Raw genomic sequence first — 57,671 nt, 5'->3', positions numbered from 1 at the left:
CCTGGGCCAACCATGTGCCGACGCTTCAGGCCGCGGGCCTCAGCCACAAGGTTTATGACTATTATGACCGCGAAAACAGCACGGTCGATGTCGATGCCATGCTGGCCTCGCTCGAAGGCGCCAAGGCCGGTGACCTCGTCCTCCTGCACGCCTGCTGCCACAACCCGACTGGCGCTGATCTGCCGGCCGATGCCTGGGGCAGCATCATCGAACTGATGACCAAGAAGGGCCTCGTGCCGTTCCTTGATATGGCCTATCAGGGCTTCGCCGCAGGGCTCTCGGAAGATGCCGCTGGTGTCCGTCAGGTGTTCGAAGCCATGCCGGAAGCCGTGCTGTCCTACAGCTGCTCCAAAAACTTCGGCCTGTACCGTGAGCGTACCGGTTGCCTGATGGTCAAGGGCAGCCAGAAGGACGCGACGGCGGCGCTGACCACCAACCTCGCCAAGATCGCGCGCACCAACTATTCCATGCCGCCGGCACACGGTGCCGCACTGGTGACCACCATCATGCAGAATGAAGCGCTGAAGCAGGACTGGATGGATGAGCTGGCCGCCATGCGCAAGCGCATCAACAGCCTGCGCGCCTCGTTCGTGAACGCGCTCAGCCCGTATGGTCTCGACAACCGCTTCGGTGCGGTCGCGGGCCAGACCGGCATGTTCTCGCTCCTCAATCTGACGCCGGAGCAGGTGCAGCAGCTGCGGGCCGAGCGCTCGATCTATTTCCCGGACAATGGCCGCATCAACGTCGCGGGCATGACCGAAGCGAACATTCCGTACCTGGCGGAATCGCTCTCGAGCCTGTTCTAAGGCCTTCACAAAACTGCCTGGCCGGGTTGTAAGCCCGGCCAGGTATGCCCACATAGGGCGGACTCTAAGCTGTTGCCGCCTGCGCGTCCTGCAGGCAGGATGACGGCAGCCAACATATCCGAAGCGAGCCCGCCTTATGACCGATACCGCCCCGGCGCCCAAAGCCGCCGAAAATCCCCCGTCCGAAAATCCCAAGGCCGAGAATCATTGGCAGACCGTCAAACGCCTGCTGCCTTACCTGTGGGTGAAGGGCCGGGGTGATCTCAAGGTGCGGGTGGTCGCAGCACTCGCCTTCCTCGCGCTCGCCAAACTGATTGGCGTTTATGTGCCGTTCCTTTTTAAGGACGCGGTCGATGCGCTGACGCCGCACGCCAAGCCGGACGCGGCCACGGTCGCGCTCGTACTTCCGCTCGGGCTCATCCTCGGCTACGGCACTGCACGCGTGCTCGGGCAGCTGTTTGGCGAACTCCGTGACGCCGTGTTCGTGCGGGTGGGCCAGCACGCGCTTAGGCGGATTGCGCTCAACACCTTCCGGCACCTGCATGCGCTGTCGCTCAAGTTCCATCTGGAACGCCGCACTGGGGGCCTGAGCCGGGTGATCGAGCGCGGTACGCGCGGGATCGACTTTCTCCTGCGCTTCATGCTGTTCAATATCCTGCCGACGCTTTTGGAGATCGTGCTGATCTCCAGCATCTTCTGGACCAAGTTCGGCGTCATGTATGCGCTTATCACCTTCGTCTGCCTTATCAGCTATATCTTCTTCACCATCATGGTGACCGACTGGCGGCTGAAGTTCCGGCGTGAGATGAACGAGCAGGACACGAAGGCCAACACCAAGGCGATCGACAGCCTCCTCAACTTCGAGACGGTGAAATATTTCACCAATGAGGAGCACGAAGCCCGGCGCTATGACAGCGCGCTCGCGGGTTTTGAAAGCGCGTCTGTGCGCAGCCAGCTGTCGCTGACGCTCCTCAACGTCGGGCAGGGCTTCATCATCACGCTCGGGCTGGTGGCCGTTCTGTGGATGGCGGGGCAGGGCGTGGTCGATGGCCGCTTCACCATTGGTGATTTCGTGCTGGTGAACTCGCTGCTCATTCAGATTTACATGCCGCTCAATTTCCTTGGGTTTGTGTACCGGGAGATCAAGCAGTCGCTGGTCGACATGGAAAAAATGTTCGGCATCATCGGCACCCATTCCGAAGTGACGGACAAGGCGGATGCGAAAGCGCTTGATGTGAGGGGCGGCCATGTGCGTTTCGAGGGCGTGACCTTCCACTATAATGAGGCGCGACCGATCCTGAAGGGCATCGACTTCGAGGTGCCCGCAGGCACGACCACCGCCATCGTCGGCGCGTCGGGTGCGGGCAAATCCACCATCTCGCGTATCCTGTTCCGCTTCTATGACGTCACGGGCGGGCATGTGTTGATCGACGGGCAGGATATCGCCTCGGTCACGCAGAAAAGCCTGCGCGAGAAGATCGGCGTAGTGCCGCAGGACACGGTGCTGTTCAACGACACCATCCGCTACAATATCCGCTACGGCCGCCCGGACGCGACCGATGCCGAAGTGGATGAAGCCGCCCGGCTCGCACATATCCATGATTTCATTACCGGTCTGCCGGAAGGCTATGACACCGAGGTCGGCGAACGCGGGCTCAAGCTTTCAGGCGGCGAGAAGCAGCGGGTGGCGATTGCGCGCACCATCCTCAAGAACCCGCCGATCCTGCTTCTGGATGAAGCCACCTCCGCGCTCGACAGCCATACCGAGCGGGACATCCAGGCCTCGCTCGATCAGATCGCCGAGGGCCGCACCACCATCGTGATCGCGCACCGGCTGTCGACCGTGGTGAACGCCGAGCAGATCCTGGTGCTGGATGCCGGGGAGATTGTCGAGCGCGGCACGCATGACGCGCTCATCGCCAAAGATGGTCTTTATGCCCGCATGTGGCAGAAGCAGCAGGAAGCCTCGAAGGCCCAGGAAAAGCTCGCGGTTCTCGCCGAGGCTTAAGCCCGCAAAATACAAAAGGGGAACCCTGGGGTTCCCCTTTGCGCACGTCAGCTTTTCCCAAGAGACTTAGAAAACAATGTCCATCGAGGAAAGGTCGCTGGTTGTGATACCGACGAGGAAGATGCTGTCGCCGCCACCGGTATCGATCATCAGGCCGGCCTCACCGTTGACGGTTGTCTCGGTCGCCGCGGCGGTCAGGTCCGTCACGCTGGTGAAGTCGGTTGTGGTGTTGTGGATGAAGAGCGTGTCGTCGGTGGTGCTGAAATCCTCCACCACATCATCCCCGTGGCCTGCGGCGAAATAGAAGGTGTCGTTGCCGGCACCGCCATAAAGCGTGTCATTGCCAGCCCCGCCGAAGATGTCGTCGTTGCCGTCCCCGCCTGAGAGCGTATCGTCACCCGACCCGCCATAGAGAGAGTCGTCGCCGTTGCCGCCGGTGACATCGTCATTGCCGGCCGAGGAATAGATGCGGTCGTTGCCGTCCCCGCCGTCAATGGAATCGTCGCCGGCGTCGCCGCCTGCGTAAATACGGTCGTCGCCGCCTTCGCCATAGAGCGTATCGCTGCCGGTACCGCCGCCGATGACATCGTCGCCGTTGGCGCCGTAAACGGTGTCATCGCCGTCGCCGCCCCACAGGCTGTTGTGGGCGATGCCGCGGTTGATTTCCTCGCCGTCATCGAAATGGCCGTTGCCGTTGCTGTCATGCCAGCCGCCGCCCACCAGGACGTCGTTGCCGGTACCGCCATAGAGGCTGTCGCTGCCGTCATTGTAGCCGTTTTGGGAGGCTGCACCGCCAATGAGCGTGTCGTTGCCGGCACCGCCGCCAACAGCATCGTTCCCAGCGCCGCCGATGCACTCATCGTTGCCGTTGTCGCCGTTCCCCGCGTAGATACGGTCATTGCCGTCGCCGCCATCGATCGTGTCGTTGCCGGGGCCGCCGGTCATATAGTCGTTACCGTTATGGCCATGCAGGTCGTCGTTGCCGTCACCGCCATGGTTTTCTTCCCCTTGCGGCGTGTCAATATAGTCACCGGTCATGTAGGCGGGATCCGCGGGGGTGCCGCCCCAAATGTTATCCTGGCTCATTGTGCTGCTCCTGATACGTGGCGGGACGCTGTCCTATGCAACCAATCCCCGCATTTTCCTTCCGCCTCTTTGGAAGATGCCGCTTCGCTGTTTCTTCCTTCGGCCGTTATGTGGAGATTTTTATAGGAAGAGCTGCGGGCTGCCCTTGAGTTATGTCAAATGTGCGATTTTATTGATCCAGGAGGGCTGGCAGGACCATCTTGAGAATAAGCCTGAAGCCTAAGTGCTTGCCTTTAAATGCAAAAGGGGAACCCGCAGGTTCCCCTTGACTGCACTGCAGTCTCTCTCGGGAGGCTTAGAAAACTATGTCCATCGAGGAAAGATCGCTGGTTGTGATGCCGGCGAGGAAGATGCTGTCGCCGCCACCGGTATCGATCATCAGGCCGGCTTCGCCATTCAGGGTGGTCTCGGTCGACGCGGCGGTCAGGTCCGATACGCTGGTGAAGTCGGTCGTGGTGTTGTGGATATAGAGGGTGTCTTCGGCTTTGCTGAAGTCCTCAACCACATCGTCACCATGGCCTGCGGCGAAATAGAAGGTGTCATGGCCCGCGCCGCCGTAAAGCGTGTCATTGCCGGACCCGCCATAGATCTTGTCGGTGCCGTCCCCACCCGAGAGCGTATCGGCCCCGGAGCCGCCATAGAGCGTGTCGTCGCCGTTGCCGCCGAGAACATCATCATTGCCGGCTGAGGAATAGATGCGGTCGTTGCCGTCACCGCCATCGAGGGAGTCGTCGCCCGCGTCACGGCCAGCGTAGATATCGTCGTTGCCGGCTTCGCCATAGAGCGTATCGCTGCCATTGCCGCCGCCGAGGACATCGTCGCCGTTGGCGCCATAGACGCTGTCGTCGCCATCACCGGCCCACAGGCTGTTGTGGGCGATACCGTGGGTGGTTTCTTCACCGTCATCGAAGTGGCCGTTGCCGTTGCTGTCGTTCCAGCCGCCGCCCACCAGGACGTCGTTGCCGGTGCCGCCATAAAGGCTGTCGCTGCCGTCGCTGGAACCATTCGCTGCATCGTCGCCGATCAGCGTGTCGTTGCCTGCGCCACCACCCATCTGGTCGTCGCCCTGGCCGCCGACAAATTCGTCGTCGCCATTGTCGCCTGCGCCGGCCCAGATATGGTCGTTACCGTCGCCGCCTTCGATGGTGTCGTTGCCTGCGCCGCCGCTCATGGAGTCGTCACCCGAACCGCCCTGATGGCTGTCGTCGCCCGAACCACCATGGAACTCGTCGTTACCATGGCTGTCGCCATTGCTGGTGTCGGTGCCAGTGCTGGTGTCGTCGTTGCCATCACCCTCGGTGTCTCCCGCTTGCGGGACGGTGTTGATCTGCATATCGGCGGGAATGTTGTCCCAAGTTTCGATCTGGCTCATTTCAGTGCTCCTAGATGTCTTGCGGGGCGTCCCCTCCAAAGTTCAGCCCCAGAATAATCTTCCTTCTGCAGGTAAGACGCCGCTCAGCGAACATCACCCCCACACGCGCGCAGAAAAATATGCGCGTGAGGGCAGGTACGGTCCTTGAATGTGGTCAAAAGCGCGGAAAAGCTGGACTTCAGTAGGTCCAGCTGAGGCGAAGCCCGAAGGTGCGCGGGCGCACGGGGGTCACCTGATCAACGGAGGCCAGGCTGAAGGGATTGCCGAAGGAAAAGGCATTGGCGCTGGAGTTGAGAAGATTGTCGACAAAGAGCGTGGCGTCCCACGCGCCTTTCGTGACCTCGAAGCGCACATCGGCGCGGTGGTAGGCGTCCGAGCGCCGGGGGGCTGTGGAATTGAACAAAAGGTCCGCCCCGCCGACGTGGCTATAGTCCACATCGATGGCGCCTTTGAAGCCGTGCCCAAGCGGGAAGCTTTTACGCGCGGCGACATTGAAGCTGAAGGCAGGCGCGCCGGGGAGCGGCTCACCCTGGGTGGCGCCCACAGTCGTGCCGAAGGGTGAGGACACATGGGTGAGGTCGGCATCGTGCCAGGCGATGCCGCCGGAGATTTCGAAGCCTTTGACCGGGCGGTAGTCGAACTCCAGCTCGGCGCCGAAGACGCGGCCATTGCCGACATTGCCGATGGTCGGCAGGCCTTGAGTATTATACTGGTCGGACTGGATATCGTTCCAGCGCGTATAGAAAACCGCGGCATTAAGCGCGAGCTGGTCATCAAGCAGATGTTGCTTGAGCCCGGCCTCGATATTGAGCGTGCGGTCCGGCTTGAAGGTGGTCAGCGCCGTCAGCGTGGTGTCGCCATCGCCTTCATCCTCATCCGCCGTCACGACCGTCGGGCCTTTGAGGTTGATGCCGCCAAGCCGGTAACCTTCGGACAGTTGAAGGTAATAAAGCCGGTGCTCGCTTTCCTGGAAACTGAAGATCAGCTTGGGCACGAAGCCGGTGCGCCGCTGGCGGCCGGAAGCTTCGCTCAGCCCGCCGATCCCGACATCATCGATAACCGATTCCGCGCGGTTCAGATAATAGAACCAGCGCAGGCCCCCAGTGATGCTGACGCGTTCGGTGAGGAAATAGGTGATCTCGCCAAACAGCGCGGCTTCATGCAGGTGGTCTGTCAGGTTTTCCGAATAGAGCGTGTCCGTGGGGCCATAGCCGGGGATGCTGGCGGAACCGGGTGTATCCAGCGTTGCGGCGATCTGTTCATCCCGGTGCGCGAGGTAAAAACCCGCCATCCATTCCAGCCGTCCGCTTGAGGTGGAGGTCAGGTGGGTTTCGTTGCTCAGCGTCTTGATATGCCGGTCGTCCTCATAGGTGCTGGGCGTGACCGGCAGGGTCGACAGGGCGGGGATGGCGAGCGAGGCGTCATAATAATTGTCCATGTCGCGGTCGAGCCAGCTGGTGTTGGAGACCAGGTCAAACCAGGGCAGGTGCGCCTCCACCGTCAGGTACGGGTTCATCAGCAGGTCGGTGCGCGGCTCCTGGACATAATTGTTCCGGTTATATTGGCCGAGCGCGCGGTTATAATAGCTGGTGTCCTCGGCGCTATGGTGCTGGATGTTGAAGCCTGCGGTGATCAGCCAGTCCTGGCCGACCTGCAGCCCCGCGGCGATGCGCCCGCCGGACAGTTCGGCATGGTTGACGTTCTTGAGGCCAAGGCGGATATCGTCGATATAGCCGCCGTTTTCGTCATTATAGGCCACCGCGCGCACTGCCAGCTTGTCCGAGATCACAGGCAGGTTGACCATGGCGGTGACGTCATTGGACGGCGTGCCGCCCTTGGTCAGCGAATAAGCCGCGGAGGCGGCGCTTTCGATCTTGGTGGAATTGGGTTTGTTGGTGACAAGCCGGTAAAGTCCACCCAGCGCGCCTGAGCCATAAAGCGTGCCCTGGGGTCCACGCAGGACCTCCACGGTGGCGAGGTCGACCAGCTTGAAGCTGGGCTCCGGCGCATTGTAGGTCATGCGCGAATAATCGAGATAGGTGGACACCAGCGATTGGGTGCGGCCGCTGAAGGCGCCGTCCGACAGCCCGCGGATGATCAGCTTGCTGCGGCTTTCGCCCTGGTCGGTGGCGGCGAGGCCGACGATATGGAGCGCTGCGGCCCCGGTGCCCGCGCCCGTCAGCCGGTTCAGCGTGGTGCGGGACGTGACCGAGATGGCATAGGGCAGGCGGTCGGCATAGTCGTTGCGCCGGGTCGTGGAAACCACGATTTCCTCAAGGTGCGGGCGTTCGGGCCGGACGGCCATGGCCTTGGCCGGTGCAGGCGCGTGCTTCGGCATATCCTTTGGCTTGCGGACGATCTTGACCGCATCATGGGCCAGAATTTCGAAACTATAGTTGCTGCCCTTCAGAAGCAGGGTCAGGCCGTCTTTCAGGCTGTAGCAGCCGGAAAGCGGCGTGCTATCGCCATCGCCATAATGGAGCGGCGGGCGCACCATGGAAATATCGGCCTGTTCGGCGAATTCGATCAGCGCGCGGGCGAGGGACATTTTGCCGATCTTGAAGCAGCCGGCCTCCCGCGCAACGGCGGGCGGTGTGACCAGCATCAGCGTCACCAGGGACACGGCAAGCCGCCGGGGCTTGGGGTGAAACCTTACAGGCAAGAGGCTGGGTCCTTAATCGGCTGGGCTGAGCACAATTTCCTTGTCGGTGCGCTCGATCTTGAGGTCAAGGCCACCAGCGAGTACTGCCAGTGCCGATTCCTGATCAGTCGTTTTAAGAACGCCGGAGAACCGTTCATCGCGAGCCTTGCCCACCACCCTGATCGGGGTCGTGTAATAGCGGTTTAAATCATCCACGACATCTATAAGCCGGGCGGCGTCATAATCCAAGAGGCCATGCTCCCACGACGTGACCGTGTTGGGGTCCACTTTGCTGACGGCGCCAGCCGTATGGCCTTCGTCGCGGCGGAACTGCAGGCCCGGCAACAGCCGTACCGGCGGGGCAATCTTCTTTGCGCTCGGCTCAGCCTTCGTGGGCGAGACCTCAACGATGCCGCGGGCGACCGTGACCTTCACGGCATCCGTCTGCCTTAGGATGTTGAAGACCGTGCCGACCACGCGGACGCTGTCGGAGCCGATATTGACATAGAAGGGACGCGTCTTGTTATGGGCGACGTTGAACAGCGCTTCGCCATACGCCAGCTCGGTCCGGCGGGCTTTTTCGCCAAAGCGCACGGTAAGCTTGGAATTGGTGTTGAGATGCACGGTGGTGCCGTCCGCCAGTTTGACCAGCCGCTGTTCGCCGCGGTTGGTGATGTAGGTCTGGACGGTTTCATCCGGTCCGCGGAAATTGCCAACCCCGAAGACGGCCAGGAAAAGCGCTGCGACCGCAGTGAGGGCCGTGATCATCATCTTACGGCGGCCGAAGCGGGCGCTGGCGTCGATAACCGTGGCCCCCTTGGGTGCGGCGTCGTCATTGGCAGGCTGGGCCGGGGCTTTGGCAGCCGGGGTTGCTGTGGCAGGCGCTTCAGCGATCGTGACCTCTGGCATAGCCGCCATGTCCATCATCATGTCTTCGATATGGTCATAGGCGAGGCGGTTTGCGTCATCCGCCTCCAGCCAGGCGGTAAAGTCCAGCCAATCAGCCTCGGTCGCCGTCTCATTGCTGAGACGGGCGTGCCACTGAGCTGCTTGCTCCAGGATCTTATCGCTTCGTTCCATGGCCATTCGGCGCTTTACCTTGGTTGCTTTCCGGCGCTGCTTTCCGGCAGCTAGTTAGAGTGTTCCACTTACATAGACGCCAAGCTGGATGTGTCACCCCCTCTCAGCGGATAAAAATTATCCGGCCGTCATCCACCGTCCTCCCGGTACACCTGCACAAGGTGCTTGAGCGCCTTGCTGACATGCTTCTCGATGGTGCCGGTGGAAACGCCGAAATGGGTGGCCGCGTCCTTGTAGGTCATGCCTTTGAGCTTGCAGGCCTTGAAGACTTCCTTGCACTGGGGCGGCAGGTCTTCGACCGCGGTCATGACCTTTTCCAGCGTGCGGCGGGCGTCCAGGCTTTCCTCGGCGTCGGGGACATCATGGACAGCTTCGATACCGGCCATGGTCACTGTACCCTCGGACCAGGCTTCATCCCGCAGCTTGCGGCGGACGTTTGCCTTGCGGTGATCGAAGGCCAAATTGTTGGCGGTGCGGTAGAGGAAGGCGCTCATGTTCTCGACCGGCGCGGAGATTTCGGCGCGTTCGAGCTTCAGATACATATCCTGGAGGATGTCCTCGGCGGTGCTTTCGCTCCTGAGGCGGGCCGTCAGGAAGCGTTTGAGCGCATCGCGCTGAGCGAGATACGCGTCAATCAGGCTGGATTTCACAGACCCATCCAAACCGCTATGGCTCCTGTTCCGGTCCCTAGGGACATCCACCCCTGATTGGTACACGCTTTTTGATTTATTTATCAATATCCCTGATCAAATTTTTGCAATTTTCTTCGGGGGTTAGTGGAGTGAAATGCTCTTCATTCCAAACATTTCTTGACGGCTCACGGTGCCTCAGGGATGATATAGCCCATGAGAAAAGAGGGATTTCTCATGCTTGGCGATGGTCTCGCCAGGGGCAGCTTAAGATGGTGCTACCCCTTTTTTCGAGGCCGCTGCTGGGAATTGGCCCACACCATTATTGGATGGGTGGGCATGGGGAAGTAGGGAAGAGCCTAGTATTTTTGTTGCTAGTCGATGCACCTGGATGGTCGGTCCGGGGGCTGCTGTGTCCCGAGTTTAAAATTGTCGGTTTTGAGTGCCTCGTACGTAAGGCTCCGCCCTCCTTTGTAGGAAATCTGTAACGCCAGAGATTTCGGGGAGGAAACCATGAACCATCACTATTCGCGCCTGACCAATGTTCGCGCGGGTTGGCACTTGTCAACCGTATCAGCGCTGACGCTTTTAGCTGCATTACCTGCTTTCGCGGCAGACGACGCCGAGCAAACAACGGCCAAAAAATCCGATAAAGACCAGGTCTATCTGGAAGAAATTCTGGTGACGTCCCAGCGGAAGTCGGAAAGCCTGCAGGATGTGCCTGTGGCCGTAACCGCGCTTGACGGTGCCGCGCTTGAAAAACACCAGATTGAGACAGCGTCTGACCTTCAGTTCCAGACGCCGAACGTGACATTTTCAAAATCGAACTTTACCGATTCCAACTTCCAGATCCGCGGCATCGGCAACGCGCTTGTGGCCGCATCGTCGGACTCAGGTGTCGGTATTCATATCAACGACGTGCCGGTCAACGCACCGCGCCTGTTTGAAGCCGAATATTTCGATATCGAACGGATCGAAATCCTGCGCGGTCCGCAGGGCACGCTGTTTGGCCGGAACTCGACGGGCGGCACGGTGAACGTTATCACCAAAAAGCCGACCGACGAGCTGGAAGGCTCGGGCGAGTTCGAGTATGGCAACTTCAACAGCGTCAAGGCCAAGGGGATGATCAACGTGCCCTTCGGCGGTGAAAAGGGTGCCTTCCGCCTGGCTGGCGTCTATGTCAACCGCGACGGCTATACCGAGAACCTGGCGGCAACCAGCAGCAACGGCCTGAGCAGCCGTATCGATGGCCGCAACCTTTATTCGGTGCGCGGGTCCATCCGGCTGGAGCCCAGTGACAATACGTCGGTCAACCTGATGGCTTCCTACTTCAAGGAGGATGACAACCGGGCAAGAAGCCAGAAGCAGCTTTGCCACCGTGATCCGACCGGTGTGCTGGGCTGTTTGCCGGACTCTCTCGGTTATGACACGGCGAATGCTAACTCGACCCTTGTCGGCGTGCTGACATCGTCCGAATTCCTCAATGCTATCGGCTTCGGCATTCCGGTGGCACCGGGTGTCACGCTCGGCGACCTGCTGGCCGCGGGCAGTGTGGCCGGGCCGGACGCCAATGCCAGCAACATCAACCCGAAAAATATGCGGCAGGTCTATACGGATTTCGAGCCGGTCTACAAGACCGACGAAACCATGGCGACCCTGCATATCGAGCATGAGTTCGACAAGGGCTCCCTGTCGCTGATTGGCGGGTATCAGAAAACCAACCTGATCTCGCAGGAAGACTATAATATGAACACCAACCCGGCGCAGGCGGTGCCGATCGGGCTGGCGTATCTGAACCCGACGGCCTACGCCCAGTTCTATTCGGGCGGGACCTGGCCGATTTCCTCCGTGGCGCCTGGCCATGTGGGTGTGATCGGCGGCAATATCTTCGCCAATGTCAACTCGCCGGCCTTCAGCTATGACCAATCCAGCATGAATGCGGAACAGTGGTCGGCCGAAGCGCATTACACCTCGCATCTGGACGGCAAGTTCAACTTCCTCCTCGGCGCCACCTACCTCGATTACTCCTCGACGGTGGATTATTATGTGATTGCCGCTGGGCTTGATTATGTCTCCTTCATCCTGCCGGGGACTGACGGTGCGGCCATGGCGACGCCTTATTACCAGAGCGAGACCAACTATTACGGCCTCAAGAGCTGGGCGCTGTTTGGCGAGGTCTATTATGACGTCACCGACAACTTCAAGCTGACGGGTGGCCTCCGGTACACCAATGACGAAAAGTCCCTCAAGGACCGTCAGCCGCTCTATACCGCGCCGGTGGCGATCGGGACGAGCGATGCCTCCTCGTCGCTTCCGGCCTTCCGGGACGACAAGATCACCTTCAAGGAGTTCACGGGCCGCTTGGTTGCCGAGTGGCGTCCTCAGGATGGGCGCATGTTCTACGCGTCCTATTCGCGCGGCTACAAGGGCGGTGGTTTCAACCCGCCGAGCTTCAGCGGCGCCTTCGCCCCCACGTTCGAACCTGAATTCATCAACGCCTTCGAAGTCGGCACCAAGAACACCTTCATGGATGGCCGCCTGACCGCCAACCTTGCCGGTTTCTACTATGACTACAAAGGCTTGCAGGTATCGAAGATCGTGGACCGGACGTCGGTCAACGAGAATATCGATGCCAAGATCTGGGGTCTCGAGAGCGAGTTTGTCGCAGCGCTGTCCAGTGAGTTCGTCACCAACCTCAGTGTCTCGTATCTGCATACCAAGATTGGCGATACCTCGTCAGCCGACCCGCGGGACCCGTCGGGCGGTGTGGCGGATTCGATCATCGTCAAGGACCTGTCGAACGGCTCCAACTGCGTGGTGCTCCTCAATGGCGCCCCGGCACCGATCAGCACGGTCGATATCCCGAATGTGGCGGCTGCGGGGGCTTTCAGCTTCTGTGACGCGCTCGCGGCTTCCCTGCCGGCACCCTATGAGGTGAAGGCAGGAGGTGTGGATGTCAGCCTCAAGGGCAATGAGCTGAGGCAGGCCCCGAAATGGCAGATCAACCTGGGTGGTCAATATACCCATGACTTCAACAACGGGATGACCTTCATGGCCCGGGCCGACTATTACTGGCAGAGCAGCATGTGGGGCCGCATCTTCAACACACCGGCGGACAAAATCTCGTCCTTCGATGTGCTGAACCTTCAGGCCAAGCTTTCTGGTAATGACGACCGCTGGTACGTGAAGGCCTTCGTCCGGAACCTGCTCAACAGCGACAATGTGACAGGCATGTATCTGACCGACCCGTCGTCGGGCCTTTACACCAACCTGTTCACGCTGGAGCCGCGCCGCTTCGGTGTGGCTGTCGGGTTCAAGTTCTAAAGTACCCGCGTCACGACAGACAGAACAGCCACCCTGCGGGGTGGCTGTTTTCATGTGGGGGGCCTTGTGTGACGGCGGCTGCATTCCTATCTCCTAGGAAACAGCCAAACAGTGATGAGGCCCCGTGATGAGTACGATGATCGTTGCCTGCCCCAATTGCAGCGCCAAGAACCGGATGCCGGTTTCGCGCCTCGATGAAGGGGGAAAATGCGGCAAGTGCGGCAGCCCGATGTTTAAGGGCAAGCCGGTGGCGCTGACCGCCAGCAATTTTGACGCCCACGCCAGCGCGGACCTGCCGCTTGTCGTGGATTTCTGGGCCGCCTGGTGTGGCCCGTGCCGTTCCATGGCGCCGGTGTTCGAAGCCGCCGCCCAGGCGTTCGAACCCCATGCCCGTTTCGCCAAGGTGGACAGCGATGCCGAACCGCATCTGTCAGCCCGCTACAATATCCGCTCGCTGCCGACGCTGGCGATCTTCCACAAGGGGCGTGAAATTGCCCGCCAGGCCGGTGCGATGCCGCCCGCCATGCTGAAACAGTGGCTGGAAGCCAACCTGCCGCAGGTGCCCGCAGCCTAACGCTGGTATGGCAGGCGTGTCTACCCCGCGCCTGCCGGTTCTTAGCGGTGCCAGACCTGCCAATAGCGGAAATCAAGCACCAGCTCCTGGCGCGTCAGCACATCGGCGCCGAGCATGAGGAGGTTGGCGTTCATATAGCCGGTCACCTCCTTGACGGGGAGCTTGGTAATGCCGACAGCAATGTCCCCAACGTGCCAATTACCGATCTGCACATCATGCAGGATTTTTGCCTGCACACTCCGCACCTCGTTGATCAGCCCCTCGGACACCGAAATCTTATGGGTGGGGGGATGCTTATAGAGGCCAGGAAAAAGTGCCTCGGCGGCGTGCCAGCCCATTAGGCTGTGGTTGATCCCCGAAGCGATGACAACATCGAAGGGGACACCTTGGATCTTCGTTTCCAGCACGATGGCGCCGTATTTGTTGGCATGGCCCGTCACCAGCTTCCAGCCGTTTTGGGAAAACTTGCCGTCATTGGGATAGAAGCCCAGAGTTTTTCGCTTCGGGTCGAGATGGATAAGACGGTTGGCATAGGCCCGGTAACCGATGGCGCCTATGGGGCCGGTCGTGTTCGGGAAAATAGCCACCCACTGGTTTTCAAGCGGTAGCGTGCCAAGCTTCATGGAGTGAACGATGGTGGCAGGCAATTTCAATTGGCTTGAAGTCGCAAAGGCCCGGATAGCGGTCTTGTTGACGACGGAGAGGCCAAGCCGTGCGACTTCACTGTTGGTCATGCCAACGAAGTGAGTTGCCGTATCCAGGAGGTAATAGACCGTTTTTTCGTTCGGGAGAAGGACCGGCAGCATGATGCGGTGTTCAGCATCATAGCGGTAAGGAACCACGATCCCCTGGGACGCGGCCTGCGCGGGCAGGCCTGGGCTTGCCAGCAAGGCGGACAGGCCTGCCAGGCAGCCATAAAGCCACTGTTTATACCCCATATCTCCCCCCATTATTCTGCCCGTTCAACCCTAAGGTATCATTTGATCAACTGATATGTCGAGCGTGGTTTGATGGGATGTATCTGTATAACAGCTTGAAAAACTGGGCATTAACGGCATGATTTGGAGATGCGAGTAGCATCTGTGAGGTATGGGGGCGCGTGTGGCGGTTGAAAGTGGTCAAATCGAAAACCTGGTGTTCGAAGGCGGTGGCGTCCGCGGCATTGCGTATGCGGGCGCGGTCACGGCGCTGGAGGCCCATGGGCTGCTTTCAGGGGTGAAACGGGTCGCTGGCACCTCCGCTGGCGCCTTTATGGCCCTGTTGCTCAGCCTCGGCTATACGCCGGAGGAAGCGCGGGTGGCGCTCAGGTCCCTGCATTTCGAAACGCTTGAGGACAAGCCGAACCCGGTCCGGATCGCTACCCATTATGGGCTTTATAAGGGCGAGGTCCTGTATGACTGGATTGCGCAGCAGTTGACGCGGAAGGGCTTACCCGCCGATCTGACGTTTGAAGCGCTCGCCCACCATGGCGGGCGCGACCTGCGGGTGTTCGCGACCGACCTCAATATCTGCAATACGCGGGAATTCTCCGCGGAGAAGACGCCCGGGGCCCCGGTGGTCGGGGCGGTACGGGCTTCCATGTCGATCCCGCTTATGTATGCCGCCTGGCAGTTCCCGAACGGTATCCCGGACGATCATATCTATGTGGATGGCGGCACGGTCTATAACTATCCCATCAATGCTTTTGACGGTGATGATGGGGTAAACGACAGGACGCTGGGGTTCAGCTTCATCAGCCATGAAGGTGCGCGCGCGCCGAGCAACCTGGGTACCGGCGAGCTGTTCGACTTTAGCCGCAGCCTGTTTGCCGCGATCATGCGGGCACAGGTGATCGATTTCGATCTGAACCCGGCGGTGATCCGGCGGACCGTGCGGATTGATGACCTCGGCTATAAAGCCACCGACCTCAGCCTGTCGCCCGAAGGCTTCAATCAGCTCTTCAGTTCCGGCCATGAGGCGACCCTCCGTTACCTTGGAAACGGGCAGGGAGCCGCCTGAGCTTCTTTAAAAGTTCAAACATGAAGTCTGGACAAGTGCAACTATGGTTGGATAACCTCTCTTTCAGATAGCAACCCATACCGACGTTGTGGGACGGGGTATTGACCGGTGTTGCGCACATATGAGGGGGACACGCATGACGTCATCTGCGGGTAAGGGTAGTTCGTCTGGTTTCAAATATACGCGGCCAGGTCCTGTTGCTCAGTTTTTCATTTCTTTAGTCGTTCAGCGGGTCATCCCGACAGTTTTTGGGCTTCTTCGGCGTTTCGCGCCGGTCTTCCGCTTTCCCTTCACCAACACGGTTCTTGTCACCAGCTTCGACTATGTCCAGGAAGTCTGTGCGCGCCATAACGACTTCACGGTGCCGTATCAGCGCCAGGTCGATCATCTGGACTGGGTGCCGACCTTCCTGCTCGCCATGAAGGATACCCCGGCCTACTGGGAGACCATGAAGCAGGTTAAGGCGCTGTGGCGTACCGAAGACCTGGCCTTCGTGCGGGAGATCGCCAAGGACGTGAGCGAGAACGCGCTCGACAAGGCCGGGGACCGCATCGATGCGATCCAGGAACTGATGGTGCCGGTGACTGAGGCTGTGATCGGCCGCTATTATGGCGTGTCGATCCCCGCAGACATCCGGCAAGACTTTTTCGACGGCGCCATGTATCTCGCGGGCTTCCTGTTCGGGTCACAGAATATGACACCGGCAAGCATCGCCAAGGCGCAAAGTGCCGTCGCGGTCGTCTGGGAAGTGATCGATGCGTCCATTGCGGCCGCGCACAAGACCCCGCTGCCGGACAATACCATCATCGGCCGCTGCATCGCGGACAAGGTCACGGATGACAAGCATCTGCGCTCCTACCTCATGGGCATGATCCTCGGCTACCTGCCGACCAACACCATCGCCAACGGTCATGCGCTCGGCGTCATCATGAACAATGCCGACGGCTACAAATACGGTGTCGCTGCCGCCGAGAAGGGCGACTATGACATGGTCCTGAAGGTGGTGCATGAATCGCTCAGGATCAGCTATATCCTGCCGGGCCTGTGGCGCACCACGTCGGAAGACCAGGAACTCGGTCTCGGCACCGGCAAGAGCCACAAGATCGCCAAGGGACGGATGATCTATTTCTCGTTGATGTCGGCGATGATGGATAGCCGCCGGATTCCGGATCCGAACCGCTTCGACCCGAACCGGCCGCGCGACGTCTACATGATCTACGGCTACCAGTTCCACTATTGTGTGGGCGCGGCCATTGCCGATGTCATGATGGAGGAAATCTTCATGGCGCTTCTGCGCCGCGCGCCGAAACAGGCGGGCAAGGTGCAGTATAACGGCAACTTCATTTGGAACATGCCGCTTAGCTACAAAAACTGACGGAGGCTCTATGCCGCTGGTACCGATACGTTTCGCCGGGAAAGCCATCCCGATGACCGTGATCACGCCGGTCAGGCGCTGGATGCGCCTGCCCACGCGTGTGATCCTCTTCATTTTCCAGCATCTGCCGCTTGGGGTCGTCCAGCAGTTGGCCTTCATCCATTTCGCCCGCTGGATCCTGATCCGCGGGGATAGGCTGCCTCGGCTTGACCCGGACCAGCCGCAGGAAGACTGGCCCTATGACATCTATGCCTTCACCACCAACTTCAACGGGCCGTGGGACCAGTATATCGATGCCTTCGGGCGCATTAAGGCGGTCAGCAAGGGCCTGAATATGCTGTGGTACACCAGCGCCGGGTTCCCGGGGCCGTGGCCGATGCGGCTGTTCAAGCGCTATATCCATTATTTCGAGGTGCCGGTGGACCTTTACTATAACGCCTATCCGGGGGCGACGGTGCGGGACATTGACGGCGCCCTCAAGCTTCAGGCGCCGCTTCAGGATTTCCTCACCCAAACCGAAGATGAAATGGACGACGCCGAGTTTGCCGCCCACTTCAAGGCATTCGCTGACAAAGCCGCGCCCATGCTTGGCAAAACCGGGTCTGAGCCGGAACGGTCCAGCCTGAAGCACCGTGCCCGCCCGCGGGAGTTCAGCCAATGACCGCGCATAGCTTCCTCACGGCGCTGTCGCCGATTGAATATCGCCATGATGACCCGGATGGCCGCCTGGCCGACATTCGGGAGGTGATCCTCCGGCATGAACAGGACGACAGCCCGTTCCAGAATTGCCCGATGGCGCACATGGTGCGGCTGCAACTGATCGACCAGCTGACCCCGCCGATGGGCGATGTCTCCGGCAAGCAGCTCAAGACAAAGTATCTGTTCTTCGTGGCGGACATCGATGGCCGCGTCGACGATTTCCTCGATTGCCTTTACCGCACCGACGCGGACTTCGTGCAGGCCGTGTGGGGCCGCTGTCTCGGCTACCCGGCCTATAAGGGGGCGGTCTTCTTCCGGCGCTATATCAGCCGCTGCATGTTCACGGACCCACTCGGGTATGCCGGGTTCCCGGCCTCGGTCGGCGAAATGCTCAAGGCCCTTGCCAACAAGCAGGCGCTGGCGGACTGGATCGGCCAGCATCAGGGGCTGAGCGACGCCGAACTCCAGAAGGCCTGGCGGCGTGACCGCGACCGCTTCATCCATCCCGATGTCCCCGCACCTGGAAACTTCTGATGACCAATCATTCCATTATCGACACCAAAGACGTTCAGGCGCTTTTCCGGGGCATTGGCCTGCATTGGCCCAAGGGGCGCTTTTTCTTCTGCCGGTATGAGGACGACGCGGCCGGTCGCAAGCTGCTGAAGCGCCTGGGGCCGTTGACCTCGTTCCACGCGCTCAAGCAAAAACCCAATGTGGTTGTGAACGCGGCCTTTAACCACGCCGGGCTTGATATGCTCAAGCTCGACAATGACATCCTCAACAGCCTGCCGGACGATTTCACCGACGGGATGCGCCGCCGGGCGGACATCAATGGCGACACGGGCGAAAGCGACCCGGCACTGTGGGATGACATCTGGAAAGAAGACATCGTCCACCTTTGGGTGGGGGTCTATGCCACCGATGAGATTCATCTGAATGCCTGGTGCGATGATTTCACCAGCTGGGTTGAAGCAGCGGATGGCGCCAGCATTGTCGGCCAGCAGGATGTCAGCCGTATCGTGTCCGACAAGGATGTGCCGGTCTATATCGACGACCCTGGAAGCCAGCCTCAACACCCCGTGCTCCTCGAACATTTCGGCTTCCGGGACGGCATGGGAAATCCGGCGATCAAGGGGCTTATCGAGAAACATCTGGACGGTGCAGGCGCGCTTGACCCTGAAGGCAACTGGAGCGCGTTGGCCACGGGCGAATTCCTGCTGGGCCATGTCGATGGGCATGGGGAGATGCCGGTGGCGCCACTTCCGGAAGCATTCGCCTACAATGGCTCCTTCCTTGTCCTCAGAAAGCTCGCGCAGGATGTGGACCTGTTCCGCGGCTATCTGACCGAACAGGCGGGCAAGCTCGGTGACAATGCCGATGATATCGCCGCGCGCATGGTCGGCCGCCGCCGGGATGGCACGCCGCTCATCAAGGGCAAGAACGACTATGACTTCACCTATGCCGGGGACCCGGAAGGCCGCGTATGCCCGATGGGCGCGCATCTGCGCCGGGCCAACCCGCGGGATTCGTTCGGCGCCCAGTTCGGCTCGGCGCTGGTGGACCGTCACCGTATCCTTAGGCGCGCCATTACCTACGGTGAGCTTGTGCCCCATGGGAAAACCCAGGAGGAGGTCAACGGCAAAGCCGGGCAGGGGCTGATCTTCCTGGTGCTCAATGCCAGCATCAGCCGCCAGTTCGAGTTCGTCCAGCAGCAGTGGATCAACTACGGCAACGATTTTGACCAGGGCAATGACAGCGACCCGATCACGGGTTTGCAAAATGGCGATGGCCAGATGGTGATCCCTGGCGACGGTGACCGGCAGACGATGATCTGTGATGAGCTGAAGCAGTTTGTCAGTTGCCGGGGCGGGGATTATTTCTTCCTGCCCGGCATCAATGCCTTCAAGGCGCTGGCAAGCGAATCCAAAGGCTGGCGGCGGTAAGCTCTTCGCCTTATTTGGGGCTCACATTAAACACCTTCGGGCGGATCATCTGCTCGGGGGTGTTTTCTTTCGTGTGTCGTTCTCTGATGTCACGGACATTATGGGGGCGGGGACATACAGGAAGCGGAGCGGTGTTATGGCCGGGGCGCCTGAGTAACGATCTCTCAGGGGGGGCGCCCCGGCAGTAACGGTATTTTGGGCGGACAGGCGGCACACCGCCGGTCTCTTCATCTACCTGGGGGAATGAACGATCAGTCGTTCATCTTCGCCTGTTCGATGGTCATTTGCCCCGGCATCATGTTGACGTTGGCATTGTGCATGACCCAAAGCGAGCCAGCCACCACGATCGAGATGATGAAACCGGTCAGCAGCAAGATAACCGTGTTCCGGCGCTGCCCCGGCTTGGCGCCGATGTTCAGGAAGCACATGACCTGCACGATCAGCTGGATTTCAGCGGAAACCGAGATCACGGTGAGGATATCGTCCTTCGGGACGTAGCCACCCATGACAGCGGCGAAGGAGATCGCGGTCAGGATAAGCGACAGAACAAAGCCGACGATAAGCGGCTTCATCGAGCCGTGGCCGTCATCGGCCATATGGGTATGAGCTTCAGCAGACATCAGAGCACCCCGCGCAGATAAACAAAGGTGAAGACACAGACCCAGACGAGGTCCAGGAAGTGCCAGAACATGCTGAGGCAGGTCAGCCGGCGGCGGACGGTGCCGTCGAGGCCGAAGTGCCACGTCTGGTGCATCATCACAGCCAGCCACAAGAGGCCCGCGCTCACGTGGAGGCCGTGGGTGCCGACGAGCGTGAAGTAGGACGACAGGAAGGCACTGCGGTCCGGTCCCGTGCCGTCAGCGATCAGGTGGGCGAATTCGCGCACTTCCATGCCGACAAAGCCGAGGCCGAGGACGAAGGTCACAGCCAGCCAGCCCAGCACCATATTCTTGCGGTTATGGTGCATCCCGTAAGCGGCGACACCGAAGGTGAAGCTGCTGACTAGGAGGAGCAGGGTTTCAACCGCCACATACGGCAGGTCGAAGATTTCGCGGCCCGTCGGACCCCCGGCATAGTTATGCTCCAGCACGCCGAACGTGGCGAACAGTGATGCGAAGATGAGGCAATCGCTCATTAGGTAGAGCCAGAAACCCAGGGTCGTGGTCGAGCCGTCGTCATGGGAATCGTGTTCGAGATCTATCTCTTCGACAGGCTCGAAGGCTGAGGGGTAAAGAGGTGCGTTCATGCGTTGCTCACCTTCAGTTGCAGAGCAGCCAGGTGCTCTTTCTCGATGCGTTCGACCTCAGCCGCGGGCACGTAATAGTCAACGTCGCGGTTATAGGTCCGGGCGATAAAGGTTCCGATGATCCCAACGAGGCCGATCAGAGCGACAGCCCACATGTGCCAGACAAGCGCGAAGGACAGGATGAAACCGAAGGCCGACATGATCACGCCAACCGAGGTGTTCTTCGGCATGTGAATGTCCGTGTAGGGTTCGGTTACCTGGCCAACGCGGCCGTTTTCCTTGTCATCCCAATGCTGTTCCAGCGAGGTGATGTTCGGGATATGGGCGAAGTTGTAGAAAGGCGCCGGCGAAGAGGTACCCCATTCGAGGCTGCGGGCGTTCCACGGGTCGCCGGTGACATCGCGGTTTTTCTCGCGGTCACGGACGCTGATCGCCAGCTGGATGATGTTGGTGAAGATACCCATGCCGATGATGGCCGCACCGATAAGTGCAACGATCAGGTAGGGGTGCCACGCGGCGACATCATAGTGGTTCATGCGGCGGGTCATGCCCATCAGGCCGAGGATATAGAGCGGCGTGAAGGCGAGCCAGTAACCGACGAACCAGCACCAGAAGGAAATCTTGCCCCAGAACTCATTCAGCTTGAAGCCGAAGACTTTCGGGAACCAGAAGTTCATACCGGCAAGGCAGCCGAAGACAACGCCGCCGATGATGACGTTGTGGAAGTGCGCCACCAGGAACAGGCTGTTGTGGAGGACGAAGTCAGCCCCCGGAACAGCCAGCAGAACGCCGGACATGCCGCCAACCGCGAAGGTCACCATGAAACCAATGGTCCACAGCGTCGGGGTATGGTAGCGGACGCGGCCGCGATACATGGTGAACAACCAGTTGAACAGCTTCACGCCGGTCGGGATCGAGATGATCGAGGTCATGATACCGAAGAAGGCGTTGACGTTCGCGCCGGAGCCCATGGTGAAGAAGTGGTGCAGCCACACGAGGAAGGCCATCAGGCCGATCGCGCAGGTGGCGTAAACCATCGACTTGTAGCCGAACAGCGGCTTGCCGGAGAAGGTCGCAATGACTTCCGAGAAGACACCGAAGCAAGGCAGGATCAGGACGTACACTTCAGGGTGACCCCATACCCAGATGAGGTTGATGTACATCATCGCATTGCCACCAAGCTCGTTGGTGAAGAAATGCATCCCGAGGTAACGGTCAGCGGCCAGCATGGCCAGGGTCGCGGTCAGGATCGGGAAGATGGCGACGATCAGGATGTTGGTCACGAGCGCGGTCCAGGTGAAGACCGGCATGTCCATCAGCTTCATGCTGGGGGCACGCATCTTCATGATGGTGGCCACGAAGTTAACCCCGGCGAGTGTCGTTCCTAGCCCTGAAATCTGAAGCGCCCAGATATAATAATCCATGCCCACTGTTGGACTGTAGCCAAGCTCCGTCAGCGGCGGATAGCCCACCCAACCGGCCGCGGCGAAGTCACCGATCCACATGGAACACATGATCAGGATACCGCCTGCGACCGAAAGCCAGAACCCGAGCGAGTTCAGGAACGGGAAGGCCACGTCGCGGGCGCCGATCTGAAGCGGGACAACGGCGTTCATCAGGCCGAGGATGAAAGGCATCGCCACGAAGAAGATCATGATCACGCCGTGGGCGGTGAAGATCTGGTCATAGTGGTGCGGCGGCAGGAAGCCCGCGTGCCCGTTGGCGGCGATCGCCTGCTGGGTCCGCATCATGATGGCGTCGGCAAAGCCACGGAGCAGCATGACGAAGCCGAAGGCGAAATACATCACGCCGATTTTCTTGTGGTCTACACTGGTGAACCACTCGGACCACAGGTAGCCCCATTTTTTGAAATAGGTGATGAGGCTGAGGACGAGGATGCCGCCCAGGACTACAACGACGCCAGTTCCCATGATGATGGGTTCATGCCAGGGAACGGCGTCCAGGGTGAGTTTACCAAACATCAGCGGTTGTCTCCGACGTTTTGCGCCGAGGCCACATGGGTGTCCTCAGCGTGGTTGAGAGCGGTCGACGGCTTCTTGGGGGCCATGGGAGCCATGAAGGTGTCGACGATGTTTTTAAACAGGTGCGGTGTGACATTTCCGTAGATGGTCACAGGGTCCTTCCGGCTCGGCTTCGTAAGCGCCGCATAGGTCTGCGGGTCGAGCGACACAGTCGACTGGTGCGCTTTGGCAATCCATTGCTTGAATGCCTGCCCATCCATGGCGAGCGTGTTGAAGTGCATGTCAGCAAAGCCAGGGCCGCTGAAGGAAGCGGACATGCCGCGGTAGGTGCCCGGTTCGTCGGCGATCAGGTGCAGTTTCGTCTGCATCCCGGCCATCGTGTAAACCTGGGTGCCAAGCCGCGGGATGAAGAAGGAGTTCATGATCGATTCCGACGTGAGGCGGAAATTGATCGGCGTCCCGGTCGGGATGGCGAGCTGGTTGACCGACGCCACACCATAGTCAGGGTAGATGAACAGCCACTTCCAGTTCAGGGACACGACATCGACCCGGACCGGCTTAACCTGGGAGTCCAGCGGGCGGTATGGGTCCAGCGTGTGGGAGGTGCGCCAGATCAGAACACCGAGGATCCCGACAATAATGCAGGGAATGATCCAGACGATGGCTTCGATCTTTGTGGAATGGGCCCACTTGGGCGCGTAGGTCGCATTGGTGTTGCTTGCCCGGTAGCGCCACGCAAACCACAAGGTCAGGAGGATCACCGGAATGACCACCAACAACATATAACCTAGGGACTGAAGGATCAGGCCCTTTTCTTCAACCCCGATCGGTCCTTTCGGATCGAGAAGGTCGTACTGCTGACAACCGGCGAGCGGCAGCAGCAGGAGTGCGAAAGCCGCCCGACTGAGCGAACTAGATACTTTAGCGAACATGACATGGTTCCTACATGTTATGTATGAACCCCCGCCCCCATATAGCGATATCCATGATTCGACGGCCGTTTACCTGCATTTTGTATGCATGTAAAGACCATACATTAAATTAACATGCAAATCGGCGTGGCTTGGGCGGTTGCAAGCAGGCGAAGTAGCACGTCAAATATCGCATATATGGTTAATAAACCATGGTAATATCATGATCGCGTGACGAGTCACAGCCTTGAGAAGGGTCTCAAAACCTGCGTCATTGCGAGTAGGGAAGAGCTTTCAAAAAGCGCGATACAAGTGAAATTTTAGAAGAAAACACCATACAAACACGCAATAATGTATGCGTATTAACATACGAAAATGGCTTAAATGTATGGGTTCCCGGCTGTGGGAGGTCTCCGTCTGTCTTGTGGGTAGCCTAAGGGGATAGATGGGGGGATGGGGATGATAACGGTTTTGAGTTCAGGGTTTGATGATATGACAACGCTGTCAATTCATCTGTCAAAGTGCTTATCTTCCAACATGCGGCCTGTGTCCAGCCTATTTTTTCTTTTTTTATGAAAGCTAGGACATTTTGTCGCGACCAGGCGCCGGGTTTGATCGCCGTATCTCTTCGACTTCATCGCGAATGGGGCGCCTGGAAGTGTATGAGTCGGTCATGGCTTCCCAGTCATGCTGCGTCCATGCTAAGGAATGAAAAATTATAATTATAGTATCCGGGGGGATGAGGGCGAAATGTGGAAACCGAGGTTAGCCAATAGTGCTCGCATAAAATATCTGGGCATTGTCGATGCGCTACAGGAAGACATTCAGTCCGGTAGGGTTGTCGGGGGAGACAGGCTGCCGCCGCAACGAACGATTGCGGAGGCACTTGATGTCGACCTGACCACGGTTACCCGGGCTTTCAATGAAGCAAGGCGGCGGGGCCTCATCGACGCGCAAGCCGGTCGCGGCACCTTCGTGAGCCCGGCCATGGAGGGGGACGAAGCGGATGTGCTTGGGGACATTTCGTATGACCTCAGCATGAATATGCCGCCGCAGCCCGCCGAGGCGAACCTCAGTCAGGCGATAACCTCGGCTATCACAAGCATTCTCCGGTCCCCGCGCGGCGCCGCGTCAATGCATTACCGGGAAAGCATCGGCACTGAAAAGGACCGTCAGGCAGGTACAATCTGGCTTGCCAAGCGCATTGAGGGTATTGGCAGCAACCGGGTTCTGGTATCGGCCGGCGCGCAGAGTGCGCTTTTTGCCATTTGCGAGCTCAACCTTCGTCGTGGCCAGGTGATTGCCGCAGGGTCGATGACCTATCCGGGTCTTAAGGCGGTTGCCTCCCAGAAGGGGTTAATCGTTGAAGCGCTGACCATGGACGAGCATGGCATCATGCCGGATGCCTTTGAGCAGGTCTGTCGCGAACGCTCACCCAAAGCCCTTTATGTGATCCCGACGATCGATAATCCGACCACGGTGACCATGCCGGAAGAACGCCGCCGGACCATCGCTGCGCTCGCACGGCGGTATAATGTCGCGATCATCGAGGACGATCCTTACGCGCCGCTCCGGCCGGAACGGCTGACGACCTTTACCGAAATGGCGGCGGACATCACGTGGCACATCGCCACGCTCTCGAAATGCGTGACGCCCGCCTTGCGGGTCGCGTATGTGGTTGCACCGACGGGCGCGGACGCGCTTCGCCTTGCCACGGCCATGCGCGCAACGACCTTGATGGCGCCGCCCCTGATGTCATCGGTTGCGACCCGGTGGGTGCTGGATGGGTCGCTCGATAGAATCACGGGCGCCATTCGCGCCGAGAATATGAAACGGCAATTGATCGCCAAGTCGGTCTTGGGGAATGTTTCCATGGCGGCCGATCCTTGCGGGCATCATATCTGGTTACAGTTGCCAGGCCATTGGCGGGCGTCTGATTTCTCGCAGTATGCTGACCGGGCCGGTATTTTGATTGTCCCATCGGCGACATTCGCCACCGGGGACGATCAAGAGGAAGCTGTCCGGATTTCGTTGGGCGTGGCGCCTGACCGGGAAACGGTGAAGGATGGGCTGTCCCAGCTTGCCAGCCTCATGTCCCAACCGTCGCATGTCGCCCGCACCATCGTCTGATGTTCTGCGTCCTTCATTTTGTAGGCCTGAATCACGAGATGGCGCGCCTGCAGCAAGAGCCCCGGCTGGTTTGATCAAAAAGCTGTTGGCACGGAATCAAGGAACGGGCCCGGCGGCTTCATGGTTGAATGCTGGTTGCGTGGCGCGCTACGCCGGTCCTGTTTCATGTGTTTTCCGCAGAAATATCGCGCAAGAGTCGAAAACGGCTATCAAAATGATCTGTATTGGTGTATATACTCGACCCTACAGAGAGCCAATCTGTTTCGGAGTTCGGGACCATTAAGAGTTTCGGCCGACCGACAAGGGGGCAGGGGGTCTAAGCCAATAGTACTCTCCGCTGTTATTATCTGAGCACCATCCACAGATTGTTTGTTTTGGTGCTCATCGAATTACCGGTCCCATCGTTTGTAGTGTTTTACCGTTTGTGACGGTCGCATCGTTACGGCTGCCGTCGCATCCGTAGGCTGGCGTGCGCGCATTTCCGGCTCGCGCCGCGCTTATCCCGTAACCATTCCGACAGAGGAGTGCGACGACAATGTACCAACACCCAGGCGTTTATATCGAACATGTACCGTCCAACAGGCTTTCGATCGAAGCTGCGTCGACGTCGGTGACGGCCTTCATAGGCCACCTCACACGCGGCAAACCTCTGCAGGATGGGGGCGCGCCAGAGCAGATCAGCCTGGGGTCGCAATATGCCCAGAAATACGGCCCGATTTCGGGTGGTTCCGGCGGCATTCGCGACCTCGGCGACAAGGCAGACACATTCGGCTACGCCGTCACCACCTTCCTGGCCAACGGCGGCAGCAAGGCCTTCATTGTTCCAGTCTGCGATAAGGCCAACAAGGGCAAGGCCTCGAAGGCGTCCATTACCATCAAGGACGGCGCCAAGAAATACAAACTGGATTTCACCGCGACCTCGACCGGCAAATGGGCCGATGCTCTGCTTATCAACCTCAAGCAGGAAGACACGGGCGACTTCACCTTGAAGATCGGCACCCAGACCACGGCATCGCTCAGCGAAGCCGACGTCACCAAGAAGGAATTCGATACTATCCTCGAAACCTTCTCCGGCCTGAGTGTCGTGCCGACCGATGGCCGTGCGATCAAGGGCCAGGTCAACGACCGGTCGGCGCTTGTGACGGTCGAAAGCGACGCAGGCTCCGCCTCTGGCGCGGGCGACAAGAGCGATGTCAATGCCGTGACCACTGGCGGCGAGGATTCGAAGGCGCCGAAGAAGGCCGACTTCGAGGCAGCATTCGAGACGCTCAAGGACTATCGTTCGGTCTCGATCATGGTGCTGCCGGGCCTCAACTGGAAGGACAATAAGGAAATCTACCAGTCGGCAATTACCCACGCCGAATTCATGCAGAACCGCATGGTCCTTGTCGATCCGGTCAATCCGGATACCACGTCCAACCAATTGGTCACGGCCAAGAATGTCAAGGACGCGGGCTTCCCGACCTCGCCTTATTCGGCGCTCTATTATCCGTATCTCACGGTTTCGAACCCCTTCTATGACGCGGAAACCGCGGCCAATAAACCGGCTACGTTCGATATTGGCCCGTCGGCAATGGCGGCCGGGCTGTGGGGGCGGATCGATGCTGCCCGCGGTGTCTGGAAAGCACCGGCCGGGCTTGAGGCCACGGTTCGCGGCTCGCTGGGGCCGAACGTGATGATCGGCAACGCGATCCAGGACAATCTGAACGAATGGGGCGTCAATTGCCTGCGCGCGATCATCGGCCCCACAGTGGTTTGGGGCGGCCGGACATTGGCGACCAAAACCAAACCGCAGTATCGCTACATTCCGGTACGCCGGACCCAGAGCATGATCGGCGAAAGTCTCTACAACGCCCTGCAGGCGGTGGTGTTCGAGCCGAACGACCACAAGCTGTGGGCATCCTTGCGCGCCAGTATCGGCAATTTCATGGACGGGCTGCACCGGTCAGGTGCCTTCCAGGGCGAAAAGGCCTCGGACGCCTATTTCGTCAATTGCGGCCTGGGGTCCACCATGACGCAGGGCGATATTGACGCCGGTATCGTGCGGGTCGTTGTCGGCTTCGCACCGCTCAAGCCAGCCGAATTCGTCGTAGTCCAAATACAGCAGATTGTTGGTCAGGCCGCGTAAAGCACGCGGCCTGATTCCCGTCCTCTCATATTGAACAAAGGATCTGTCCCATGGCTGCTCCCATGTTTTCCGTCAATGCACATCGCTATGACCCCTACCGCACGTTCAAATTCCAGGTCGTGATCGGTGGGCAAACCGTTGCCGGGCTCTCCAAGATGGGCGCCCTGAAGAAAACCACCGAGGTGGTCAACTGGCGCGCGGCGGGTGACCCGTCGATGCAAAGGGCTATCCCCGGCGGCAGCAAGGTCGAAAATGTCACACTGGAAATGGGCCTGTCCCATGACCCGGTCTTCGAGAATTGGGCCAATGCGGTCAACAATGTCTCGGAAGGCGATGCGGGCATGAGCCTGGTCAATTTCCGCCGCGACGTGGTGATCAATGTCATGAACCTCCAAGGCACACCGGCGATGTCCTATCACCTGCGCCGGGCCTGGGTGACCGAGTTTCAGGCGCTTCCAGAATTCGATGCCAACAATATGAATACGATCGGGATTCAGTCTATCACCATGGCGTATGAGGGCTTTGTCCGCGACTTGGCCGTCGTGGAACCGACAGAGTCCTGATCGGTCATGACCGACCGTGCACTCCAGACCCTGGCGGTGGCGTTCCCGAGCTACCTCCCGCGGGCTCTGACCGGCGATCTCGAGCTTTCGCTTGCCGAAATCGCCTGGACCCGCGCCCCGCGTCCCGCGCGGGTCAGCCACCTGCTGAATACCGTGTTCGACCGGATCAGCGGCCAGCCCGTCAGTCTCGACCGGGTCAGACGGCTGACCTCATCGGCGCGGGAATGGCTTTTGCAGCGGGCCGCCCTGCTGTTTTGGACAGACAAGGGCTGGTTCCAGGCCCAATGCCGGGTTTGCGAGCAATATTTCGACCTGCCGCTGACGCTGGCAGCCGCCCCGCGTAAACCGGCAGGTGAAACTTTTCCGCTGGTGTCGGTCAAAACCTCACTGGGCCTGCGCCGGTTCGAAGCGCCGAATGGGGGCCATGAGGAGGACCTGGCGTTCGAACAGGGTGACCTGCCTCCCGAGCGGCGCCTGCTGGCGCTATGCGGCCTTGCGGAATCTGCCGCGGCGGATGCCCGCGCCTTCAGTAAGGCCGATGTCACCCGGATTGAAGCCGCCTTCGAGGCCCATTGCCCCGATGTGGCCGATGTCGTCGCAACCCGCTGCCCTGCGTGCCAGGCGGATATCGAAGCGCGGATCGACCCGTTGCAGTTCGCGTTCCCGCGCAGCCAGCAGCTCCTGCGCGACGTTCACATGATCGCATCGGCTTATCACTGGGGTGAGGCCGATATTCTTGCCCTGCCGGTGGCACGCAGGCGGGGCTATGCCAGTTTGATCCGGGCCGAAAAAGGCCGGGGAGGCGGAAGATGAGCCTGTTTTCCAGAGTCCTGAGCCGGGCCGCAATCGCGCGGGCAGAGGATACCTCCGTCCCCGCGTGGCCGAAGGGCATGGCCGCGCCCCTGCGCCGGAGCGAGGACAAGGAAGAGCCGGAAGCGGCCCCGCTACGCCGTGCGGCGCCAGAGGAGGAAAAGGATAAGGAGGCCCAGCCCTTGCGCCGTGCTGAAAAGCCGGATGATGAGGAGGACAAGACTGCGCAGGCGCTGCGCCGTGCTGCGGCTGGACCGCCCCAAGAGGAAGAGAAACAAGCCCAGGCCCTTCGACGCGCCGAGCAGCCGGAAGAGGAAGACAAGACCCAAGCCTTGCGCCGGGAGGAAAAACCGGAAGATGAGGAGCAGGCCGCTGAAGCGCTTCGCCGGACTTCGGCTGAACCGCCTGAAGAGGAAGAGAAACAGGCCCAGGCCCTTCGGCGCGCCGAGCAGCCTGAGGAGGAAGACAAGACCCAGGCCCTACGCCGGGAGGAAAAGCCGGAGGACGAGGAGCAGGCCGCTGAGGCGCTTCGCCGTGCTGCGGCTGAACCGCCTGAAGAGGAAGACAAGCAGGCCCAAACGCTCCGGCGTGCTGCCGAGCCGAATGAGCCGGACAAGGAAGACAAGACCCAGGCCCTACGCCGGGAAGAAAAGCCGGAAGAGGAGGAGCAGGCCGCTCAGGCGCTTCGCCGCGCTGCAGCTGAGCCGCCGGAGGAGGAAGACAAGCAGGCCCATGCTTTGCGCCGCTTGGGTCCTGACGATGAAAAAATGCCCAAGGAACCGAACCCGATGCAGGCGCTCAGGCGTGATGTGGCCGCCCCCGGCCTTGGCGCTGGCGGGGCAGACATTGGCGGCGGGCTGCCTTCGGCCCCCATGGAGGGTATGCCCGGTTTCGGGACGTTCGACGCGGACTTCGGCCCGACTGTTGAGGCCCCGGCGTCGCCGCAGGACACCGGCCAGGCTGAACGGCCCCGCGTGCAAATCGACCAGATCGATGTGGTCATCCATGAGGATGCCCCCACTGCGGGCTCATCCGCGCGGGGACAAGGGTTTGGCCAGGATCTGGCCCGCCGGATGCGCAGCACGTATTTGAGGGGGCTTTGATATGCCGACGTCGGAAAGTTCCCTTTCAGTTGCTATCCAAGGCACCGCCGATTTTCTGGCGGTCCGCATGGCCGATGATGTCGTCGTGACCGTGGACGCACCGCAGCGGGCGCAGAAGCAGGCTGAGGATGCCGACAAACATGTGCTGAATCTCTTCGCCTACCGGCTGGTTCCGTCGGGGTTTCACGCCGACATGGGCGATCATGACCCCACCTTCATTCGTGCCCATATTCTGCTGACGGCTTTTCCTGCCGGGCATGGCGACCCGCCGCCCGACAGCGATCTCAGGGTGTTGGGCCAGGCGGTACGGGTTCTGCAATCCTTCCCGGTGATCCCGGTTACCCTGCCGGGTGCGGCGCCGCCGGGCGCGCCCGCGAGCGATTTCAGGAAAAGCCAGACAACGTCCTACCGGCTTCAGGCGGTACTGCAGGCACCGACGATGGAAGAGATCAACCATGTCTGGACCACCCAGGGCGGTGAGCTGGCCTACCGCCTGTCGGCAGCTTACGAGCTGGCGCTGATCCCGATCGAGCCGCTGGTTCATGGCCAACCGGTGCCGCCTGTCAGTGAAGGCCAGTTCGAAATGGTGCCCGGTTTCGGCCGTGGGCCGTACCAGATGTTCCAGCAGGGTGGGCGGCTCTTTTCCCACCTGGAGCTTGGAGCCGGAACTGCTCAGGTCAAGATCGCTTTGACCGGCGAACCCGGCGCGCAGGCGGCGGTGGCCGTCGAATGGCGGCGTGCGGGCGGTACGCTCGAGCAACAGGCGCCCCAAACCTTCGCAATCAAAACCAGCGATGTGGACGCTGGGGATGCGCTCTTTGATGTGACGCTTTCCGGTGCGGCGGTAGGGGACCGTGCGAACCTTCAAACCGTGATCGTGGATGCGGACGGCACCCCGGTTAAAGGGGTGCCACCCGGCAATCTGATTACGCTGGATATCGGAGCCTGATGCATGACAGTTGTTCCGGAAAAAGCCGATATGGTCGCCGCGATGTTCGAGGCCGAATGGGTGCGCGTCGACAGGATACTGACACTGGCTGAGGCCGTGTCGTCCGGCCAAGTGCTGGGCGAGGACTTCGCCCGAGATTTCGATGCCGCGGCCCAGGCGGTGGAGGCGGCCCGCGATGCAGGTGCATGGGCGGGCCTGGCCACAGTCGTTGACCAGACCACACTGGCGGCCCTGAAGCGGATTGACCTTGACCTTCTGGTGCTGGCGTTGGCGCCGGTGGCGCATCCGTCCTTCGCTTCGCGTCTCCATTCGCTGCAGCCGCATATCGGCTCGGCCTGGCCGAGCCTGCCGCTCCTGCAGGATCTGCTGATGCTGGACAGTAGCGCGGACCTGGACCTCCTCTTTGCCGAACTTGCGCCAACCTCCCCCCTGGTAACCGCGGACCTTTTGCGGGTGGACGGCGTCACGCCTTACCAGACCATCCGCCCAACACCGCAACTGATCCGGGCGATGCTGAACCGGGATGCTGAGCTGGCGCCGCCGCCAGGCGCCAATCTCCTGACACGGCGCGGCACCTGGAATGACCTGATCCTGCCTGCCACGGCGATGGCGCAACTGAGGGATTTCACCGCCTGGATCCGCCATGCCGACCGCATCCGCCGCGATTGGGGCGGCAAGGCCATTCATGGTCCGCTCGCGCTGTTTTCCGGTGCCTCGGGCACGGGCAAAAGCTTTGCTGCCTGTGTGATCGCCAGTGCGCTGAGCCAGGAAGGCGAAGCCCCTTGGGCGCTTTATACGCTCGATCTTGGGCGGATTATGTCGAAATATGTCGGCGAGACCGAAGCGAACCTCAATGCACTTCTGGAAAGCCTCGATGGCCGCCGCGCCATCCTGCAGATCGATGAAGCCGACGGCCTTCTAGGCAAGCGCGGAGAGATTTCCGACGCGCGTGACCGCTATGCCAACCTTGAGGTCAGTCACATGCTCAGCCGGTTCGAGCGGCATATGGGGCCTGTCATTCTGACAACCAACCTGCGCTCGAATGTCGACAGCGCCTTTTTGCGCCGCTTCCAACTGGTGGTGGACTTCCCGGCGCCGGATGACAAGGCGCGGGCCGAACTGTGGGACCGCCTGCTGCCCGAGGGCGCACCGCGTGATCCTGCGCTGGATCTCATGGCGGTTGGGGCAGCCGTGCGCATGTCGGGCGGTGCGATCAGCAACGCTGCCCATTATGCCGCCGTGCTGGCCGCTGAGGCGGAGACCGGCATTACCCCGGCCTTCGTGGCCCGGGCGGTGTGGGCCGAACTGATGAAGGGTAGCCGCCAGGTCAGGAAGTCCGAAATCGGCTTTCTCGGCAGTTATCTGGACCCTGGAGCGGGGGACCCGTCATGAGAGTGAAACGTCTTACGGTCCGCCTGCCCGTCAGGCTTAAAGGTACCGCGCATCACGATGCCCGCCGCATAGGCGAGGCGGTGGCCGAAGCGCTGTGGAAGAACGGCGGCCAAGGCGGAACCATCACCGTGCCGGGCCACGGTCAAAGCGGGCCGGCGTTGGCGGTGCGGGTCGGTGCGGCACTGCCGAAAGCAAGGGGAGGGAAGGGTCATGGCCATTGAGACGCGTGGTGTCCTTTTCGAATATGGGATTTCGTTGCCGCCGTTGGCGTTGATCTTCCAGTTCAACCCGCAGGAAATTTCCCGCTCGCGCACGGTGACGGTGAGAACCGGTAATTCGCCAGGGTCCCGTGGTGGGTATGACTTCCTGTCACCGCTTGAAACCGCACGGGTTTCGCAGGGCGTGGAGATGCAGGCTGAAAGCTTCTCCATCGACATCCTGCTCGATGCTACCGACGCCATGAACAAGGGCGATGTGGTCGCCACCAAGTTTGGCGTTCAGCCCCAGATCGACACGCTGCGCTCGATGGCTGAACCGAAGAACCAGGGCCCAGGTGGCGTTAAGGTGCTGTCGTCGCTTGGCTTTTCCGGAACCCGGGCGTTCGAGCGGCAGGAAACCGCCAGCGTACTGGTTTTCGCCTGGGGAATGCAGGTGCTGCCGGTGTTCCTGACCGGTGTCGCCCAGAAAGAGGCGCTGCATCTGCCCAACCTCATGCCCTACCGGGCGACGATGAGCCTGACCATGCAGGTGATCGAAAGCTCAAACCCCTTCTTCCTGGCGGACAAGGTGCGCCAGACGATCAGCACGGCGATGAATGTGGCAACCGGATTCCAGACAGGGTGACGCAAGATGGCTTTTTTCAAAGGGTCTTATTATCAGAAACTACCGGTCTTTGACGCCGCCGATGGCCGGAAGGGCAAGGGCTTCTTGGGCGTGCGTACACGGCCGATAGCCGAGCCTGAACCGGTTCTTGAACACACCGTCACTGTTGGCGACCGGCTCGACAGTCTGGGGCAGCATTATTATGCCAACCCGCGGGATTGGCGGCGTCTGGCTGATTGCAATCCGGATGCGATCTTCCCTGAAGACTTGTTATTGAAGGTTGACGCCTTCCCGCTGGAAGGTGCGGCGCGGGAACGCACGGGCGAGGTGATCCTCGTGCCGCGCAGAAGGGAGGGGCAGCGTTAAATGGCTTCCTTGTCTTTCTCTCTCGACCTTGGGTTCCGGCAAGCTGCGTCGCTGGTGATCGAAGTGGGCACCGACCGCCACGATATTGGCGACTTGGCTGATATGGTGGCCAGTGTTGAAGTCATGACCGGGCGGACAGAAGCCGCGACCGGCACGATCACGATTGATGACCGGCGGCGCGAGGATGGTGAGTGGATGGCCGCGGACAGCGGACATTTCCGACGCAACCAACCCATTGTCCTGTCAGCCGATTTCCAGACCCACGTCGAGGAAATTTTCCGCGGCTATATGGTGCAGCTGAAGCCGGAGCTACCGCAGAATGGCGGTGAGGCCAAGCTTGTCATTGAGGTGCAGGATGACGGCGTGGCGCTGAACCGGGAGCATATGCGCCGGGTCTGGGGCGAGGATGCGCCGATGACCGACCTTGAAATCCTGCGCGAGCTTGTGGAGCCGCTCAATCTGGATGTCGATCCCGCAAGTGGCGATGGGCAGTCGGCGCGGTCGCTGTCGATGGACGGCACGCCTGCTCAGTTTCTCTACAGTCGCGCTCAAGCCAACGGCTATGAGCTGATCTTCTCGGAAGGCGGCGTTTATTTCGGCCCTATGCGCCTTGAGGGCGATGCGCAGGAAACCATCATGATCTATGCCGGTTCGGCGACCAACTGCCTGAGCTGGTCACTGACCGACGACGCCCAGAAACCCGATGCGGTCGGCTTCGAGCTGGCACCGCGTGAGGAAGGAGCGGACCCCGTGGTCGAGGTTGTCACCCCGGACGCGCCGCTTCTCGGGACGTCCGCCACCGCGGAGGAGGGCGCAGACCTGGGTACCCCGTCTATCAGTCGGATCAGCCGGGAGGGTGACGAACCGGAAGAGGTGACACGGGCGCGCGCGCAGGCTGCCGCCAACGAAAACAGTTTCAAGATCCGTGCGACAGGTGAGCTTGACGGCACGCTTTATGGCCATGTGCTCAAGGCCGGCAAGCTGGTGCGGGTGGATGGCACCGGCACGCGCAATGGCGGTCTTTATTACGCCGATAAGGTGACCCACGCCTTCAGCCCGGAAGGCTACCGCCAGCGCTTCGAGTTGATCCGTAATGCCACCGGCGACAGTGATTCACTGGGGTCCGCCCCGCTCGCGTCCGCCATGTCCGCGATTTCGAACCTGTTCTGAAGAAGGAAGTGAAATATCATGAATGAAGCCTTCCAGACTATTGAAAAGTCGATACGCAAACAGCAGACCACCTATTACGGCAAGTATCGCGCTTTCGTCGCCGATAATGACGACCCCGATGGGCTGGGCCGGATCAAGATGACCATTCCGTCGGTGCTGGGCGAAGCGACGAGCGACTGGGCGCTTCCCGCCGTGGCCTATGGTGGCGGTGCGGATTTCGGCGTGCTTTGGGTGCCGCCTGTTGGTGCACAGGTGCTGGCGGAATTTCTGGAAGGTGACCCATCTGCCCCGGTCTGGGCCGCCACCTTCTGGCGTCAGGCCTCGGAGATGCCGGCCGAGTATCAGGGGCCTTCAACCAAAATCCTGAAAACCGAAAGCGGCCATCTCCTGACCTTTGAGGACAAGGAGGGGGAAGAGCAGATCACGTTGCACTCGAAGGCGGAAGCCGAACTGGTGATGGACAAGGACGGCGGCATCACGTTGACCGACAGCGCCGGGTCGAAAGTGGTTCTGGATGCCGCAGGCGGCCAGATCCAGATCGAGGACGCGAACGGCAATTCCATGGTGATGTCATCGTCGGGGATCGACTGCAAGGATGCGTCCGGCAACGAAATCAAGATGAGCGGCAGCGGCGTCGACATTAAATCCTCCGCGGTCGTCAATATCGAGGGCAGTTCCGTTACCGTTGCCGGTGCAGGTGGTGAACCAATCGTCAAGGGGACCACCTTCCTGGCCCTGTTCAATTCCCATGTTCATCCGACAGTGTTCGGGCCCTCCGGTCCGCCTGTAGTGCCGCTGACCCCGGCGGCGCTGACCATCAAGAGTACGGCACAATGACCCGGATACAGACAGCGAAATTGCCGCGTGTCGGCTATATGGCTTTTCCCTTCCGCATGGGCGCGGATGGTGCCACCACGGTGGCCCGGTTCGAACATATCCGGCAACAGGTGGAGCAGGTACTGTTCACCTCACCCGGCGAACGGGTCTTCCGGCCAGAGTTCGGCTTCGGTGCCCGTCGGCATGTATTTGAGCCGAATGCCTCCAGCCTTTGGGAATATGCCCAGAACAGCCTCTATGGCGCGCTCGCGGAAGCGCTGGCGGGCGAGGTCGATCCGAAGACCCTTCAGGTCTCTGTCGGACCCGGTGAGGGGGAGCCGGAAGTTCTCCTGGTTCGCATCCGCTATGTCATCGCCGCGCTCCAGAAGGAGGAAACCCATGAAATCAAGGTGTGACCATGGCTGAACTGGCTAAACCCCAACTGATTTTCGATGGCGGCTGCCCCGACTGTGGCGAGCGCACGGCAGTGCTGCCTTTGCCGATCCCGGGCGTGGAAGACGACTTCGACTGGTCAACCCGGGATTACGACAGTTTCCGCCTGTTCATGATGCAGGAACTGGCCAGCCGTTTCCCCGAAAGGCGGCGCTGGACCGTGGCCGACATGGAGGTGGTGGTCATCGAATTGCTGGCCGCGGCGCTGGACCGGGCTAGTCATGCCATCGACAGGGTTCAGGCTGAACGGTTCCTGGATACGGCCCGTCGGCCTGAAAGTGTCAGGCGGCTTCTCAAGCTGATTGGCTATGACGCGGCGCTCAGGACGCCGCAATCCATCCTCGATAGCCGCACAGGTGCAACACCCGAAGAGAAGGTCGAAGACTATTGGCGCGACTATCCTGGCGCCATGGAAGCGGCACGTGCCGCCGGGCCGCGGCTGATTGCCGAACAGCACCGTATGGTCACGCTGGCGGACCATGCCTTGGTGCTGGAAACCCATCCGCTGGTGGCGCTCGCGCGGGCCAGGCTGGTCTGGACCGGTGCCTGGCAGACAATCCTTGTGTCCGCGCTTCTGGAGGACGATATCGCGCTTGATGCCAAGCTGCATGACGACCCGGCACCAAACCCGGCTTTCCCCAACAAGATCCGGCGCGAACTGTGGAATGAAATCGTCACCTACCATCTGGAACGCCGCCTGCCGCTGCCGCCCATTGGCCCGAACCTGACCCCGCGCCGTCTGCTGCGTGCCGTGATTGACGAATATCGGATGATCGGCACCGAAGTGTTCCTGGAACCGGCCAAATCCGCCGCGATCAACATCACGCTCTCGGTGCGGGCAAAGGCCGGTTATTTCCGTTCGGAACTCAAGCAAGCGCTGGCGCAGGTCTTCAGCGCCGACCAGGGCGGCTTCTTCGAAATTGGCCGGTTGGACTTCGGCCAACCTCTCTATGCCTCGGACGTTATTGAAGCCGCGATGACCGTGGAAGGCGTGGCAGTGGCCTGCCTCAACCTGTTCCGCCGGGTCGGCAAGGGGTTTGAAAACCAGTCCGCTGACGGCCTCATTGAGATCGAGCCGGATGAATTCATCGAATGCCAGTCCGACCGCAGCAACCCGCAAAAAGGCATGCTTCGGATCGTTGTCAATGGAGGGGAAGCAGGATGAGCGCACTTCACCCCAACCGTCCGGATATGTTGAAGGATCTCACGCGCTGGAACCGCATGGGCCTGTCCCGGTTCGACTATATCGACGGCGACGCGGCAGTCTGGCTTGAGGAACTGCGCATCGCCATGCTGGGGCTTTACCTGCACGGCGTGGCCGGTGAGGCGCGTCTGCCGGAATATTGGCGCGACGTTTATCTCAAGCCGGTCAGTGAGTGGCCTGATGTGGCGGACGCGGCCCAGAAGGTGGCCTGGAAGCGGCTGGCGCCGGTGGTGCCGCCGCAGCGCGAAACCCGGGGACGGCGAACGGAACGTCTCCTGAAGCAGTATGACACCCGGACCGGTGATTACGCGTGGGAGATTAACCGCGCTTTCGCCCGCGCTGCGCATATCCTGCTCGGCTATCTGGATGCCTATACCAACGAAGGGTATCTGCGCACGGCAACCCAGTGGGACAATCTGCGCCGTTTGGCCGCGATGGTGAATTACCAGCCGACGCCCTATGCCTCAGCCACCACGCTGGTGGGGCTCATTCTGAATGACGACACTGGCGCGGTTGAAGTGCCAGCAGGGTTGGCGATGAAATACACCAAGCCTGAAGGCGGTGCGCCGGTGATCTTCGAAACGCTGACGAAGGTTTCCTGCCATCCGGCGCTCAACGCTGCCCGGGCGAAAGACTGGAACCGGAACAACACGCCGATTGCCTTCGGAAATGCGGCCGGGACGCGCTGGTTCCTCGCCAAGGATAAAACGCTGGCCACCGGCGATCTCATGGTGCTGGCCGATGGTAAGACGGCAGAAGCCCATATCCTCCGCTCGGTCAATCATGACACCGATGCCGGGATTGCGAACCTCATCTTCGCCGATCAGCCCGGCAAGACCTACACGCATTATTCGACCCGGCTTTGGACCCTGCCGTCGGACGTGCGTGTGGGGGAAAAGACGTCGAAGAACGGTCAGGTCGTGGTCAAGGTCGAGGGCATGGGCTCTGTCGTGGCCGGGGATCTGGTCGAGGTCATGATTAAGGGGGAGAAGGCTGCTGTCGAGGTGCTGATGGTTACCGGCGACGGCCTTGTGCTCGATATGGACCTGGGCGACGAAAAGACGGTCAAACTGCGCCTGATGCAGCCCTATGCGCTGGACGCCGCCAAAAAGGTGAAGCGGCAGGCGACCGGCACGACCAAGATGGCGGCCCCGACATCGAACGGCGTGAAGGTGAAAAGCGGCACGTCCCCAGAGTTTGTTGGCGGCACGGAGCTCCGGGAGTTCAGCTTCTCCAAGGCCAAACACGGTCGCGCCTATGCGTTCAGTGATGGGGACAAGCAATTTTCCGGCACGGTGGTCAAAGAAAGCCCAGCCGTAGTGCCGACGAAAGACAAGGCGAAAAAGTCGAAATCCAAGGGGCATGGCAAGAAGAAAGCCCACAAAGTCGTCAGTTTCACGGGCAAGCCGCCGAAAGGGCTGGCGGACGGTGACTGGTTCGTCGCACGCGATATGGCGACCGACGCGGTCAAGGCGCTCAGGGTCAAGGGCGTTCGGGTAGCGTCGGGCGAATATCATGTCGAGTTCCATGCCGCCCCCGTCGGTGCCCCCGACAAGACCGAATTCCATGGCCCGATGACGCTGTCCATGATCATTGAAAATTATAACCGCAATCCGGCCCCGGCGTTGGCGGGGAACAAGCTGGTGCTGGAACATGTGCCTGAAGCGGCGCGCGTCCTGATCAAACCTGGCCGCAAGCTGTTGATCCGGCGGCAGGTGGGTGAAATCGACGAGACGATCGCCGCCAAGGTTGAGGAGGCGCGTCCTGCCACGGGCGGCCCGAACCGCCTGGAGCTGACCTTGATGTCCTATGAGGGGGCCAGCCAATGGGCGCGCGGCGACCTGAGCTTCTGTTTGAACACCGTGCAGGTCTCACACGGGGAATCCAAGGGCTCGAAACTGTTGGGGTCGGGTGATGGCGAACGCCGGGTCCAAAGCTTTGATTTTAATGTGAAAAACATCAGCCATATCCCGTCGACCTCAGCTGAGGCCGGGGTGGCGCCCGCGATGGATATCGCGGTCGACGGCGTCCGCTGGGAGTATCGCGATTATATCGACCCCTCGGCAGAGGGGACGCCGTCTTGGTCCACGACGCTGACGGAAGACGACACGTTACGTATCCATTTCCGCCGCCGCCTTGTGACCGGGCAGAATAATGTGATTGTGACCCGCTACCGGGTCGGCGCCGGCGCAGCTGGCTCGGCCATCCCGCCGCTGTCTTTCTCCAAGCCGATGAAGAAAAACCGCTATGTCTCCGGCATTTTCCAACCCTTCGCCACCGCGGGCGGCGCGGACCGGGAACCCGTGTCCAAACTGCGGGAGTCCACGCCCAAACGGCTCTCGGCGAACGGGCGTGCGGTCTCGCTCAGCGACTTCGAGCATCTGGCGATGCGCCATTCGGCCATCTTGCGCGCTCATGCCGAAATCGTGCCGACGTCGGCGTCCCTAAAGCTGGTGTCGCTGACGGTAGCGCTGGCCAACGGTGCCGATGTTGACGACCTGAAGGACGACCTCAGCCCGGGAATCCTTGCCAAGGCGCTGCCGGGGGTTGGGGTCAGTTTCCGAAATTACGAATGCCTGCCGCTGCGCATGGTGGTCAAGGTGCGCTCGGACCTTGCGGTCTATAACAAGACCGATATCAAGGCCGCCGCTGAAGCCCGGCTGTTTGAGGTTTTCGCGCTTGAGAAGCGGGATTTTGGGCAGACCGTCTATATCAGCGAAGTGCTCGCGGCGTTGGAGACCGTGGTGGGTGTGGAAACTGCGCGGGTACTCGATTTCGGTCTCGTGGGGCAGGGCTATACCGACCTCACGCACGCGAAACCGGCTGACTTCGACGGGCCGTGGCCGCGCAATGTTGCGGTCAATGACGGCAAGGTCGCGGCAATCTATACGACCCTGCATCAGATCGCCCATATCGTGGCCAATTCCGCCAGCGCCGTGGCCGTAGAGGTGGAGGATGCAAGATGAGCTTCCCTGAAGACGTTCTGAGCCGTGCGGGCCGCATTCTGTATCGTGAATTGCCGGACGAATACCGCTATCGGGATAATCCGACAGCAAGCGAACTCGGTGACCTTGAAGCCTATTTGCAGGGCTTTGGCCATGTCCTGGACCTGATCCGGCGTACCACGGAGCAGGCCTATGCCGATGCCTTCGCCGAGGCCACCGAAACAGGGGATGAAATTCAGCCCTGGCTGCTCCCGTATCTGGCTGAGCTTGTCGGCGCCGACCTGTTCGCCCCGGATGAGGACCGCCGACGCGAAGAATTGAACAATTCTGTCCTGTGGTCGAAGTCAAAGGGCACGCTGCGCAATGTCGATCAGGTGGGCGATGTCATTTCCGGGGCGGAAACCATGGTGCGTGAAGGCTGGCGGCTGACGCTGACCTGCCCGCGGCCAGCCCTGCCGCCTTTCAGCGTGCCGAAGGTCGAAAACCCGAATGACCAGCTTGGGCGCACGCCGGTGCCGCTTGGCTGCCCGGATTTCAGGGTTATGGACCGTGCAGTCGCCGATCCTGATGGCGCCAACCCGTTGTTCAGGCTGCGCTATCCTGGGCGCGATGCCAAAGGTATGCCGCTTGAGATTGCGCCAGAGATATTCTGGAAACCGCGGGCGGCAGACGGGGTGCCCTGTTTCCCTGGTGGCTATGCCGACAACAGCGCCCGCTGCCCCGACCTTCGCGATCCAGACCTGAACGAGGACCTTGGTCCGCACCCGGGCCGGTCGCTGGTCTATCTGCGGCCGCCTGACGGTCTGTTTGAGAAGGGGCTGCGTGTGATGAAGGTCGCTGACCCGGCGGTGTTCGGCATCCAGGCTGGTGCTGCGCAGCAGTTTGACCCGCGCTCCATTCTGAAGCTGGTGGCGGGCGAGGACGGTGAGGCCCCCGACCGGATCATCGTCGAGCTCGGCAAGGATATGACGATCCCGGCGGGCGCGGATGTGACGTTCCGGCATATCTGTTTCACCGGCCGTGTCGGTAGCGGCAATGCGGCCAAGCCGGTGCGCCTTCAGGTGCAAACCGGCGGGCGTTTGTCTCTGCACTATTGTGCCGCCGAAAAAGTGGTTCTGACTGGCAACGGTAGCACCGATGACCCAGACCGGCCGGCGCTTTATGGCTGGTCCAGCCTGTTTGGGTCTGTCATCGGGCCGAACCGCTTCGCGCGGTTGGTTTATTGCACGGTGATGGAGGAGCTGGACCTGATGCGGTTGCAGGCGTCCGACTGCCTGTTTGCCGTCATATCGTCAAACCTGAAGTGCGCCGAGGACGAAAGCTGCATCCGCTATTCGCGCTTCACCGCGGTCAAGGCGCTTGAGGCCTGTTTCTCCAAACAGGCCCCGACCAACACCAACAAGCGGCCCCGCTTTATCCTGCGCTATTTGCCGGAAGGCAAGAAGAAGGGCTGTGTGCTCAGGCTGCCGCGCTACGGTGAGGCGGGCTATGGCGTCCTTGATATTCTGACGGATGCCGCCATTTCGGCCGGCGCCGAGGACGAAGGCGAGATGGGCGCCTATCACGAATTCTATTTCGCGGCTCAGGTCCGGGCGCTTCGCAAGAAACTGCAAACTTATCTGCCGCTCGGGCAGGAAATCTCCCTGGCCTATGACCCACTCATGACGCTCGTCCCGCCAGTCCTGGTGGGTTCAGGCGGCGATTGAATTTGAAGGAGAAATGACATGAAGGGCTCGAATTCTCGGTTCAGTCATCGACCCGAACAACGGTATTCCAACAGTGCCCATATTCAGGGGGGCATGGTGACCGATGCCGACCTGACGGAAGCCGGGCAATTGCATCAGGCACGCGATGAGGCACAGAATGCCGTCACCATCTACTCGGGTGTGCCAGCCCGTGATGGCGCGGTCAGCCTTCAAAATGAAAAGCCGACCCTGCGGCAGGGCTGGGTCGTGGCCCAGGGCAAACAGGGGCGCTTCGTCGCCGCGGACCGCAAGGCCAAGCTTGGCTGGCCGGCCTTGTTCCAGAACCAGGCTGACCTGCCTGACGCTCCGGCATTGCCGGGCAAACCGGCGCTTCTTTATGCCGATCTGTGGGAACGGCCTGTCTTTGCCCTTCAGGACAGCTATCTCGCCGATCCGGGCCTGCACGGGGCCGAAACCTCTTACCGCACGCGGACGATGACTCAGATCAAGGCGTTGCCGGTTGAGGGGGGTGAAGCGCTCAAGGCTGCGTTTGAACTTCTTGAAAAAGGCGAGGGCGTGTTCCGCCGCAAGGGCGATGCCCTGGTCAGTGTCGAGCCCAAGAATACCGAAATCGCGATCGACGATTGCGACCCCTGCGCCGACAAGGTGGAAGGCAACCTGCCGAGCGTGCCCAACGCCCTGTTCCGGCTGGAGGTGGTTGAGGTTATCCGCGATGGCGCAGGCCAGGCGACACAGGCGCGGTTTGCCTGGTCTATGGAAAACGCGGCGGCGATTGAAACGATGACGCGCCTCAAGGATGCGGCGACCGGTTCCGCGGTCAAGGAAGCGTTCGCGCGCGACCATGCGGTTTATGAATATTTTTCGGACACCACCGAAGCGCAGGTCGGGCGGTTCGCCCCCGGCATCACCCCCAAGGCACCTGTCTTCAAGGCGACGCTGACCGAGACCAGTGACACCCATGTGCGCCGCTGGGACGGCTGCGCCATGGTCAACCTGACCAATTCGACCATCGTCGGCGGCTCATCGCTCGGCAAGGGAAAGATGACGGTGGCCGCGGGTAAGGCAACGCTGACCGTAGATGCCTTCACGGCGGAGATTGCCTTCAGCGGCAAGGACCTGCTGGCAGGCGATTATTGGCTGATAGAGTTGCGCCGGTTCGCGGCGGATAACGCGCGCGTGCACTTGGTTGGGGGTACCAAGAACAAGAGTGCCTTGCCGGTGGGTATCGAACACCATTTTTGCGCCCTCTTCCTGATCGATGGCGCCGGGAAGCCGGAAGTCTTGCCGGATGCCGGGGTCAGGCGGTTGAGTTTCCCGCCCCTGTCGGACATACCGGCGACGCATGTCTCTTTTGACCCGGACTGTCCCGATTTCTTCGACCATGCTGAAAATGTCGCTGAAGCACTCAATGCTCTGTGTGACCTGGACGCCAGCCAGGTAGGCTTCACCCCGCCAGACGACTGCAAGCGCTTCGAAGGCGCCACCACAGTTCAACAGGCGCTGGCGCGGCTGTGCAGCATCCAGGATGACACGTCTCTCACCCGCGTGCTGCGCCTGATGATGGACTGGGGCGTGGTTTGCGGGATCAGGCCGCATCTTGTTAAGCCCATGGGGACGCTGATCAGTTGGAGCGCGGGTACCATGCTGGACCGTACAGGCCGGCTGATCGACGTGAAAGCTGGTAAGGCCGATCTGGCCGCGCTCGACCCGGGGAATATCCTGGACAGGCTGGATGCCGTGCAGGAGAGGGAGGGGGAGATCTGCCTGTCTTTCGCCGCCAAGGATGATGGTACCCTGGAAATTTTCCTGTCAGGGCACGACAAGGCGTTTGGCCCGACCGACCCAACCTTCAGGGAGGCGGTGGAGGCCTGTATCAAGGGCCGTAAGCCAATCGATTTCGGTGGCATTATTCGTCCCCTAAAGGTCAAGGAGACCGCCACGGTCAAGAAAATGGCCGATGTCTGGTCGAAACGGAAGGCGCTTGAAGGCAGTGTCGCCATGACCGAAAGCGAGGGCAAAACGGCGAAAGCAGTCAATAAAACCCTGGCCAATGACTATTTCGCCAAGGTTGACGAACCCCGCAAGAAGGCCGTGGCAAAGATGATTGCCGTGGCTGAAAGGGAATATGACCCTAACGCTGTGCGCGGTGCCGTGCGGGACAAAAGGCGGATGCAGCTTGAATCGATCAAGTTCGGTATCATCGCCACCGCCGAGGAAGAGGATAGGCAAGCCTGCGAATGCCGCAATCTTCTGGTGCCCTGTCCGCCGGCTGCGGGTAAGTTGGGGCGTCTCGTGCCGGTTGGCTGTATCAAACTGGCGCGCTTCACCCCCGGTGTTTCAGCTGTTGCGGAACTGTGTGAGCTATGCTGCCGCAAACAGGCGATGACCTGGCGGTCCTACCGCTATTTCAAGCATTCCTTTATCGACAGCTACTATGAGGAATTCAAAGAGAGATGCTGCCATCCCCGGGACGTTCCGGATACCGGCATCGGTGATTTTCTCGATCATTGGTATGACCATATCTATGAGCCGAAACTGCCTGAGCCGCCCAAGGTGCCGGACGATTCCAACCCATTGTGGCCGCCGATCAAGGTGCCGGGTATTATCCTTGGCCGCGACCCCCGTATTACTGACCCCATCGGGCCGTTGTTTGGGGGCAAGTTGATCAATCCTAAACCGGTGATAGACAGGCTACCGCCCAAGGATGCCACCGAAGTCCTGGTCGGCAACGGTTTTGATGTGGTCGGTACTGTGGATCTTGATGGCACCGATGATCCGCTCGCGAAGCTGACCAAGCTCGGCGCGGTGTCGGATACGGTTTTGGGCAAGCAGACACCGGAACCGGGTGACAAGGTTGCCGTTATGTCGCGTGGTGGCAAGGCGGTGGATTATGTCGTTATTTCGAAGGGGAGTGGAAAACTGCCCTTCGAGACTACGGAAGAAACTGCTGTCCGCATCGAGAAGGCGATCAAGACCACGGACCTCATCACCAAACTGAAGGATGTTGCCGTCGTTGCAGCACCGCCCGCGCGGGCCGAACCGGGCAGGGCGGTTGGAGAGTTGCCCACCGCAGAAATCGATGCACTGGCTGAACGCCTCAAGGAGCTTGAGACGAAGCGCAAAGGCACAGAGGCGGAAATCACCCGCCTGGGCGGCCTGCGGGATACGCTCGCGACCGAGGTCAGCGGGCTTGCAACCAAGTTCAAGACCTTCTCGGACCAGAGCAAGGCGCTTGACGCGAGCCTTGCCAAATCGAAAACCGAACTGGCCAATGTCGAACGGCTCAAGACGGCAAACCTGAGCGATATCACGGCGGCGACCCGGAACCTCGCCGACGTGAAGAAAGAGCGTGACGCTGTCGCTGCGGATATCGCCAAATCGAAAGCCGAACTGGCCGAGATAACGCGGATCAAGACCGCCAACATGAACGATATCGCGGCGGCAACGCGGGAGCTCGCCAGTGTGAAGAAAGACCATGCCGCCTTCGTTGAAACCATGCGCCGCGAGCAGCCGGTCGAAGCTGTAGTCCGGGGCAACCCGGCGGCGATCCGGGCCCTGAAGGCAAATGGTATTGTCAGTGTTGGCGATTTGGATAAGACCGCGACCAACCGTTTGACCACAATGTTGCGGACGTCGGGCCTGAGCGGCACGCAAATCAAGACGCTGACCAACAACTTCGTCAAACGTGGAAGCGGAGGGTGATGCCATGGCCGCTAAGCGTAGAATTCGGCGCAAGATAAGACGGAAAGCACCGTCAGTCCGGCGTGGGCGCAGCGCGCAGGTCATGGTCGGCGGCGCACGGGACCCGGCCGAACGTGTGGCCGAGCAGGCTGTTTCGGGCGTCGTGTCGAGCCAGAAGGCGGCGGGCGGCGCATCGGCGGCGGCAGCGGCAGCATCGCCTGCCATGGTGCATAGGGCAGCCAGGGCCAGCCCCGTGGTCGCGCCGGGCAGGGCGGCGGCGCCCGCCCCCAAAGCCGCGGCGAACGCGATCAACAGCCTTGGGGAAGGCCGGAGCCTGTCGCGGGCGGAACGCGCACATTACGAACCCCGCTTCAATGCTGATCTATCAGCTGTCCGTATCCATGAAGGCAGGCGGGCGGAGGTGGCGTCCCGCCATCTTGGGGCGCGGGCTTTCACGCTTGGCACCGACATCGGACTGGCGCGCGAGGGCCGCAACCCGGAAACGCTGACCCACGAACTAGCGCATGTGGTTGAGGACGACAGGGGCACGCAACCGGTGGTGCGGCGCGACCTGGCGGTCGATCCGGCACACCCCGACGCGGTAGCTGCGGTTCTGACGCCGCGGCAGCGGCAACGGGCTATCGACTATAACAAACGCCGTTTCGAGGACCCCTTCACCATCCGGATCATCAGGGATGTCTTCGGCGGCATCTCTGACGTGCCGGCAGTGATAGATGACGATTTCATCGACGCCACCTTGCAGTGGCAGGCCGAACGCGGACTGTCGCAGGACGGCAAGTTTGGCCCAACCACCACGCGGACCATGGTGCGTGAACTTCAGGCGGAGGGACAGCCCCGCCTGGCCCGGCTTCTCAGGTCGGACAATTATGTCCGGGTGCATACCCGGAATGGCCCGACCTTCACGCCGATGAATGTGCCCATCGCCCAGAATTTGCGGTTCCAGTGGGATATAGGTTTCAGTACATCCCTGCGGAACGGTTGGATCGTGCAGCGGATCGACAATGTGTGGAACGAACATGTGCCGGCTGGCACCCCCCACGTCGTCCAGACCCCGCGCTACTGGGAAGCCTGGCAGGTAAACAATGGCGGCAACGTCACCCCGGCCATCGGCAATATCAACGATATGTGGACACGGGTGCTCAGGGTCGGCACACACGGCAACTGGCGGATGCGCGGCAGGTTGTTCACGGTTCTGAACCTGCCGGCTGCCTTTGGCGCGGGTGCCGTGCCCGACGCCGGGATCCTGCAGTCGACCGCGGCGCTCAGCGCCAACCAGCAGGACCGTCTCGGTCTGCCGGAGGGCTTCACGTCGATCGAGCTGAATGAAGCCCCGCGGACGATCGGCGGTGAATGGAACGGCCAGGGCGCCCCCGCCACCTGGTTCAACCGCCGGGTCTGACCGACCATGGCCGCCGTGGGAAAAGTGAAGGTACTGGCCAAGGTGAAGGCCCCGGTGCACTTGCCTGTGCGGGTGCCGAACCGGCCCGTCGTGCGCCCGGTCACCCTGCAGCCTGCGCTTCAGGTCGGGGCAGTCAATGACCCGGCGGAGCATGAAGCAGAAGCCATGGCGGCCCGTGTTGTGACTTCGTCGGCGCCAGCGGTGCCGGTTCAACCGAATGGCAGTAACCGAGGGCAGGCGGCGCCAGCCCGGCGCAGTGCCGAGGGCCAGCCCAATCTCGATGATCTTGACGAGGGCACGGTCCCGGCCGAGCAGGCCGACGTGACCGTTGCACCGGCCGAGAATGTCACGACCGAAGGCCTTGAAGGCAAGGATCTCAAGGAACTTGATAGTGGCAAGCCGAAGGACACTTCGGGTGAGCCCCCGGCGGAGGATACGCCGCCGATCCCGGACGCACCGTTGCCGGTGGCTGCCGCTCTGCGCCGGGACGAAACCGGTGCCACGGTCGGGCGCATGGGCGGGGCGGCACCACAGGATGTGACCAACCTTGTGGCAAGCCCAGGGCCAGGCCGGGTGTTGCCCCGCTCGGTCCGTCAGCGGATCGAGCCGCATTTCGGTCTGTCGTTCGGCGACGTGCGCCTACATGACAGCGCGGCCGACCGGCGGGCGGCACGGCGGATCGGCGCCCGCGCCTTCACGCACCGGAACCATATCTGGCTGGGGGACGGCGAAAGCGAAACCAACACCCGCCTCATGGCCCATGAGTTGACCCACGTGGTGCAGCAGACCAAGGGCTCGGAGGTGCTGCCGCTGGCCCGCGCGCCGGTCCCCGTGATCCGCCGTGGCTATTTTGCCAACAAGGCGGAAAGTATCGCCCGGCACGTACCCGGCTATACGCTGATCACCGTGCTGGTTGGCCGTAAGCTGATATCCGGTGACCGGGTGGAGATGACGGCGGAAAACCTGCTGGGCGGCTTCATGGGCCTGATCCCCGGCGGCACGGTGATCTTCGACCGGCTGAAGGAAGCCCGCGTCATCACTGAGGCATTCGACTGGGTCAAGGGCAAGCTGGGGGAGCTCAATCTGACCTGGTCCAGGATCAAGTCGGACCTTTCGGAGGCGCTGGATACGCTGAACCCGTTCAAGGCGGCCCGCAATGTCAAGAATATGGTCAAGCGGCTGGTGCGCGATATCGTGCGCTTCGTTACCGCACTTGCCAAGAAGCTCCTGGAATTCATCGTTCGGGGGGCGCTTAAACTGGCGGGGCCGTATGCCGAAAAGGTCTGGGCCATATTGCAGCGCGCGGGCCAGACCATCAACCTGATCCTCGAAGACCCGCTCGGTTTCGCCAAGAATCTGGTCAAGGCGGTGGTGGGCGGCTTCAAACAGTTCGGCCTGAATATCTGGGAACACCTTAAGAAGGGGCTTCTGGGCTGGCTGTTCGGGTCGCTGTCGGACGCCGGGATCGAACTGCCGTCCAAGCTGGATTTCAAGGGGCTCTTGTCGATCGTGCTCCAGATCCTCGGCCTCACTTATGCCAATTTCCGCGCCCGGCTGGTGAAGAAGCTGGGCCCCAAGGGCGAGAAGATGGTCACCATGCTGGAGAAGTCGGTCGAGGTGGTGAAGATCCTCCTCAAGGAAGGCTTCACCGGCATCTGGCAGAAGCTTCTGACCATGATCGACAATTTCAGGCAGACAATGATCGGCGGCCTGTCGGAGATGATCATCACGTCGCTGGTCAAGGCCGGGATCGGCTGGCTTGCCGGGCTCTCGAACCCGGTGGGGGCGATCATCAAGGTGGTACTGTCGATCTATAATCTGATCACCACCTTCATCGAACGGTTCCAGCAGATTGTCGATGTTTGCGAAAGCATCTTCAATTCGGTCGGCGCCATCGCCAGGGGGCAGGTAAAACAGGCCACGGACTTTGTCGAACAGACGATCGGGCGCACGGTGCCTGCGATCATTTCCTTTCTGGCAGCGCTCATTCCGGTGACCGGTATCACCAGCAAGATAAAGGCGGTTATCGCCAAACTGCGGGCCCCGGTGACCAAGGCGATGGACAAGCTGATCGACTTTCTGATCAAAAAAGCCAAGAAGCTGTTCTCCAAATTCATTTCCAAGGTCAACAAGAAGCGGAAATATCCGTCGGTGAATTTCAAGGTTGGTGCCAAGCAGCACCGCATTTTCGCCGAGAAGAAGGGCAAGAAGCTCGTGATCAAGATCGCGTCTGGGGAAGGCAAGACGGGCGATGCGGTCGAAGCGTGTCACGATCGTCAAATGAAACTGCTGAAGAAGGCCAAGGGCGAAGGCGCCGAGCAGTCCAAGGCCGAGGCGAGGGTGGTACAAGCCAAAACCAAAAAGGTTGACACCGACACGGACAAGGCAGCTAAAAATGTTGAGCCCGAGGCTGCGAATGAAAACCAGCTCAGCCGGATTGAGACGTTACAGAAAGAACTGAAGGCGGCGGGACTGGAGTTGGAAGCCGCCGCCAAGACTGTCGATGCCCTGCCACAGATATCGAGTCAGACCGATGACTGTTTGTTCAGGGCAGCTGAGCCAAGGCTTGAGGACTTCGAAGGTCGGCAGGACGATCACGCCAAATTGCTCAAGAAGGGCAAGACGGATTTCAATGACGAGTTACCGTATTCGATCACCTCTTTCTACGAGATGGATCATGTGATCGAGAAGCGCTTCGCTAAAACGGTGCTGGAAAACCTGCCGCTGATTGATCCTGCCAAGGCAAAACAGCGCAAGGATAAAAAGGTCCAGGGCTCGTCCGACCGGTCCGACCGGGCGGGCAAGTTCAACGCCAAACTCGCCAAGGATCAGGCGCGCGGGCGGCGCAAAGGGGAGCGTGCGGCGGGGAAGTCGGCTGCTGTCCAGTCTCAGAATGCACCGCCACTCGGCCAGATCGGCAAGGAAATCAAACGCATCTCGGAAACCGGGCCACACCTGCCGGCGGTGGCCGTATACCGACACAACCATATCAGGGACAAGGGCCTAAAGGACCATAAGTCGATTATCGAACAGGCCCGGAAAAAGGATGATCCGCATGCCCATGTGAAATCCTCACTCAAGGCACAGATGAACCTTGAGGAAAAGGAAATGATGGCCAAGGTCGATGCCGACATGGCGGCGACCAAGAAGATCAAATCCAACATGCGGAAAGGCATCCAGGAAGCCAAGGCACGCAATACGGAAATTTTTGGCCTCGCAGGGACCCGCGCGCGCCGGGTGAAGAAAAGCGAAAAGAAAGAGCGCAATCACGAGCAGATATCATCGCTCCTCCTGTTCAAAGGGGGCAACGGCGCACCGAATTTTCTTGAGAAGGAAGGCGTGGGCGGTCCCTACGGCACGCTTAGTGGTATGACCGAGCATCTGGAACGCGACCATATCATCGACAAAGCCTACCCGAAGATGGCGGCGGCCGTGCCCCTGTTGAAGCCGGACGAACAAGAAGGGCTGGAAACCCAGGTGCGCACCAGTTTGAAAGCGCAGAACAAGCGCATGAGTGCGAAACGGCGGCAAAGGCTTAACGCGGTGAAGGGGGCGAAACTGTATCCGGCTGGTTCCAAGATGGCGCAATATACCGATGCCTCGGGCTATGCCATTCCCTTCTACAAACCGGTCGCACGCGAGATTACGTCGGCAACAGGCGGGGCCATTTCGCAGTCTGACCTTGCGGGCAAGGCCAGTGGCACCATCGCCGACAGTATCAGCACTTTCGTAATCGATGGTGGGGACGACAAGCTCGCGAAGGCGCGGAACACCCGCGCGGACGGAATCGAAAAGGTTCTTCGGGACCGTACCGATGCCCATGTGGGCCACGTGAAGGCGGCCTATGAAAAGCAGAAGGGCCAGATACCCAGTCATCAGGATCCCGCCTCACAACAGGCGGCGACCGCCCATATGGGCAAGATCATCGCTCAGGTGAAACAGTCCCTGGCCAAAGCCCGCCTGGAAACCGAGCAATTGTTCTGAGAGGCTTACTAGAATCCGAGTCTCGAACACCTCCGGGCCAGTTTCGTGCTCGAGAGTTGTCCCGCGACATTAATTCTGTCCAAAGGAACCCCTAGATGATGTGGGTGCGACAGATCGGTTGCATATTCCGGTCTGCCCAGCCGTCCAAGAGTAGTAAGAAAACGACACTAAAAATGTCCGAAACATTTTGGACGAAATTAGTGTCGTAGGGGCGTTCTATGTTCAGCTCACCATAAAGCGGCCTAGGCCTAGGGCTGCACCACCGCCGGCATGGGTCGTTTCCCCAAGGGCCATCAGTCGGCGCACCATATCGGGCGGGTCCACGAAATCAACATGGCCTTTGATCCCGACCATCTCGATTGCCCGCCCTCCTTGTGCCCCTGAATGGCGAACCCATTTTTCGACATGCAGGCACTCACTATAGGTGAGCGTCTCCGCAAGATGGCGACATATCTGCCAGTCCAGATTCATGGCCAGCCCTTGCCAGAAGGCGAGGCCATATATCCGCTTTGCAAGCGATACGATTATGTCGGGTACATGCTGTCCGGCTGTCCCGTGCCACCAAGTTTGTCCGAATGACACACTAGGTGATGTGCTTGCGACATAATTTTTAGATATTTCGGCCCGCTGCGGCTTTGGTGGGGGGCCGCAAGAAACACTAAAAATGTCTGAAATGCTATGGACAAAATTGGTGACGTTTGCCGCCGCTGAAAGAAATAGTATCTGCTTGCGCCGGAAACCTGTTCTGCTCAGTGTTGGAGGTGCACATGGGCTGAGTTCCATAAATCACCCAGGTACTCCATCAAAAGCTGAGTTCGGCCTCGGCGCCATCCGGGAGCGGGCGGAAGGTGAAGCGGGCGGTCAGGGCATCGGCGCGCTTTGCCATATTGGACAGGCCGCGTCCGCGCGGTCCCATCTGCGGCGATGTGCCGCCGACGTTGCGCACGACAATCCGGGGGCGGCCATTTTCCTGAGTGTCGCCACAGATGGTCAGCTTGCTTGGGTGGCCATGCCGGACGGCATTATTCACGGCCTCCTGGAGAATTCTGAGCACATGCAAGGTGTCGCGCGGCGTGAGGTTCAACTCCGAGGGCAGGCCGACCATCGACCATTCGACCTCAAGCCCCAGCGTTTCGAGGGGCGCAATGCAGCGGTCCCGGAAGGAGGCCAATGTATAGAGGAGGTCGGCGTCGTCGGTGGACAGCGCATCGATGACCAGCCGAAGATCGATAAGCGCGGTGCGGGCCGTGTTGACAAGGCGGTTGTCGGACGGTGCCATATGCTCGGCCAGGGTGACGATGGTCACCAGATGCCCGGCAACGCCGTCATGCAGGTCCGAGGTCATGCGCTGGCGTTCCTGATTGAGGAGTTCGCGTTCGGCAAAAACCTGCTGGGCCTTGAAGACACGATGCAGGTCTGCCTCGCGTTCCGCCAGTTTCGACGCGAGGGTGCGGGCTGACTGATCGAGGGCGGCGGCGTAATCCGCCTGCCGTTTCATCATCAGATAGGCAATGGCCGTCAAGAAGAACAGCCGGGCAAACGGCGCCAGAAACAGCCCGCTGGGAACGGCGCCGAGACGCATGGACAGATCATGGACAACAGCAAGCATGACCGTGACGGTGGCGGCGAGGACGATCTGGATCTCCTTCCGCTCATGCCTGTCCTTTGCGCGCCACATGAGAACGACCGAGGTGCATCCGGTCATCAGCAAGAGCGGAACGGAAACCCCGGCGGCCAGTTCAAAGACGAGGGGACTGAACGCCTGAACGATGCCGAGCAGAAGCAACGCAGGTATGGCCACGCGCGGGCGGAGACGTGCGCTATCCCCAGGGGAGAGAAGTTCCAGCGTGAACCCAAGCAAGAAGAAGCCGCCCAGCGGCGCGAAGCAGATCAGATAGGGGAAAAAGCCGGCGAGGATCGGGAAAGTATCACCGAGCGCGCCCATGGAAAACAGGCTGGCGCCCGCCATGGTCCAGAACAGCCACAGAAACAGCCGTTCTGCGGGCCTGAGCAGGAACAGGACCAGGCTGATCAGGCAGACGAAGGCGTGGGCGCCGACCAGAAGTACATGCAGGTCACGGTTGGCAAAGTCGATCATTGCCTGTTGGTGCAGGGCTTCGCCTTCGGGCGCTATGCGGATATCCGAAAGGGACCCAAGCACGCCGAGCGGATTGTCCAGCGTCAGGGTCAGGCTGTGCTTACCCGGTCCCGCGTGCGCATCCGGTATGACGAAAATCGCCGTGGTATGCCGAAGTGGATTGACCCGCAGGATGATGGGGGATGCGTTCGGCAGGGGATGTCCGTCCAGCATCGCGACGATCCGCCCATCGTAAAACGGCACGAATACAACCTGCGGCTCCTCAGGCGAGGACGGCATCTCGAAATGGAGACGGAAGCTTTTTCGGATATTCTTGCCGAACCATGTCGTCGGCAGCTTGACCGGGGTTTCTTCCGCGCCTGACAGCAATACCGCGTCGGTCAGGCGCAAGGCCTTGCCATCGAGCGCAATAGGCAGGGAAATAGCCATCACAAGGGCGAGCAGGCTCACTCCCATAACGACAAACAGGGTAGTCACGGGAGAGGTGCGTGGCGCCGATAAAAGGGTCATACTTTAAGGATACCACGAACCTGCGCTTCGTAAACCGCTTCTGCACGGTTTGAGCTTTCCAGCTTACGATAGATGTTGCGGACATGCACGGGTACGGTCTGCGCCGAAATGCCGAGGATGTTGGCTACCTCCTTGTAGGAGAAGCCCCTGGCAATCGCACTCAGCACTTCATGTTCGCGCGCGGTCAGGAGGCTGCTGTCCGGGGCCGACGCCTCGGTACCGGCAGGCTGTGACCGGCTCTGTATCTGGGCCACCATCAGGCGGGCGATGGTGGCGGACATCGGCGATTTGCCCTCAAGCACCGAGGTGATCGCGGCAATCACGCCGATGGACTCGTCGTCCTTCAGAACATAGCCGGTTGCGCCGGCGGCGATGGCGTCAACAACGACATGGCTGTCGCTCAGGGCCGACAGAATGATGGAGTGGGCGTCCGGGGTCCGGCGCCGCAAGGCCCGGATTGCCGATATGCCGCTGCCGTCTGGCAGGTCCAGATCAACGAGCGCGATATCGGTCCGGCCTGTTGCGATTTCGGCAAATGCCTCAGCCAGCGTATAGCAGACGGCAACCGTCTCGACACGGGACCAGCCATGCAGGATAGAGGCAAGCCGCTCAGCGACCGGCTCGCAATCCTCCACCACCAGAACCGAGAGTTTTGATTGGTCAGCGGGGGGCAAGCGGGTGTCCTTATTTGCGTGGAACGTCATCCAGAGCGTCAATGCGTACCCTGCAGGCTATCGGAGAAGGGCAAGTGGGGTCAATACCGTGTCCATGGTATTGGCGGGTATCCCCTCCTGCGCAACTATAGAAAAATGAACCGTTTCAAAAAATTGTTTGAGAACAATTTGGTAACCAGTCCCGCCAATGTGACGAGGTGTTCCTGCCATCGTTATCCCGCGGTTGAGTGAACGCGTTGGAGAACAAAATGGCTTATGGGCTGCGTCAATTCCTTGCCGGGGCAGCCATGTCTCCTGCGGACCTTGCCTCCGTCGCGCCCGAGAGCGCATCTCACATCGCGGGCGGGCCAGATAGGGGTCCAGGGGCTTCCCCCAAGGCTGTGCCCGGACCCGCGATCGTCGTCATAGACACATCGGTTGACGATTATGAAACCCTGCTCGCCGGTGTCGACAATGAGGCAGAGGTTATTCTCCTCGGCGCCGACCAGGGCCTTGCGGACATAGCCGCCGCGCTGGACGGCCGCAGCGATATCGCGTCGCTCGCGATCCTGTCTCACGGTACGGCCGGCCAGGTTGTTCTGGGCGCCGACAGCCTCAACCAGGAAACCCTGGCGGACCACAACGGGGCCTTGACCGCCATCGGCGCCAGGATGGCGGCCGGGGGCGATATTCTGCTTTATGGCTGCCATGTCGGCGCGGGGGCTTCAGGGCTTGCTTTCCTGGATGCGCTGGCGGCGGTGACGGGGGCTGATGTTGCAGCTTCCGCCAGCCCCACGGGGGCAGCCGCATTAGGGGGAGACTGGCGTCTTGAAGTGACGGTGGGGCATATCGAAAGCGCCGCCGCAATTTCCGCGACGGCCCAGGCCGCCTTTCCGGGCATTCTCACCGCACCGCTATTCACCGGGCTTGATGGCACGCCGACCTTCACCGAAAACGGCAGCCCGGTTACGTTGGACAGCAATGTCACGGTTTCGGATGCCGACCTTGATGCGCTTGGTGGAGGTAATGGTGATTATGCCGGCGCGGTCCTGACCATCGCGCGCGTTGGTGGCGCCAACACCGACGACAGTTTTGGCTTTGATACCGTGGGCGGATCCTTCAGCGTGTCCGGATCTAACCTGCAGTCGGGCGGCCAGACGTTCGCGACCTTCAGCGTAACCGCAGGCACGCTCACCATCGATTTCACCTCGTCGGGGACAACGGCCTCCACGGCACTTGCAAACGATGTGCTGCAGCATATCCAGTATCAGAACACCAGCGACGCGCCGGACGCCAGCGCCCCTCTCGACTGGAACTTCACTGATGCGGCCACCGCAGGTACAGCCGTGACCACGATAACCGGTTCGACGACGGTCACCATCAACGCGGTCAATGACGATCCCACAAACACCGGTAGCCTGCCGACCGGCCTATCGCTTCTTGAGGAAGGGACGGCCACTATCGACCTGTCGTCGGTGGTGGTGAGCGACGTCGACGCCGGCACGGGCAGCGTCGGCTTGCTCCTATCGGTCGCAAACGGCGGCACTATCACTGCTGCGACCAGTGGTGGGGTGACGGTCGCTAATCCGAGCTCCGGTTGGTACACGTTCACCGGTACTGTCAGCGACCTCAACAGCTACCTCCACAACCCTGTAAACGCTATTACCTACACGGGGGCCTATAACGTCAGCGGCACAGCGAGCGACACCATTTACCTCGCTTTGTTCGACAATGGTAACACCGGCACCGGCGGCGGCACCAACGTCAATATTGGCTCATTGGCCGTCGATATCACCGATGTGAATGACATGCCGACGCTGAACGCCGCGCGGACGCCGCGGTCCTACGCGATGGTGGAGGGAACCTCCGCCCACACGATCTGGGGCACGCGTACAGGTCCCACCTCGGCTTCGACCGTTGAAGCCGGGCAAACCATCTCCGGCTTTAGTTTCAAGGTGGTTGGGGTGCAGGATGGCGTCGATGAGCAACTTACCGTCGACGGCACCAGCATTGGGCTGGCGGATGGCGTTAGCGGCACAACCAGCACCAACAATCTGACCTATGCGGTGACGGTGTCGGGTACGACCACGACCGTCACCTTCACCAATGGCGCCTTGTCGACCTCGGCCTTCATTAACGACATCAAGGCGACGGCGTCCTACAGCCATGCTGGTGATAACTGGACGTCCGGTAGCCGGACCATCACCATCGGAACCTTCACCGACAGTGGCGGCACCACCAATGGCGGCGTGGACACATTGGTCTATGATTCCGGAAACGCCGTGATCAATGTCACCGGCGTCAACGATGCGCCGACCCTGACCGCGACTGGCGCCAACCCGACCGAAATCGTAGGCTCGGCGGCAACCCTGTTCACCGGCGCGGCCGCTTCGACCATTGAAACCGGCCAAACCCTCACTGGCTTCACGCTCACCGTCAGCAACCTGACCGACGGGGCAAACGAAATTCTCGGGCTCGACGGCAGTTCGGTCACCCTGACCGATGGCACTACGGGCACGAGCGCGACCAATGGCCTCAGCTATTCGGTGTCTGTCATCACTGGCACCGCCACCGTGACGGTCACCGGTGGCGCGGTCTCGGAAGCCGATTTCCAGACCCTGATCAACAGCCTGAGCTACAACAACACCGCGACAAGCCCGACCACCGGCTCGAACCGGGTGGTCACGCTCACCAGCGTCACCGACAGTGGCGGCATCACCAACGGTGGTATCGATACCTCCAGCCTGTCTCTCACGTCCACCATCACGGTGGCCCTCCACAATACGGCGGCGACCTTTGGTGGTGCCCTGACAGGCAGTCTCAGCGAGGACACCAGCACGCTGGGCGGCGCCGCGACGGTGACGGACCCCGATGCCGGCCAAAGCAGCTTCACCGCGGATACGATTGCGGGCAGTTACGGCAGCCTGACGATCGCCTCCAATGGTGACTGGGTCTATGACCTCAATGAAACCTTGTCCGGTGTTCAGTCACTGGCTGCGGGCGACACACTCGGTGACACCTTCACCGTCTCGTCGGCGGATGGCACGACGCAGGATATCGTCTTCACCATCAATGGCGTCAACGATGCCGCGGT

42 protein-coding genes (1 of these 42 running past the window's edge) are annotated in these 57,671 nt (G+C 60.6%); 29 read left to right on the top strand and 13 right to left on the bottom strand.

Annotation, left to right across the window (positions count from 1 at the left end):
- Nucleotides 1–806 carry the 3' portion of an amino acid aminotransferase gene (locus K6118_RS09620; RefSeq protein ID WP_247120136.1) on the top strand. It extends 385 nt beyond the left edge of the window, so the window shows 806 of its 1,191 coding nt (coding positions 386–1,191); the start codon falls outside the window, past its left edge; its stop codon occupies nt 804–806.
- A gap of 136 nt (nt 807–942) precedes the next feature.
- Entirely contained in the window at nt 943–2,814 is a 1,872-nt protein-coding gene (locus K6118_RS09615; protein WP_247120135.1) for an ABCB family ABC transporter ATP-binding protein/permease, read from the top strand.
- A gap of 66 nt (nt 2,815–2,880) precedes the next feature.
- On the opposite strand, the gene K6118_RS09610 is transcribed toward K6118_RS09615, so the two are convergent.
- The 5 genes from K6118_RS09610 to K6118_RS09590 all read right to left on the bottom strand — a co-directional run bounded on the left by K6118_RS09610 (nt 2,881) and on the right by K6118_RS09590 (nt 9,643).
- The gene (locus K6118_RS09610) at nt 2,881–3,900 is read right to left on the bottom strand and encodes a calcium-binding protein (protein ID WP_247120134.1); all 1,020 of its coding nucleotides are present in this window, start codon (nt 3,898–3,900) and stop codon (nt 2,881–2,883) included.
- A 295-nt stretch (nt 3,901–4,195) separates the two neighbouring features.
- Nucleotides 4,196–5,272: a calcium-binding protein gene (locus K6118_RS09605; RefSeq protein WP_247120133.1), complete on the bottom strand. Its 1,077-nt coding sequence runs from the start codon at nt 5,270–5,272 to the stop codon at nt 4,196–4,198.
- 178 nt (nt 5,273–5,450) lie between these two features.
- Nucleotides 5,451–7,934, bottom strand: coding sequence for a TonB-dependent receptor (locus K6118_RS09600; RefSeq protein ID WP_247120132.1), 2,484 nt, complete (start codon nt 7,932–7,934; stop codon nt 5,451–5,453).
- 12 nt (nt 7,935–7,946) lie between these two features.
- The gene (locus K6118_RS09595; RefSeq protein WP_247120131.1) at nt 7,947–8,999 is read right to left on the bottom strand and encodes a FecR family protein; all 1,053 of its coding nucleotides are present in this window, start codon (nt 8,997–8,999) and stop codon (nt 7,947–7,949) included.
- Between the two features lie 122 nt (nt 9,000–9,121).
- Nucleotides 9,122–9,643 (bottom strand): RNA polymerase sigma factor, encoded by a 522-nt coding sequence (locus tag K6118_RS09590; protein ID WP_247120130.1) that lies wholly within the window; start codon nt 9,641–9,643, stop codon nt 9,122–9,124.
- Between the two features lie 492 nt (nt 9,644–10,135).
- Between K6118_RS09590 and K6118_RS09585 the strand changes: the two genes are divergently transcribed.
- Together K6118_RS09585 and trxC are read left to right on the top strand one after the other, a co-directional pair.
- Nucleotides 10,136–12,946 (top strand): TonB-dependent receptor, encoded by a 2,811-nt coding sequence (locus tag K6118_RS09585; protein WP_247120129.1) that lies wholly within the window; start codon nt 10,136–10,138, stop codon nt 12,944–12,946.
- 136 nt (nt 12,947–13,082) lie between these two features.
- On the top strand, nt 13,083–13,520 hold the full coding sequence (gene trxC, locus K6118_RS09580; RefSeq protein ID WP_425531546.1) for a thioredoxin TrxC: 438 nt from the start codon (nt 13,083–13,085) through the stop codon (nt 13,518–13,520).
- A 41-nt stretch (nt 13,521–13,561) separates the two neighbouring features.
- Here trxC and K6118_RS09575 read toward each other — a convergent pair whose 3' ends face one another.
- Nucleotides 13,562–14,458, bottom strand: a complete 897-nt coding sequence (locus K6118_RS09575) for a pepsin/retropepsin-like aspartic protease family protein (RefSeq protein ID WP_247120127.1) — start codon at nt 14,456–14,458, stop codon at nt 13,562–13,564.
- Between the two features lie 163 nt (nt 14,459–14,621).
- Here K6118_RS09575 and K6118_RS09570 point away from each other — a divergent pair, with 163 nt between their 5' ends.
- The 5 genes from K6118_RS09570 (at nt 14,622) to K6118_RS09550 (ending at nt 19,535) form a co-directional block, all read left to right on the top strand.
- Nucleotides 14,622–15,518, top strand: coding sequence for a patatin-like phospholipase family protein (locus tag K6118_RS09570; RefSeq protein WP_247120126.1), 897 nt, complete (start codon nt 14,622–14,624; stop codon nt 15,516–15,518).
- 136 nt (nt 15,519–15,654) lie between these two features.
- Entirely contained in the window at nt 15,655–16,893 is a 1,239-nt protein-coding gene (locus tag K6118_RS09565; RefSeq protein WP_247120125.1) for a cytochrome P450, read from the top strand.
- A gap of 10 nt (nt 16,894–16,903) precedes the next feature.
- Nucleotides 16,904–17,554: a hypothetical protein gene (locus tag K6118_RS09560; RefSeq protein WP_247120124.1), complete on the top strand. Its 651-nt coding sequence runs from the start codon at nt 16,904–16,906 to the stop codon at nt 17,552–17,554.
- Nucleotides 17,551–18,126, top strand: coding sequence for a hypothetical protein (locus K6118_RS09555; RefSeq protein ID WP_247120123.1), 576 nt, complete (start codon nt 17,551–17,553; stop codon nt 18,124–18,126). The genes K6118_RS09560 and K6118_RS09555 overlap by 4 nt, the downstream gene beginning before the upstream one ends.
- The gene (locus K6118_RS09550) at nt 18,126–19,535 is read left to right on the top strand and encodes a Dyp-type peroxidase (RefSeq protein ID WP_247120122.1); all 1,410 of its coding nucleotides are present in this window, start codon (nt 18,126–18,128) and stop codon (nt 19,533–19,535) included. Before K6118_RS09555 ends, K6118_RS09550 begins: the two co-directional genes overlap by 1 nt.
- Nucleotides 19,536–19,786: 251 nt before the next feature.
- On the opposite strand, the gene cyoD is transcribed toward K6118_RS09550, so the two are convergent.
- The 4 genes from cyoD to cyoA are packed head-to-tail and all read right to left on the bottom strand — an operon-like array spanning nt 19,787 to nt 23,695.
- Nucleotides 19,787–20,155: a cytochrome o ubiquinol oxidase subunit IV gene (gene cyoD / locus K6118_RS09545; protein ID WP_247120121.1), complete on the bottom strand. Its 369-nt coding sequence runs from the start codon at nt 20,153–20,155 to the stop codon at nt 19,787–19,789.
- Nucleotides 20,155–20,781, bottom strand: coding sequence for a cytochrome o ubiquinol oxidase subunit III (gene cyoC / locus K6118_RS09540; RefSeq protein ID WP_247120120.1), 627 nt, complete (start codon nt 20,779–20,781; stop codon nt 20,155–20,157). Before cyoC ends, cyoD begins: the two co-directional genes overlap by 1 nt.
- Complete coding sequence (cyoB, locus tag K6118_RS09535; protein ID WP_247120119.1) at nt 20,778–22,763, bottom strand: cytochrome o ubiquinol oxidase subunit I; 1,986 nt, start codon at nt 22,761–22,763, stop codon at nt 20,778–20,780. The genes cyoC and cyoB overlap by 4 nt, the downstream gene beginning before the upstream one ends.
- Complete coding sequence (gene cyoA / locus K6118_RS09530; protein WP_247120118.1) at nt 22,763–23,695, bottom strand: ubiquinol oxidase subunit II; 933 nt, start codon at nt 23,693–23,695, stop codon at nt 22,763–22,765. The genes cyoB and cyoA overlap by 1 nt, the downstream gene beginning before the upstream one ends.
- Nucleotides 23,696–24,424: 729 nt before the next feature.
- Between cyoA and K6118_RS09525 the strand changes: the two genes are divergently transcribed.
- From K6118_RS09525 to K6118_RS09435, 19 genes are all read left to right on the top strand, one after another.
- Nucleotides 24,425–25,804 carry an aminotransferase-like domain-containing protein gene (locus tag K6118_RS09525; RefSeq protein WP_247120117.1) on the top strand — a complete coding sequence of 460 codons (1,380 nt, stop codon included), beginning with the start codon at nt 24,425–24,427 and terminating at the stop codon, nt 25,802–25,804.
- A gap of 535 nt (nt 25,805–26,339) precedes the next feature.
- Complete coding sequence (locus K6118_RS09520; protein ID WP_247120116.1) at nt 26,340–27,932, top strand: phage tail sheath family protein; 1,593 nt, start codon at nt 26,340–26,342, stop codon at nt 27,930–27,932.
- Between the two features lie 50 nt (nt 27,933–27,982).
- Entirely contained in the window at nt 27,983–28,495 is a 513-nt protein-coding gene (locus K6118_RS09515; protein WP_247120115.1) for a phage tail protein, read from the top strand.
- A gap of 6 nt (nt 28,496–28,501) precedes the next feature.
- Nucleotides 28,502–29,308, top strand: coding sequence for a hypothetical protein (locus tag K6118_RS09510; protein ID WP_247120114.1), 807 nt, complete (start codon nt 28,502–28,504; stop codon nt 29,306–29,308).
- Complete coding sequence (locus K6118_RS09505) at nt 29,305–30,408, top strand: hypothetical protein (RefSeq protein WP_247120113.1); 1,104 nt, start codon at nt 29,305–29,307, stop codon at nt 30,406–30,408. Before K6118_RS09510 ends, K6118_RS09505 begins: the two co-directional genes overlap by 4 nt.
- 1 nt (nt 30,409) lies before the next feature.
- Nucleotides 30,410–31,357: a Pvc16 family protein gene (locus K6118_RS09500; protein WP_247120112.1), complete on the top strand. Its 948-nt coding sequence runs from the start codon at nt 30,410–30,412 to the stop codon at nt 31,355–31,357.
- Nucleotides 31,358–31,360: 3 nt separating this feature from the next.
- Entirely contained in the window at nt 31,361–32,749 is a 1,389-nt protein-coding gene (locus tag K6118_RS09495; protein WP_247120111.1) for an ATP-binding protein, read from the top strand.
- Nucleotides 32,746–32,970 carry a hypothetical protein gene (locus K6118_RS09490; protein WP_247120110.1) on the top strand — a complete coding sequence of 75 codons (225 nt, stop codon included), beginning with the start codon at nt 32,746–32,748 and terminating at the stop codon, nt 32,968–32,970. The genes K6118_RS09495 and K6118_RS09490 overlap by 4 nt, the downstream gene beginning before the upstream one ends.
- Nucleotides 32,960–33,592: a hypothetical protein gene (locus K6118_RS09485; RefSeq protein ID WP_247120109.1), complete on the top strand. Its 633-nt coding sequence runs from the start codon at nt 32,960–32,962 to the stop codon at nt 33,590–33,592. The genes K6118_RS09490 and K6118_RS09485 overlap by 11 nt, the downstream gene beginning before the upstream one ends.
- 6 nt (nt 33,593–33,598) lie before the next feature.
- Nucleotides 33,599–33,937, top strand: coding sequence for a LysM peptidoglycan-binding domain-containing protein (locus K6118_RS09480; RefSeq protein WP_247120108.1), 339 nt, complete (start codon nt 33,599–33,601; stop codon nt 33,935–33,937).
- Complete coding sequence (locus K6118_RS09475; RefSeq protein WP_247120107.1) at nt 33,938–35,107, top strand: phage late control D family protein; 1,170 nt, start codon at nt 33,938–33,940, stop codon at nt 35,105–35,107.
- Nucleotides 35,108–35,125: 18 nt separating this feature from the next.
- Nucleotides 35,126–35,944: a phage baseplate assembly protein V gene (locus K6118_RS09470; RefSeq protein ID WP_247120106.1), complete on the top strand. Its 819-nt coding sequence runs from the start codon at nt 35,126–35,128 to the stop codon at nt 35,942–35,944.
- The gene (locus K6118_RS09465) at nt 35,941–36,339 is read left to right on the top strand and encodes a GPW/gp25 family protein (RefSeq protein WP_247120105.1); all 399 of its coding nucleotides are present in this window, start codon (nt 35,941–35,943) and stop codon (nt 36,337–36,339) included. Before K6118_RS09470 ends, K6118_RS09465 begins: the two co-directional genes overlap by 4 nt.
- A gap of 2 nt (nt 36,340–36,341) precedes the next feature.
- Nucleotides 36,342–37,541 carry a baseplate J/gp47 family protein gene (locus tag K6118_RS09460; RefSeq protein ID WP_247120104.1) on the top strand — a complete coding sequence of 400 codons (1,200 nt, stop codon included), beginning with the start codon at nt 36,342–36,344 and terminating at the stop codon, nt 37,539–37,541.
- Nucleotides 37,538–40,546: a baseplate J/gp47 family protein gene (locus tag K6118_RS09455; RefSeq protein ID WP_247120103.1), complete on the top strand. Its 3,009-nt coding sequence runs from the start codon at nt 37,538–37,540 to the stop codon at nt 40,544–40,546. Before K6118_RS09460 ends, K6118_RS09455 begins: the two co-directional genes overlap by 4 nt.
- The gene (locus K6118_RS09450; protein WP_247120102.1) at nt 40,543–42,231 is read left to right on the top strand and encodes a hypothetical protein; all 1,689 of its coding nucleotides are present in this window, start codon (nt 40,543–40,545) and stop codon (nt 42,229–42,231) included. Before K6118_RS09455 ends, K6118_RS09450 begins: the two co-directional genes overlap by 4 nt.
- Nucleotides 42,232–42,324: 93 nt before the next feature.
- Nucleotides 42,325–45,933, top strand: coding sequence for a hypothetical protein (locus K6118_RS09445; RefSeq protein ID WP_247120101.1), 3,609 nt, complete (start codon nt 42,325–42,327; stop codon nt 45,931–45,933).
- Nucleotides 45,934–45,937: 4 nt separating this feature from the next.
- Complete coding sequence (locus tag K6118_RS09440) at nt 45,938–47,332, top strand: eCIS core domain-containing protein (RefSeq protein ID WP_247120100.1); 1,395 nt, start codon at nt 45,938–45,940, stop codon at nt 47,330–47,332.
- Nucleotides 47,333–47,338: 6 nt separating this feature from the next.
- The gene (locus tag K6118_RS09435) at nt 47,339–51,316 is read left to right on the top strand and encodes an eCIS core domain-containing protein (protein ID WP_247120099.1); all 3,978 of its coding nucleotides are present in this window, start codon (nt 47,339–47,341) and stop codon (nt 51,314–51,316) included.
- Nucleotides 51,317–51,538: 222 nt separating this feature from the next.
- Here K6118_RS09435 and K6118_RS17625 read toward each other — a convergent pair whose 3' ends face one another.
- The 3 genes from K6118_RS17625 to K6118_RS09420 form a co-directional block, all read right to left on the bottom strand.
- Nucleotides 51,539–51,787, bottom strand: a complete 249-nt coding sequence (locus K6118_RS17625; RefSeq protein ID WP_247120098.1) for a hypothetical protein — start codon at nt 51,785–51,787, stop codon at nt 51,539–51,541.
- A 331-nt stretch (nt 51,788–52,118) separates the two neighbouring features.
- Entirely contained in the window at nt 52,119–53,891 is a 1,773-nt protein-coding gene (locus K6118_RS09425; protein ID WP_247120097.1) for a sensor histidine kinase, read from the bottom strand.
- 29 nt (nt 53,892–53,920) lie between these two features.
- Nucleotides 53,921–54,598: a response regulator gene (locus K6118_RS09420; RefSeq protein ID WP_247120096.1), complete on the bottom strand. Its 678-nt coding sequence runs from the start codon at nt 54,596–54,598 to the stop codon at nt 53,921–53,923.
- Nucleotides 54,599–54,846: 248 nt separating this feature from the next.
- Here K6118_RS09420 and K6118_RS09415 point away from each other — a divergent pair.
- A partial coding sequence (locus K6118_RS09415) for a DUF4347 domain-containing protein (RefSeq protein WP_247120095.1) occupies nt 54,847–57,671 on the top strand: 2,825 nt, incomplete at its 3' end.

This window comes from Kordiimonas marina (assembly GCF_023006325.1).
GTDB lineage: Bacteria > Pseudomonadota > Alphaproteobacteria > Sphingomonadales > Kordiimonadaceae > Kordiimonas > Kordiimonas marina.
The sequence above is the reverse complement of the archived record's forward strand: the minus strand, read 5'-3'. Positions and strand labels throughout refer to the sequence as shown.

Bases quoted from the DNA above. Each gene is read 5' to 3' on its own strand.
- K6118_RS09450 (WP_247120102.1), top strand. From the start codon at position 40,543: ATGAGCTTCCCTGAAGACGTTCTGAGCCGTGCGGGCCGCATTCTGTAT.
- K6118_RS09560 (WP_247120124.1), top strand. From the start codon at position 16,904: ATGCCGCTGGTACCGATACGTTTCGCCGGGAAAGCCATCCCGATGACC.
- K6118_RS09565 (WP_247120125.1), top strand. From the start codon at position 15,655: ATGACGTCATCTGCGGGTAAGGGTAGTTCGTCTGGTTTCAAATATACG.
- K6118_RS09555 (WP_247120123.1), top strand. From the start codon at position 17,551: ATGACCGCGCATAGCTTCCTCACGGCGCTGTCGCCGATTGAATATCGC.
- K6118_RS09585 (WP_247120129.1), top strand. From the start codon at position 10,136: ATGAACCATCACTATTCGCGCCTGACCAATGTTCGCGCGGGTTGGCAC.
- cyoD (WP_247120121.1), bottom strand. From the start codon at position 20,155: ATGTCTGCTGAAGCTCATACCCATATGGCCGATGACGGCCACGGCTCG.
- K6118_RS09520 (WP_247120116.1), top strand. From the start codon at position 26,340: ATGTACCAACACCCAGGCGTTTATATCGAACATGTACCGTCCAACAGG.
- K6118_RS09610 (WP_247120134.1), bottom strand. From the start codon at position 3,900: ATGAGCCAGGATAACATTTGGGGCGGCACCCCCGCGGATCCCGCCTAC.
- K6118_RS09505 (WP_247120113.1), top strand. From the start codon at position 29,305: ATGAGCCTGTTTTCCAGAGTCCTGAGCCGGGCCGCAATCGCGCGGGCA.
- K6118_RS09605 (WP_247120133.1), bottom strand. From the start codon at position 5,272: ATGAGCCAGATCGAAACTTGGGACAACATTCCCGCCGATATGCAGATC.
- K6118_RS09525 (WP_247120117.1), top strand. From the start codon at position 24,425: ATGTGGAAACCGAGGTTAGCCAATAGTGCTCGCATAAAATATCTGGGC.
- K6118_RS09490 (WP_247120110.1), top strand. From the start codon at position 32,746: ATGAGAGTGAAACGTCTTACGGTCCGCCTGCCCGTCAGGCTTAAAGGT.
- K6118_RS09480 (WP_247120108.1), top strand. From the start codon at position 33,599: ATGGCTTTTTTCAAAGGGTCTTATTATCAGAAACTACCGGTCTTTGAC.
- K6118_RS09470 (WP_247120106.1), top strand. From the start codon at position 35,126: ATGAATGAAGCCTTCCAGACTATTGAAAAGTCGATACGCAAACAGCAG.
- K6118_RS09455 (WP_247120103.1), top strand. From the start codon at position 37,538: ATGAGCGCACTTCACCCCAACCGTCCGGATATGTTGAAGGATCTCACG.
- K6118_RS09485 (WP_247120109.1), top strand. From the start codon at position 32,960: ATGGCCATTGAGACGCGTGGTGTCCTTTTCGAATATGGGATTTCGTTG.
- K6118_RS09495 (WP_247120111.1), top strand. From the start codon at position 31,361: ATGACAGTTGTTCCGGAAAAAGCCGATATGGTCGCCGCGATGTTCGAG.
- K6118_RS09445 (WP_247120101.1), top strand. From the start codon at position 42,325: ATGGTGACCGATGCCGACCTGACGGAAGCCGGGCAATTGCATCAGGCA.
- K6118_RS09440 (WP_247120100.1), top strand. From the start codon at position 45,938: ATGGCCGCTAAGCGTAGAATTCGGCGCAAGATAAGACGGAAAGCACCG.
- cyoA (WP_247120118.1), bottom strand. From the start codon at position 23,695: ATGTTCGCTAAAGTATCTAGTTCGCTCAGTCGGGCGGCTTTCGCACTC.
- trxC (WP_425531546.1), top strand. From the start codon at position 13,083: ATGATCGTTGCCTGCCCCAATTGCAGCGCCAAGAACCGGATGCCGGTT.
- K6118_RS09475 (WP_247120107.1), top strand. From the start codon at position 33,938: ATGGCTTCCTTGTCTTTCTCTCTCGACCTTGGGTTCCGGCAAGCTGCG.
- K6118_RS17625 (WP_247120098.1), bottom strand. From the start codon at position 51,787: ATGAATCTGGACTGGCAGATATGTCGCCATCTTGCGGAGACGCTCACC.
- cyoC (WP_247120120.1), bottom strand. From the start codon at position 20,781: ATGAACGCACCTCTTTACCCCTCAGCCTTCGAGCCTGTCGAAGAGATA.
- K6118_RS09500 (WP_247120112.1), top strand. From the start codon at position 30,410: ATGCCGACGTCGGAAAGTTCCCTTTCAGTTGCTATCCAAGGCACCGCC.
- K6118_RS09615 (WP_247120135.1), top strand. From the start codon at position 943: ATGACCGATACCGCCCCGGCGCCCAAAGCCGCCGAAAATCCCCCGTCC.
- K6118_RS09575 (WP_247120127.1), bottom strand. From the start codon at position 14,458: ATGGGGTATAAACAGTGGCTTTATGGCTGCCTGGCAGGCCTGTCCGCC.
- K6118_RS09595 (WP_247120131.1), bottom strand. From the start codon at position 8,999: ATGGCCATGGAACGAAGCGATAAGATCCTGGAGCAAGCAGCTCAGTGG.
- K6118_RS09515 (WP_247120115.1), top strand. From the start codon at position 27,983: ATGGCTGCTCCCATGTTTTCCGTCAATGCACATCGCTATGACCCCTAC.
- K6118_RS09550 (WP_247120122.1), top strand. From the start codon at position 18,126: ATGACCAATCATTCCATTATCGACACCAAAGACGTTCAGGCGCTTTTC.
- K6118_RS09465 (WP_247120105.1), top strand. From the start codon at position 35,941: ATGACCCGGATACAGACAGCGAAATTGCCGCGTGTCGGCTATATGGCT.
- K6118_RS09460 (WP_247120104.1), top strand. From the start codon at position 36,342: ATGGCTGAACTGGCTAAACCCCAACTGATTTTCGATGGCGGCTGCCCC.
- K6118_RS09510 (WP_247120114.1), top strand. From the start codon at position 28,502: ATGACCGACCGTGCACTCCAGACCCTGGCGGTGGCGTTCCCGAGCTAC.
- K6118_RS09435 (WP_247120099.1), top strand. From the start codon at position 47,339: ATGGCCGCCGTGGGAAAAGTGAAGGTACTGGCCAAGGTGAAGGCCCCG.
- cyoB (WP_247120119.1), bottom strand. From the start codon at position 22,763: ATGTTTGGTAAACTCACCCTGGACGCCGTTCCCTGGCATGAACCCATC.